Annotated in this window: 48 protein-coding genes and 1 pseudogene (1 of these 49 only partly in view); 36 read left to right on the forward strand and 13 right to left on the reverse strand. The window is 55.5% G+C overall.

The genetic code is table 11. The features are described from left to right. The 8 genes from hofQ to trpS form a co-directional block, all read left to right on the forward strand. Positions 1-345 carry the final stretch of a DNA uptake porin HofQ gene (gene hofQ, locus ETG88_RS04620; RefSeq protein ID WP_100778608.1) on the forward strand. 897 nt of this gene lie to the left of the window's left edge, so 345 of the gene's 1,242 nt are visible here — the last part of the coding sequence; its start codon lies beyond the left edge, outside the window; it ends in the stop codon at positions 343-345. 297 nt (positions 346-642) lie between these two features. Then, complete coding sequence (aroK, locus tag ETG88_RS04630) at positions 643-1,164, forward strand: shikimate kinase AroK (RefSeq protein ID WP_010436374.1); 522 nt, start codon at positions 643-645, stop codon at positions 1,162-1,164. Between the two features lie 57 nt (positions 1,165-1,221). After that, entirely contained in the window at positions 1,222-2,310 is a 1,089-nt protein-coding gene (gene aroB, locus ETG88_RS04635) for a 3-dehydroquinate synthase (RefSeq protein ID WP_129034790.1), read from the forward strand. 92 nt (positions 2,311-2,402) lie between these two features. Next, entirely contained in the window at positions 2,403-3,689 is a 1,287-nt protein-coding gene (damX, locus tag ETG88_RS04640) for a cell division protein DamX (protein WP_129034791.1), read from the forward strand. A gap of 67 nt (positions 3,690-3,756) precedes the next feature. Further along, positions 3,757-4,572: an adenine-specific DNA-methyltransferase gene (gene dam / locus ETG88_RS04645; RefSeq protein ID WP_102105340.1), complete on the forward strand. Its 816-nt coding sequence runs from the start codon at positions 3,757-3,759 to the stop codon at positions 4,570-4,572. 41 nt (positions 4,573-4,613) lie between these two features. Beyond that, the gene (gene rpe, locus ETG88_RS04650) at positions 4,614-5,291 is read left to right on the forward strand and encodes a ribulose-phosphate 3-epimerase (RefSeq protein WP_100778613.1); all 678 of its coding nucleotides are present in this window, start codon (positions 4,614-4,616) and stop codon (positions 5,289-5,291) included. Beyond that, complete coding sequence (gene gph, locus ETG88_RS04655) at positions 5,284-6,045, forward strand: phosphoglycolate phosphatase (protein WP_100778614.1); 762 nt, start codon at positions 5,284-5,286, stop codon at positions 6,043-6,045. Before rpe ends, gph begins: the two co-directional genes overlap by 8 nt. Further along, positions 6,038-7,042: a tryptophan--tRNA ligase gene (gene trpS, locus ETG88_RS04660; protein ID WP_129034792.1), complete on the forward strand. Its 1,005-nt coding sequence runs from the start codon at positions 6,038-6,040 to the stop codon at positions 7,040-7,042. The genes gph and trpS overlap by 8 nt, the downstream gene beginning before the upstream one ends. A gap of 118 nt (positions 7,043-7,160) precedes the next feature. Here the strand turns inward: trpS and ETG88_RS04665 are convergent, their stop codons facing one another. The 4 genes from ETG88_RS04665 to nirB form a co-directional block, all read right to left on the reverse strand. Next, on the reverse strand, positions 7,161-7,334 hold the full coding sequence (locus tag ETG88_RS04665) for a YhfL family protein (protein WP_100778616.1): 174 nt from the start codon (positions 7,332-7,334) through the stop codon (positions 7,161-7,163). A gap of 153 nt (positions 7,335-7,487) precedes the next feature. Then, positions 7,488-8,861 (reverse strand): siroheme synthase CysG, encoded by a 1,374-nt coding sequence (gene cysG, locus ETG88_RS04670; RefSeq protein WP_129034793.1) that lies wholly within the window; start codon positions 8,859-8,861, stop codon positions 7,488-7,490. A 152-nt stretch (positions 8,862-9,013) separates the two neighbouring features. Next, positions 9,014-9,340 (reverse strand): nitrite reductase small subunit NirD, encoded by a 327-nt coding sequence (gene nirD, locus ETG88_RS04675; RefSeq protein ID WP_102105343.1) that lies wholly within the window; start codon positions 9,338-9,340, stop codon positions 9,014-9,016. Further along, entirely contained in the window at positions 9,337-11,880 is a 2,544-nt protein-coding gene (gene nirB, locus ETG88_RS04680; protein ID WP_129034794.1) for a nitrite reductase large subunit NirB, read from the reverse strand. The genes nirD and nirB overlap by 4 nt, the downstream gene beginning before the upstream one ends. A 240-nt stretch (positions 11,881-12,120) precedes the next feature. On the opposite strand from nirB, the gene ETG88_RS04685 reads away from it, so the two are divergent. Next, entirely contained in the window at positions 12,121-13,437 is a 1,317-nt protein-coding gene (locus ETG88_RS04685) for a cytosine deaminase (RefSeq protein ID WP_129034795.1), read from the forward strand. A gap of 3 nt (positions 13,438-13,440) precedes the next feature. On the opposite strand, the gene tsgA is transcribed toward ETG88_RS04685, so the two are convergent. After that, complete coding sequence (gene tsgA, locus ETG88_RS04690; protein WP_102105346.1) at positions 13,441-14,625, reverse strand: MFS transporter TsgA; 1,185 nt, start codon at positions 14,623-14,625, stop codon at positions 13,441-13,443. Between the two features lie 276 nt (positions 14,626-14,901). Here tsgA and ppiA point away from each other — a divergent pair, with 276 nt between their 5' ends. The 5 genes from ppiA to argD all read left to right on the forward strand — a co-directional run bounded on the left by ppiA (position 14,902) and on the right by argD (position 18,243). Further along, positions 14,902-15,474 carry a peptidylprolyl isomerase A gene (ppiA, locus tag ETG88_RS04695; protein ID WP_095283699.1) on the forward strand — a complete coding sequence of 191 codons (573 nt, stop codon included), beginning with the start codon at positions 14,902-14,904 and terminating at the stop codon, positions 15,472-15,474. Between the two features lie 106 nt (positions 15,475-15,580). Continuing rightward, entirely contained in the window at positions 15,581-15,748 is a 168-nt protein-coding gene (locus tag ETG88_RS04700) for a YhfG family protein (protein WP_100778622.1), read from the forward strand. Next, on the forward strand, positions 15,738-16,340 hold the full coding sequence (locus ETG88_RS04705; RefSeq protein WP_100778623.1) for a putative adenosine monophosphate-protein transferase Fic: 603 nt from the start codon (positions 15,738-15,740) through the stop codon (positions 16,338-16,340). Before ETG88_RS04700 ends, ETG88_RS04705 begins: the two co-directional genes overlap by 11 nt. Before the next feature lie 32 nt (positions 16,341-16,372). Further along, entirely contained in the window at positions 16,373-16,936 is a 564-nt protein-coding gene (pabA, locus tag ETG88_RS04710; protein WP_129034796.1) for an aminodeoxychorismate synthase component 2, read from the forward strand. Positions 16,937-17,022: 86 nt separating this feature from the next. Further along, a complete protein-coding gene (gene argD, locus ETG88_RS04715) occupies positions 17,023-18,243 on the forward strand; it encodes a bifunctional acetylornithine/succinyldiaminopimelate transaminase (RefSeq protein WP_129034797.1) in 1,221 nt (406 codons plus the stop codon). A 45-nt stretch (positions 18,244-18,288) separates the two neighbouring features. Here the strand turns inward: argD and ETG88_RS04720 are convergent, their stop codons facing one another. Together ETG88_RS04720 and crp are read right to left on the reverse strand one after the other, a co-directional pair. Beyond that, positions 18,289-20,376 carry a YccS/YhfK family putative transporter gene (locus ETG88_RS04720; RefSeq protein ID WP_129034815.1) on the reverse strand — a complete coding sequence of 696 codons (2,088 nt, stop codon included), beginning with the start codon at positions 20,374-20,376 and terminating at the stop codon, positions 18,289-18,291. A gap of 58 nt (positions 20,377-20,434) precedes the next feature. After that, positions 20,435-21,067, reverse strand: a complete 633-nt coding sequence (crp, locus tag ETG88_RS04725) for a cAMP-activated global transcriptional regulator CRP (protein WP_000242758.1) — start codon at positions 21,065-21,067, stop codon at positions 20,435-20,437. Positions 21,068-21,373: 306 nt separating this feature from the next. On the opposite strand from crp, the gene ETG88_RS04730 reads away from it, so the two are divergent. Beyond that, positions 21,374-21,778 carry an OsmC family protein gene (locus tag ETG88_RS04730; protein WP_100780801.1) on the forward strand — a complete coding sequence of 135 codons (405 nt, stop codon included), beginning with the start codon at positions 21,374-21,376 and terminating at the stop codon, positions 21,776-21,778. An 83-nt stretch (positions 21,779-21,861) separates the two neighbouring features. On the opposite strand, the gene ETG88_RS04735 is transcribed toward ETG88_RS04730, so the two are convergent. From ETG88_RS04735 to ETG88_RS04745, 3 genes are read right to left on the reverse strand one after another with little or no spacing between them, the layout of a single operon-like run. After that, entirely contained in the window at positions 21,862-22,731 is an 870-nt protein-coding gene (locus tag ETG88_RS04735; RefSeq protein WP_100778627.1) for a phosphoribulokinase, read from the reverse strand. Between the two features lie 30 nt (positions 22,732-22,761). Continuing rightward, positions 22,762-22,980, reverse strand: coding sequence for a YheU family protein (locus ETG88_RS04740; protein WP_095283693.1), 219 nt, complete (start codon positions 22,978-22,980; stop codon positions 22,762-22,764). Then, positions 22,977-23,999, reverse strand: a complete 1,023-nt coding sequence (locus ETG88_RS04745; protein ID WP_129034798.1) for a hydrolase — start codon at positions 23,997-23,999, stop codon at positions 22,977-22,979. The genes ETG88_RS04740 and ETG88_RS04745 overlap by 4 nt, the downstream gene beginning before the upstream one ends. A gap of 279 nt (positions 24,000-24,278) precedes the next feature. On the opposite strand from ETG88_RS04745, the gene mdcA reads away from it, so the two are divergent. The 8 genes and pseudogenes from mdcA to mdcH all read left to right on the forward strand — a co-directional run bounded on the left by mdcA (position 24,279) and on the right by mdcH (position 31,329). After that, positions 24,279-25,934: a malonate decarboxylase subunit alpha gene (gene mdcA, locus ETG88_RS04750; protein ID WP_129034799.1), complete on the forward strand. Its 1,656-nt coding sequence runs from the start codon at positions 24,279-24,281 to the stop codon at positions 25,932-25,934. After that, the gene (locus ETG88_RS04755) at positions 25,934-26,791 is read left to right on the forward strand and encodes a triphosphoribosyl-dephospho-CoA synthase (protein ID WP_129034800.1); all 858 of its coding nucleotides are present in this window, start codon (positions 25,934-25,936) and stop codon (positions 26,789-26,791) included. The genes mdcA and ETG88_RS04755 overlap by 1 nt, the downstream gene beginning before the upstream one ends. A 9-nt stretch (positions 26,792-26,800) precedes the next feature. Continuing rightward, positions 26,801-27,100, forward strand: coding sequence for a malonate decarboxylase acyl carrier protein (mdcC, locus tag ETG88_RS04760; protein WP_100778631.1), 300 nt, complete (start codon positions 26,801-26,803; stop codon positions 27,098-27,100). Further along, positions 27,093-27,926 (forward strand): biotin-independent malonate decarboxylase subunit beta, encoded by an 834-nt coding sequence (locus ETG88_RS04765; RefSeq protein WP_129034801.1) that lies wholly within the window; start codon positions 27,093-27,095, stop codon positions 27,924-27,926. Before mdcC ends, ETG88_RS04765 begins: the two co-directional genes overlap by 8 nt. Further along, complete coding sequence (mdcE, locus tag ETG88_RS04770; protein WP_129034816.1) at positions 27,926-28,726, forward strand: biotin-independent malonate decarboxylase subunit gamma; 801 nt, start codon at positions 27,926-27,928, stop codon at positions 28,724-28,726. Before ETG88_RS04765 ends, mdcE begins: the two co-directional genes overlap by 1 nt. A gap of 128 nt (positions 28,727-28,854) precedes the next feature. Then, a complete protein-coding gene (locus ETG88_RS04775) occupies positions 28,855-29,814 on the forward strand; it encodes an AEC family transporter (RefSeq protein ID WP_100778633.1) in 960 nt (319 codons plus the stop codon). Between the two features lie 2 nt (positions 29,815-29,816). Continuing rightward, positions 29,817-30,436 (forward strand): annotated as a pseudogene (locus tag ETG88_RS04780) (malonate decarboxylase holo-ACP synthase). Continuing rightward, entirely contained in the window at positions 30,433-31,329 is an 897-nt protein-coding gene (gene mdcH / locus ETG88_RS04785) for a malonate decarboxylase subunit epsilon (protein WP_129034802.1), read from the forward strand. Before ETG88_RS04780 ends, mdcH begins: the two are co-directional and overlap by 4 nt. Before the next feature lie 77 nt (positions 31,330-31,406). On the opposite strand, the gene ETG88_RS04790 is transcribed toward mdcH, so the two are convergent. Then, positions 31,407-32,339, reverse strand: a complete 933-nt coding sequence (locus ETG88_RS04790; RefSeq protein ID WP_100778636.1) for a LysR family transcriptional regulator — start codon at positions 32,337-32,339, stop codon at positions 31,407-31,409. 15 nt (positions 32,340-32,354) lie between these two features. After that, positions 32,355-34,259 (reverse strand): ABC transporter ATP-binding protein, encoded by a 1,905-nt coding sequence (locus tag ETG88_RS04795; protein WP_129034803.1) that lies wholly within the window; start codon positions 34,257-34,259, stop codon positions 32,355-32,357. 124 nt (positions 34,260-34,383) lie between these two features. Between ETG88_RS04795 and kefG the strand changes: the two genes are divergently transcribed. The 4 genes from kefG to slyD all read left to right on the forward strand — a co-directional run bounded on the left by kefG (position 34,384) and on the right by slyD (position 37,657). Next, the gene (kefG, locus tag ETG88_RS04800; RefSeq protein WP_206732574.1) at positions 34,384-34,935 is read left to right on the forward strand and encodes a glutathione-regulated potassium-efflux system ancillary protein KefG; all 552 of its coding nucleotides are present in this window, start codon (positions 34,384-34,386) and stop codon (positions 34,933-34,935) included. Continuing rightward, entirely contained in the window at positions 34,935-36,740 is a 1,806-nt protein-coding gene (kefB, locus tag ETG88_RS04805; protein ID WP_107702728.1) for a glutathione-regulated potassium-efflux system protein KefB, read from the forward strand. Before kefG ends, kefB begins: the two co-directional genes overlap by 1 nt. A 10-nt stretch (positions 36,741-36,750) precedes the next feature. Next, positions 36,751-36,951 carry a YheV family putative zinc ribbon protein gene (locus ETG88_RS04810; protein WP_129034804.1) on the forward strand — a complete coding sequence of 67 codons (201 nt, stop codon included), beginning with the start codon at positions 36,751-36,753 and terminating at the stop codon, positions 36,949-36,951. Positions 36,952-37,045: 94 nt separating this feature from the next. Further along, positions 37,046-37,657: a peptidylprolyl isomerase gene (gene slyD / locus ETG88_RS04815; protein ID WP_129034805.1), complete on the forward strand. Its 612-nt coding sequence runs from the start codon at positions 37,046-37,048 to the stop codon at positions 37,655-37,657. 176 nt (positions 37,658-37,833) lie between these two features. Here slyD and ETG88_RS04820 read toward each other — a convergent pair whose 3' ends face one another. Next, complete coding sequence (locus tag ETG88_RS04820; RefSeq protein WP_100778641.1) at positions 37,834-38,052, reverse strand: protein SlyX; 219 nt, start codon at positions 38,050-38,052, stop codon at positions 37,834-37,836. A gap of 236 nt (positions 38,053-38,288) precedes the next feature. On the opposite strand from ETG88_RS04820, the gene fkpA reads away from it, so the two are divergent. From fkpA to tuf, 9 genes are all read left to right on the forward strand, one after another. Then, on the forward strand, positions 38,289-39,110 hold the full coding sequence (fkpA, locus tag ETG88_RS04825; RefSeq protein ID WP_095283677.1) for an FKBP-type peptidyl-prolyl cis-trans isomerase: 822 nt from the start codon (positions 38,289-38,291) through the stop codon (positions 39,108-39,110). A gap of 164 nt (positions 39,111-39,274) precedes the next feature. Beyond that, positions 39,275-39,997, forward strand: coding sequence for a helix-turn-helix transcriptional regulator (locus ETG88_RS04830; RefSeq protein ID WP_100778642.1), 723 nt, complete (start codon positions 39,275-39,277; stop codon positions 39,995-39,997). Further along, positions 39,997-40,383 (forward strand): sulfurtransferase complex subunit TusD, encoded by a 387-nt coding sequence (gene tusD / locus ETG88_RS04835; protein WP_129034806.1) that lies wholly within the window; start codon positions 39,997-39,999, stop codon positions 40,381-40,383. The genes ETG88_RS04830 and tusD overlap by 1 nt, the downstream gene beginning before the upstream one ends. Next, a complete protein-coding gene (gene tusC / locus ETG88_RS04840) occupies positions 40,383-40,742 on the forward strand; it encodes a sulfurtransferase complex subunit TusC (protein WP_129034807.1) in 360 nt (119 codons plus the stop codon). Before tusD ends, tusC begins: the two co-directional genes overlap by 1 nt. Positions 40,743-40,749: 7 nt before the next feature. Beyond that, the gene (gene tusB, locus ETG88_RS04845; RefSeq protein WP_129034808.1) at positions 40,750-41,037 is read left to right on the forward strand and encodes a sulfurtransferase complex subunit TusB; all 288 of its coding nucleotides are present in this window, start codon (positions 40,750-40,752) and stop codon (positions 41,035-41,037) included. Positions 41,038-41,160: 123 nt separating this feature from the next. Further along, a complete protein-coding gene (gene rpsL / locus ETG88_RS04850) occupies positions 41,161-41,535 on the forward strand; it encodes a 30S ribosomal protein S12 (protein ID WP_000246815.1) in 375 nt (124 codons plus the stop codon). Between the two features lie 96 nt (positions 41,536-41,631). After that, positions 41,632-42,102: a 30S ribosomal protein S7 gene (rpsG, locus tag ETG88_RS04855; RefSeq protein ID WP_004106370.1), complete on the forward strand. Its 471-nt coding sequence runs from the start codon at positions 41,632-41,634 to the stop codon at positions 42,100-42,102. Between the two features lie 95 nt (positions 42,103-42,197). Continuing rightward, complete coding sequence (gene fusA, locus ETG88_RS04860) at positions 42,198-44,312, forward strand: elongation factor G (RefSeq protein ID WP_100778646.1); 2,115 nt, start codon at positions 42,198-42,200, stop codon at positions 44,310-44,312. 68 nt (positions 44,313-44,380) lie between these two features. Then, a partial coding sequence (tuf, locus tag ETG88_RS04865) for an elongation factor Tu (RefSeq protein ID WP_129034809.1) occupies positions 44,381-45,396 on the forward strand: 1,016 nt, incomplete at its 3' end.

Below are 45,396 nucleotides of genomic sequence, written 5' to 3' on the forward strand. Positions count from 1 at the left end.
GAGGCGGTGCTGGGGATGGAAGTGACGCCCGTGGTGCTTCCAAATGGCCGCGTGCGATTAAAGTTACACATTAGCGAAAATATGCCTGGCCAGGTTTTACAGCAGGCCGATGGCGAAACCCTGGCGATTGATAAACAGGAAATCGAAACGCAGGTGGAAGTAAAAAGCGGTGAAACACTCGCGCTGGGGGGAATTTTCTCGCAAAAGAATAAAACGGGCAGTGACAGTATTCCTGGTCTCGGTGGGCTTCCCTGGGTGGGGCAACTCTTTCGCCACGATGGCAAGGATAACGAGCGGCGCGAGCTGGTGGTCTTCATCACACCGCGTCTGATTAGTATTCAATAATGGAAACGATCCCCGCGAGGATTTTGCAGCCAGTTTGTTGCAGATGTTTGACGTGGGGCATGAATTAGCATACAAGGAGTACCGATTTGAGTTTCAGCTTCTCCTAATCTTACCTCTTGTTGCTTTAAGCATCTGGCGTGGTGATTTAATCAGTTGCCAAACAAGCAGGACTACTGAGATAATTTTTAGTCTGACTCTCGCACTATCGCATATGAGGTTTCAGTTCATGTCCTGCTACGCTGAGTGTCTGCGAAGCGGGGATTACCATTAACGAATAGTCTTAGTAGTACCGAAAAAATGGCAGAGAAACGCAATATCTTTCTGGTTGGGCCTATGGGTGCCGGCAAAAGCACTATTGGGCGCCAGTTGGCTCAACAACTCAATATGGAATTTTACGATTCTGATCAAGAGATTGAGAAACGAACCGGAGCTGATGTGGGCTGGGTCTTCGATGTAGAAGGCGAAGAAGGTTTCCGTGACCGTGAAGAAAAAGTTATCAATGAACTTACGGAAAAACAGGGCATCGTGCTGGCAACGGGCGGTGGTTCTGTAAAATCTCGCGAAACTCGTAACCGTCTCTCCGCCCGCGGCGTTGTGGTCTATCTTGAGACGACCATCGAAAAACAGCTGGCACGGACGCAGCGCGATAAAAAGCGCCCGTTACTGCAAGTTGAAACGCCTCCACGTGAAGTTCTGGAAGCATTGGCCGGTGAGCGCAATCCACTGTACGAAGAGATTGCTGATGTAACCATTCGTACCGACGATCAGAGCGCTAAAGTGGTTGCAAACCAGATTATTCATATGCTGGAAAGCAACTGATTCTGGCTTTATATACACTCGCCCACGGGTATAAGCATTTAAGGTGGATGTCGCGTCATGGAGAGGATTACAGTTACTCTCGGGGAACGTAGTTACCCTATCACCATCGCGGCTGGCTTGTTTAACGATCCAGCTTCCTTCTTACCACTGAAAGCGGGTGATCAGGCAATGCTGGTCACCAACGAGACTCTGGCTCCGCTTTATCTCGACAAGATTCGTCATCTGCTGGAACAGGCAGGCGTGAAGGTCGACAGTGTGATTCTGCCTGATGGCGAGCAGTATAAAAGCCTGGCGGTACTCGATACCGTCTTCACCGCATTACTGCAAAAACCGCATGGTCGCGATACGACACTACTTGCCCTGGGCGGTGGTGTTGTTGGCGATCTGACGGGGTTTGCTGCGGCAAGTTATCAACGTGGTGTTCGTTTTATTCAAATTCCTACCACGTTACTCTCGCAAGTCGACTCCTCAGTTGGCGGCAAAACGGCCGTCAATCATCCGCTTGGCAAAAACATGATTGGCGCGTTCTACCAGCCTGCTTCGGTGGTGGTGGATCTCGACTGTCTGAAAACTCTGCCTAAACGCGAACTGGCGTCAGGCCTTGCTGAAGTGATCAAATACGGCATTATTCTTGACGGTGAGTTCTTCACCTGGCTGGAAGAGAACATGGATGCGCTGCTTAACCTTGACGGTCAAGCGCTGGCGTATTGCATCCGCCGTTGTTGTGAGCTGAAAGCAGAAGTCGTTGCAGCGGACGAGCGGGAAACCGGCTTACGTGCTTTACTGAATCTGGGGCATACGTACGGTCACGCGATTGAAGCCGAAATGGGCTACGGTAACTGGCTTCATGGTGAAGCGGTTGCTGCAGGCATGGTAATGGCTGCTCGCACCTCCGAACGTCTGGGTCAGTTCACGAAAGAAGAGACTCAACGCATCATCACGCTGCTGGAGCGCGCGGATTTACCGGTGACGGGACCACGCGAGATGTCTTCGCAAGCGTATTTACCCCACATGATGCGTGATAAAAAAGTATTGGCTGGCGAGATGCGTTTAGTCCTCCCGCTGGCAATAGGGAAGAGTGAAGTGCGCGGCGGAGTGTCGCACGAAGTGGTTCTTGGCGCGATTGCTGATTGCCAGCAGGCGTAACAACTAGAAAGGTCTGGCTACTGTTAAAGGTGGCTATTTAGATTCAGGTGCAATGCAACGTCGTAAGCATGAGCCTTTGAGTGGGGTGTTAAATGGATGAATTCAAACCAGAAGACGAGCTGAAACCCGATCCCAGCGATCGTCGTACTGGTCGTTCTCGTCAATCTTCAGAACGTGATAACGAGCCGCAAATCAACTTTGACGATGTTGATTTGGATGCAGACGATCGTCGTCCGTCACGCAGCCGCAATGCGCGTGATGAGCGAGAAGAAGAAGAGGGTTATGAGTCCGAAGAAGATTCAATGGACGAAGAGCCTGTAGAGCGTCGCCCACGCAAACGTAAAGCGGCAGCCAAAAAACCGGCTTCCCGCCAGTACATCATGATGGGCCTTGGCGTGTTTGTCCTGCTGCTGCTGATTATCGGCATCGGCTCCGCGCTGAAAGCACCGTCAACGGATTCCACTGAGCAGACGCCTTCTGCCGAAAAGAGCATTAATCTTTCGGGGAATGACACTGCCGATCAGGCCAATGGTGCGCAGCCTGCGCCTGGCACAACATCTGCTGAGCAGACTGCAACTGCAAATGCGACGCAGGATGTTTCTCTGCCGCCTGTCTCCTCAACGCCAACTCAGGGTCAAACGCCTGCTACGCCAGAAGGCCAGCAGCGTGTAGAAGTTCAGGGCGATCTGAATAACGCACTGACCCAACCGCAGAGTCAGGATCAGGTGAACAACGTAGTGGCTAACTCTACGCTGCCAACCGAGCCTGCGACGGTAGCACCGATTCGTGGTGGCGCGGCTCAACCGCAAACCGCAGCAACGGAAACCAAACCGCGTCAGACTCAGACCCAGGCTGCGCCTCGACCAGAGCGCAAACAGGCTGTCATTGAGCCGAAGCGTGAAACCAAACCGCAGACGGTTGCGAAAGCGCCAGAAGCGAAACCTGTTGCACAGCCTAAGCAGACCGAAACCGCAGCTGTGAAAGCGCCTGCTGCGACAACGACTGCACCGAAGGCCACGACCTCAACGCCAGCAGCCACGCCTGCGCCAGCCGCGACGGCAACGGCCAGCGCTGCAGCCACGGGTAAATCTACGGGCAACGTGGGTTCGCTGAAATCAGCGCCTTCCAGCAACTACACGCTTCAGTTGAGCAGCTCTTCCAGCTACGACAATCTGAACGGCTGGGCGAAGAAATCGAATCTGAAAAACTATGTGGTTTATCAGACGACCCGCAACGGACAACCCTGGTATGTGCTGGTGAGCGGTGTGTACGCGTCTAAAGACGAAGCGAAACGCGCAGTCTCCGCGTTACCTGCGGATGTTCAGGCGAAAAACCCGTGGGCGAAACCGATTCATCAGGTTCAGGCTGATTTGAAGTAATGGTTAAAGCGCAGGATGCTGTCGGAGCTTTTTCCACAGCCGGAGAAGGTGTAATTAGTTAGTCAGCATGAAAAAAAATCGCGCTTTTCTAAAATGGGCAGGGGGGAAATACCCCCTGCTCGACGATATTAATAAACATCTGCCGAAAGGCGAGTGTCTTATCGAGCCCTTCGTGGGTGCCGGGTCGGTGTTCCTGAACACCGACTTTTCTCGCTATATCCTTGCGGATATAAACAGCGATCTCATTACCCTCTACAACATCGTTAAAACTCAGACAGATGAGTATATCGATGCGGCGCGTCAACTCTTTACCCCAGAGAACAACAACCCGGACGCCTACTATCAGTACCGCGCCGAGTTCAACCAGAGCACGGATGCGTTCCGTCGCGCGCAGTTGTTCTTGTATCTGAACCGTCATGGCTACAATGGCCTGTGCCGGTACAACCTGAAGGGTGAATTTAACGTGCCGTTTGGCCGCTACAAGCGTCCCTACTTCCCGCTGGCCGAGCTGCAGCATTTTGCCGAAAAGGCACAGAAAGCGGAGTTCCATTGCATCTCGTATGAAGAGTGTATGGAAATGGCGAACGCGGACTCCGTGGTTTATTGCGATCCGCCTTACGCCCCGCTCTCGGCCACGGCGAATTTTACCGCCTATCACACCAACAGCTTCAGCCCGAAAGAGCAGGCTCATCTGGCTGAAATGGCGGAAAAGCTGGTCAGTAAGCAAATCACGGTGTTAATTTCGAACCATGACACGCCTGATACTCGCGAGTGGTACAAAGCGGCGAACGATCGTATTCAGCTTAAAGTGCGGCGCAGTATCAGCAGCAACGGTGGCACACGTAAAAAGGTGGACGAACTGCTGGCTCTTTATCGACCCTGAGCCGTTTCGCCCGCCGGTAACTACATTTCAAGGAGATGCGGATGAAACAGTTTTTGATTGCTCCCTCAATTCTGTCAGCCGATTTCGCCCGCCTGGGTGAAGATACGGCCAACGCCTTAGCCGCCGGTGCGGATGTGGTCCATTTCGACGTTATGGACAACCACTACGTGCCGAACCTGACCATTGGCCCGATGGTTCTGAAAGCGCTGCGTAACTACGGCATCACCGCCCCGATTGACGTTCACCTGATGGTGAAACCGGTCGATCGCATTGTGCCGGATTTTGCCGCCGCAGGGGCCAGCATCATTACCTTCCATCCCGAAGCCTCCGAGCATGTCGATCGCACGCTGCAGCTGATTAAAGAAAACGGCTGCAAAGCGGGCCTGGTGTTTAACCCGGCAACCCCGCTCAGCTACCTTGATTACGTCATGGATAAGCTGGATGTGATCCTGCTGATGTCCGTTAACCCAGGCTTTGGCGGCCAGTCCTTTATCCCGCAAACGCTGGATAAACTGCGCGAAGTGCGCCGTCGTATTGATGAGTCTGGCTATGATATCCGCCTGGAAGTGGACGGCGGCGTGAAGGTCAACAACATCGGCGAAATCGCGGCGGCGGGTGCGGATATGTTCGTTGCCGGCTCGGCGATTTTCGACCAACCGGATTACAAAAAAGTCATTGAAGAAATGCGCGCTGAACTGGCAAAGGTAAGTCATGGATAAGTTGAAGGCAATTCGGGGCGTCGCGTTCGACCTCGATGGCACGCTGGTCGACAGCGCACCAGGTTTAACCAGCGCCGTGGATCAGGCGCTCTATGCGCTCGAGCTGCCGATGGCAGGCGAAGATCGCGTAGTAACCTGGATCGGTAACGGCGCAGACGTGCTGATGGAACGTGCCCTGACATGGGCGCGCCAGGAGCGTGCGATTCAGCGTGCCGCGCAGGGTAAACCCGGCGTTGATCACTCGGATATCCCCCAAGACGAACAGTTACGCGTCCTGCGTAAACTCTTCAATCGTTACTATGAAGAGACGGTGGAAGAGGGCAGCTTCCTGTTCCCGGACGTGGTGGAAACCCTTAGCGCGCTGCATTCTAACGGCCTGCCGCTGGCGCTGGTGACCAACAAGCCGACGCCGTTTGTCGCTCCGCTGCTTGAAGCGCTGGGCATCGCGAAGTATTTCTCCGTGATCGTCGGCGGTGATGACGTACAAAACAAAAAGCCACATCCTGAGCCGATATTACTGGTGGCAGGAAAACTGTCGTTATCGCCTGAACAGCTGCTCTTTGTCGGCGATTCGCGCAATGATATTCTGGCGGCCAAATCGGCAGGATCCCCCTCTGTCGGCCTAACCTATGGCTACAACTACGGTGAAGCCATTACGCTGAGTGAGCCGGACGTGGTGTTCGATCACTTCAAAGATTTACTGCCCGCACTCGGGCTTTCACACAGTGAACATCAGGAATCGAAAAATGACTAAGCCCATCGTATTTAGTGGCGCACAGCCTTCAGGTGAATTGACCATTGGTAACTACATGGGTGCGTTACGTCAGTGGGTCAACATGCAGGATGATTATCACTGCATCTACTGCATCGTGGATTTACACGCGATTACCGCGCGTCAGGATCCAGAAAAACTGCGTAAAGCGACGCTGGATACGCTGGCGATGTACCTGGCCTGTGGCATCGATCCTGAGAAAAGCACCATCTTCGTGCAGTCTCACGTGCCAGAACACGCACAGCTCGGCTGGGCGCTGAACTGCTACACCTATTTCGGTGAACTGAGCCGCATGACCCAGTTCAAAGACAAATCTGCGCGCTACTCCGAAAACATTAACGCCGGTCTGTTTGACTATCCGGTGCTGATGGCAGCAGATATTCTGCTGTACCAGACTAACCAGGTCCCGGTCGGTGAAGACCAGAAACAGCATCTGGAGCTTAGCCGTGATATCGCCCAGCGCTTCAATGCCATTTATGGTGATGTCTTCAAAGTACCAGAGCCGTTCATTCCGAAATCCGGCGCGCGCGTGATGTCTCTGCTTGAGCCGACCAAGAAGATGTCCAAGTCCGACGATAACCGCAATAACGTGATCGGCCTGCTGGAAGATCCGAAAGCGGTGGTTAAGAAGCTTAAGCGTGCAGTGACCGACTCCGACGAGCCGCCTGTTGTTCGCTACGACGTGCAGAACAAAGCGGGCGTATCAAACCTGCTGGATATTCTCTCCGGGGTGACCGGTCAGAGCATCCCTGAGCTTGAGCAGCATTTCGAAGGCAAAATGTATGGTCACCTGAAAGGGGAAGTGGCTGAGGCGGTTTCCGGCATGCTGACTGACCTGCAGGAGCGTTATCACCGTTTCCGCAACGACGAAGCGTTCCTGAACAACGTGATGCGCGACGGTGCTGACAAAGCCAGCGCCCGTGCGTCTGAAACCCTGAAAGCGGTGTATGACGCGATTGGGTTTGTGGGTAAGCCGTAAGCCGTTGCCGGGTGGTTTGACGTAGACCGGGAAAGCGCGAGCGCTACCCGGCGAAGCAACCGCTCTGCACCCATAAAAAAACCGGGATATTCCCGGTTTTTTTGTGCCTGAAAAAGACTTACGGCTGTTCTGCCGCCGGGCCGCAGCCGCCGATCATTTTCGAAATCGAGATCGCAGGGTGCAGGAAGTAATCATAGCCGCAGTTGTTTTTGGTGTTTTGTACGTGACCCGTACACGCCGTCAGGGTAGATAACAAGCCAACTAACACAGCCGCTTTTGCCAGTTTAAACATACACTTTCCTTGTAATGGAGCCGTACTTTTGGATGTAAAATGAGGGAATTAATGTAAAAGATTCCATTTCGCAGGCGGTATGTTATCGGCAGGTGCCAGGCGGGAGTAGTCCGGTTAAAGACTACTCCCTGAAGTGTGAATATGCGGGGGTGATTAATGGTTAGAGAACCAGTTCAGCTTTTCGCGCAGTTCGACCACGCGGCCGACAACGATCAGCGCCGGGCTTTCCACCTGCTGCGCCAGTTCACCCAGTTGAGTCAGAACGCCGCTCACCACGCGTTGCGTAATGGCAGTACCGTTTTCCACCAGCGCCACCGGCATATCCTCCGGCATACCGTGTTCCAGCAGTTTTTCCTGAATAGTGGCCGCCTGGTTTAGCCCCATGTAGAACACCAGCGTCTGTTTCTCTGCGGCCAGGTTATGCCAGTCCAGCTCGCTGCCAGTTTTCAGGTGGCCCGTCACCAGGCGCACGCTCTGGGCGTAATCGCGATGAGTCAGCGGAATACCGGAGTAGGCCGAGCAGCCAGACGCTGCCGTAATTCCCGGTACAACCGAGAACGGAATACCCGCATTGCAGAGCGTTTCTAGCTCTTCACCGCCGCGGCCAAAGATAAACGGATCGCCGCCCTTCAGGCGCACCACGCGTTTTCCTTTTTGCGCTTCGCGCAGCAGAATCTGGTTAATCTCTTCCTGCGGCACGCAGTGATACCCGGCGCGTTTACCCACGAATACCCGGTCAGCGTCGCGGCGCACCAGATTCATGATGTCATCAGAGACCAGACGATCGTAAACCACGATATCCGCCTGCTGGATCTGCTGCAGCCCTTTCAGGGTCAATAGCCCCGCGTCACCCGGCCCTGCGCCAACCAGCACCACTTCACCGCGATGGTCCAGCGGCTCGGTCAGCAGGCGTTCGGTGGTCTCGGTAATGGCTTTCTGATCCTGATTCGCCAGCGACTGCGCCAGGCGATCGTTTACAAAGAATTTTTCCCAGAAGCGACGGCGCTCGCCAACGGTGGCGAAGGTTTTCTTCACTCGCGAGCGGAGTTGCCCCGCGTAGTGCGCCACCTGACCAAGATGCTGAGGCAGTATCGCTTCCAGTTTCTCACGCAGCAAACGCGCCAGCACCGGAGAGGTGCCGCCGGACGACACCGCCACCATCAGCGGCGAGCGGTCGATAATCGACGGCATAATAAAACTGGCTTCTTTTGGCGCGTCGACCACATTGCAGAAAATACGGCGGGTTTCACAGGCGTCGCTGACGCGCTGGTTCACTTCGTCGTTATCTGTAGCGGCAATGGTCAGCCAGCAGGTGTCGAGCAGCGCTTCGTCGAATTCGCCTTCGACCAGTGTCAGCATGCCTTCCTGCGCCCATACGTTAAACTGCGGGTCAAAGGCGAGGGCATTCACCGTCAGTCGGGCACCCGCTTCTAACAGGAGACGCGCTTTGCGTTCAGCGACATCGCCACCGCCCACCAGCAGGCAGTCGCGATGGCGTAATTGACAGAAAATCGGCAGGTGATCCACGACATTACCTCTTAAGAGTGGGCTTTCGCCTGAACAGTTGCGATGGTTTACGGAGTCGGATGCTCCGCTTTGCGAGTAGCATACCCGTAACGACAAGCGTCATACAGAAAACATGTGAAACGCACGGGAGGCATTGCGCCTCCCGTTCTGGTTTAGCCTTTCAGCTGCACATTGCCGTCTTTAACGCGGACGTCGTAGTGCTTCACAGAGTGACTTTCATCTTCCATACAGTGCCCGTCCGTTAAGCGGAAACGCTGTTTTTTCAGCGGGCTGGCGACCCACAGCTCGCCCTGGTGTTCAGCAATCAGGCCGCGAGACAACACGCTGGCCTCAAAGAACGGATCGATATTGCTGATCGCGAAGAGCTGTTCATCGTGGCGCGGGCGGAAGATCGCCACATGCTCGTTGCCCAGCAGCGCACAGACGCCGGTTGCCGGAATGATGTCGTCGATTTTGCAGATGTTTACCCACTGGCTCATACGTTTTCCTCCACCAGAGTCACCGGAATGCGCTCGTATGGCGTTGCCGGACGGTGCTGCTCGCGCTCAGGAACAACCTGTACGTTCGGATCGCGCTGGGTGCTGTTGATAAAGTGTTTGAAGCGAACCTGCGCGGCTGGCGTGTTGACGGTTTCTGTCCACTCGCAAATGACGGCCTCGCGCAGGCGGGAAATCTCTTCTTCCAGATGCTCGTTCAGGCCAAGTTTATCGTCGATGATCACCGATTTCAGATATTCGATGCCGCCTTCCAGGTTATCGAGCCAGGAGGCGGTACGGGTCAGTTTGTCGGCGGTACGAATGTAGAACATCATGAAGCGGTCGAGATACTTGAGCAGGGTTTCGCGATCGAGATCGGCCGCCAGCAGGTCGGCGTGACGCGGCTTCATCCCGCCGTTACCGCATACGTACAGGTTCCAGCCTTTTTCGGTGGCGATAATCCCCACGTCTTTACCCTGCGCTTCCGCACATTCGCGGGTACAGCCGGAGACGCCAAACTTCATTTTGTGTGGGGTACGGATGCCTTTGTAGCGGTTTTCCAGCTCAACGCCAAAGCCCACGCTATCGCCCACGCCGTAACGGCACCAGGTGCTGCCGACGCAGGTTTTCGCCATACGCAGCGCTTTGGCATACGCGTGACCGGTTTCGAAGCCCGCTTCGATCAACTGACGCCAGATTTCCGGCAGGTCATCTTTCTGCGCGCCAAACAGGCCGATACGCTGGGAACCGGTGATTTTGGTGTACAGATTAAATTCGCGCGCCACGCGGCCCACCGCCACCAGCCCTTCCGGGGTGATTTCGCCACCGGCGGAACGTGGGATCACGGAGTAGGTCCCGTCTTTCTGAATGTTCGCCAGGAAGTTGTCGTTGGTGTCCTGCAGCGGCGTGTGCTCTGGCTTCAGGATGTATTCATTCCAGCAGGAGGCCAGCAGTGAACCGACGGTCGGTTTACAGACTTCGCAGCCGTAGCCCTGACCGTGTTTTTGCAGCAGTTCGTCGAAGGTTTTGATGCCTTCCACGCGGATCAGGTGGTAAATCTCCTGGCGTGAGTAAGAGAAGTGCTCACACAGGTTGTTGTTCACTTCGATGCCCTGTTTCGCCAGTTCGGCGTTCAGCACCTGGGTGACCAGCGGAATACAGCCGCCGCAGCCGGTACCGGCTTTGGTTTCGGCTTTCAGGGCGGCGACGGTGTGGTAGCCTTTGTTGATCGCCGAAATCAGCATGCCTTTGGTCACGTCGAAGCAGGAGCAAATCTGCGCGCTGTCGGGCAGTTTATCCACGCCGATAGAAGGTTTACCGTTGGAGGCGTGAGCCGGCAGGATCAGCGCGTCCGGGTTTTCCGGCAGTTCGATGGCGTTCAGGACCAGCTGCAGCAGATTACCGAAATCGCTGGTATCCCCCACCAGCACCGCACCCAGCAGGTTTTTGTTGTCCTGGCTGACGATCAGGCGTTTGTAGACCTCTTTGCTTTCGTCGAGGTAAACGTAGCTGCGACAGCCTGGTGTGCGACCGTGCGCATCGCCGATCCCGCCGACGTCCACGCCGAGCAGTTTCAGCTTGGCGCTCATGTCCGCGCCGGTGAAGGCATTTTCGTTACCGAGAATATGGTCAACGGCGACCTGCGCCATTTTGTAGCCAGGAGCTACCAGACCATACACGCGGTTGTTCCAGCTGGCGCATTCGCCGATGGCGTAAATGTCCGGGTCGGAGGTCTGACAGGCGTCGTTAATCATGATCCCGCCGCGCTGAGCCACGGCCAGACCGCACTGGGTCGCCATTTTATCGCGCGGGCGGATACCGGTGGAGAAGACGATGAAGTCGACTTCCAGCTCGCTGCCGTCGGCAAAGCGCATGGTTTTACGCGCTTCGGTGCCTTCCTGAACGATCTCTTTGGTATTTTTGCTGGTGTGAACTTTCACACCCATGCTTTCGATTTTACGGCGCAGCTGATCGCCACCCATGTGGTCGAGTTGTTCAGCCATCAGCATCGGGGCAAATTCGATGACGTGGGTTTCGACCCCCAGGTTTTTCAGCGCGCCTGCCGCTTCGAGGCCCAGCAGACCGCCGCCGACTACCGCACCGCGTTTACTGCGGCGTGCACAGGATTCGATCGCTTTGAGGTCTTCAATGGTACGATAAACGAAGCAATCCTGCGTTTCCGAGCCTTTGATTGGCGGGATCCACGGGTAAGAGCCAGTCGCCATGATCAACTTATCGTAAAAAACCGTGCGTCCGGCACTGGAGTGGATCACTTTTTCCTGGCGGTTGATGGTGATAGCGCGTTCGCCCACCAGCACCTTGACGCCATGCTTCTCGTAGAAACCTTCACGCACCAGCGAAAGTTCTTCCGCGGTGTGATGAGAGAAGTAGGAAGAGAGGTGTACACGATCGTATGCTTTGCGGGGTTCTTCACAGAAGACGGTAATATCGAACTGGGCAGCGTCAGCTTTATCAAGGAGATCCTCAATAAAGCGGTGGCCGACCATGCCGTTACCGATAATAGCGAGTCTGACTTTGCTCATTTTTGCCTCGATTTCTTTTCTATTACTGCCTACCTTAACGATTCAGCAGGGGCACTTATTGATGCAAATCAAATACGCCTTAACCTACCACTTAGTGGGTATATTCCTGATTTGTCAGGATTTTTATAAGTCATGGAAATAGCAAGCTTTTCGCGAGCGTCTAATTTATATACAAATTAGGGGGCTAATGATTACGATGACGTACCCCTTAATTTCAGCCGCATTTTTCGGGAGAAAGGTATGACGACAACACCGCTTTGGCTGGTTCAGAATGTTCGGTTACCTGGCCGGGAAGGGTTATGGCAAATCGGCATTGAGAATGGCCGTTTTGCAGAGATCACCCCGATGCGCGATGCTCATGACGAAAGTTATGAGGTGCTTAACGCTCGCGGTGGACTGGCGATTCCGCCGTTTATCGAGCCTCATATTCATCTGGATACGACGCAAACCGCCGGGGAACCGAGCTGGAACCAGTCGGGGACGCTGTTTGAAGGCATCGAACGCTGGGCCGAACGCAAGGCGCTGCTCAGCCATGACGATGTCAAAGCCCGCGCGTGGAAAACCCTGAAATGGCAAATCGCCAACGGTATCCAGTTCGTGCGCACCCATGTGGATGTCTCCGATCCGACTCTTACCGCCCTGAAAGCGATGCTGGAAGTGAAGCAGGAGGTGGCGCCGTGGGTTACGCTGCAAATCGTCGCATTCCCGCAGGAAGGCATTCTCTCTTATCCCAACGGCGCGGCGCTGCTGGAGGAAGCCTTGAAACTGGGGGCCGATGTGGTCGGGGCGATCCCGCACTTTGAATTTACCCGCGAGTACGGCGTGGAGTCCTTGCACATCGCCTTCGCGCTGGCGAAAAAATATGACCGCCCGCTGGATATCCACTGCGATGAGATCGACGATGAGCAGTCGCGCTTCGTCGAAACCGTCGCCATGCTGGCGTACGAGGCGGGCATTGGCCATCGCGTGACCGCCAGCCATACCACGGCGATGCACTCCTACAACGGCGCTTACACGTCGCGCCTGTTCCGCTTGCTGAAAATGTCAGACATCAACTTTGTCGCCAATCCGCTGGTGAATATCCATCTGCAAGGGCGTTTTGACGACTATCCGAAACGCCGCGGCATCACTCGCGTGAAAGAGCTGCTCGAGGCAGGAATTAACGTCTGCTTCGGTCATGATGACGTCTTTGATCCCTGGTATCCGCTGGGGACGGGCAATATGTTGCAGGTGCTGCACATGGGGCTGCATGTTTGCCAGATGATGGGCTATCCGCAAATCGACAGCGGGTTAAACCTGATCACGCACAACAGCGCCAGAACGTTTGGCCTGACGGATTACGGCATCGAAACGGGTCATCCGGCGAACCTGATTATTCTGCCTGCTGAGAGCGGTTTTGAAGCGGTGCGTTGCCAGGTGCCGGTGCGCTGGTCGATTCGTCAGGGACGGGTGATCGCCACCACACAGCTGGCGCAAACGTGGATACAAACCGATAGCGGGGGAGAGGAAGTGAGTTTTACCCGAAACAGCCCCTTCGCCGATGGCAAAGGGGCGTAGGCATTAGTGAGAAGCCGCTGCCGTGTTGTGCTGACGGTGGCGGGTGACAAAGCCCAGAATCAGACACATCACAAACACCACGGCGTACAGGCCGTTAGCCGTGTGCAGGGCTGCCAGCGGGCCACTGTGCGCCACAATAGGACCGGTCACCACGAAGGTCAGCATGGTGCCGATGGTGCCGCAGGTCAGCACAAAGTTCACCAGCTTCGGCGACGCCACTTTGGTTTGCAGGGAGCCAAGCGTAATGATTGAGGTGTAAATCGCGCTGGAGAAGAAACCGAGGGTCAGAATGAACCACGGCATATGCTCCGGCGAACCGTTGATGAACAGATACATCAGCACGGTTGCCAGGCCCGCCAGTACGGTCAGGATACGCTGCAGATCGAAGAAGCGCAGGATGAAGCTAAACGCCCACATGCCAAACATGTACGACATCCAGAAATCACTCACCAGTTTACCGGCGTCGTTCAGGCTCATGCCCAGCCCTTTGGCATATTCCGGCACCCACGAGATAAAGCCCAGCTGGCCGAGGATGTAGCACAGCGCGGCAATGGAGAGGAACAGCACGCCGATTCCCCATTTCTCTTTCACCACCGGCTCAGAGGTTTGCACCGCTTTTTTGCCCAGTACCGGGAAATCGCAGCCGAAGGTCAGAATAAAGATAGCGACGTACACCAGCCCGATGCAGGCATAAACCCAGTACCACTCGATGCTACGCGCCAGCAGAACGGCGGCCACCATTGGGAAGATCATCCCCGCCATGCTGAAGAACGAGTCGGTGAATAGCAGACGCGCGCCGCGCTGGCGGCCTTCATACATGTGGGTGATCAGGAAAGTCCCGATGGACATGGTGATCCCGCTGACCAGCCCGAGAACGAACATCGACGCCGAGAACAGGGCGATACTGTGGCTGACCATCAGGCCCGCCACGGCGGCGACCATCAGCACAAAGCCGAAGCGCAACTGAGTTTTCAGCGGCACGATTTCCATCAGCCAGGCGTTTAAAAAGATCGAAATCAGGATCCCGGCGTTCAGGAAGGTGAAGGTGTTACTCATGCTGGAAACAGGTAGCTGGAAATAATCGGCAATATTGCCCATTACCATCCCGGTGACGATCACCAGTGCGCCGGTGAGGGCGTACGAGAAGAAGCTGATCCATGTGAGCTTGATGCGGTTGCTGTTAGTCATGTCTGCCTTGTATATGTACGTAAAGCGCGTTGACGCGCGAAGTGCGGGCAGATTTTAGTCATTAAAGTGATCTATTTAAATCTTTTCTGAAAATTATGATCATCGTTACAGTATTTATCATGACGGAAATCACCTTTTTACCCGCTGGATTCAACTGTTTGCGCCGTTACAACTGTTTCAAATTCGTAAAATTAGGTAAAAGGCTGGCCTCCATCCATACTGCTCTTTAGAATCAAGCAACTTGCCTTATTTACCGCGCTTTTTTAAGGAATTCTCATGCTCAAATCAACTCTGGCGGCTGTCGCAGCTGTGTTTGCTCTTTCTGCTGTCTCTCCTGCTGTTCTCGCAGCGAAAGGCGACCCCCATGTTTTGCTGACAACGTCCGCCGGGAATATTGAGCTGGAACTGAATAGCCAGAAAGCTCCTGTTTCTGTGAAAAACTTCCTTGATTACGTCAATAGCGGTTTCTATAACAACACCACATTCCACCGTGTGATCCCGGGCTTCATGCTCCAGGGCGGCGGTTTTAACGAGCAGATGCAGCAGAAACAGCCTAACGCGCCGATCAAAAACGAAGCCGATAACGGCCTGCGTAACACCCGTGGCACCATCTCCATGGCACGTACTGCCGACAAAGACAGCGCGACCAGCCAGTTCTTCCTGAACGTTGCTGATAACGCCTTCCTCGATCACGGTCAGCGTGATTTTGGTTATGCGGTCTTCGGTAAAGTTGTGAAAGGCATGGACGTGGCGGACAAGATCTCTCAGGTGCAGACCCACGACGTCGGTCCATACCAGAATGTGCCGACAAAACCGGTAGTTATCCTCTCCGCAAAAGTGCTGCCGTAAGATTCTCCTCTGCGGGCATTCTCGCCCGCATTGCTTTCCCCTCCCTGCGAAAGCGCAGTTTGCTGCTTATACTTGTGGCAAACGGACACATTCAGGGAGGCGTTAAGTGAAAAAACTCACCGATAAGCAAAAATCCCGTCTCTGGGAGCAACAGCGAAATACCAATTTCCAGGCCAGCCGCCGTCTCGAAGGCGTCGATAGCCCGTTAGTCACGCTCAGTGCGCAGGACGCCGAGGTTCGTATCCAGGAACTCAGGAGGCACTATGAGCGATAAAATTGGTGACGACCGCGATCCGTACCTCTATCCCGGCCTGAATGTGATGCGTAATGCGCTCAGTATTCGTCAGGCGGAGCGTCTGGCACAGGCCTCCTACGAACTCACCGCCCTGCGCGCGGCCACGCTGCCTCTCGGCCCGCCGGCCCGCGGATTGCCGCATCTGTGCGCCATCCATCGCCACCTTTATCAGGATATTTTTAGCTGGGCGGGGGCAATTCGTGAGGTCGATATTTATCAGGGCGATACCCGTTTCTGCCATTTTGCCTACATCGAAAAAGAGGGCAACGCCCTGATGCAGGACCTGGAGGAGGAGCACTATCTGACCGGTCTTGAGCGCGAGGCGTTTATTGCCAGACTCAGCCACTACTACTGCGAGATTAACGTGCTGCACCCGTTTCGCATTGGCAACGGCATCGCGCAGCGCGTCTTCTTCGAGCAGCTGGCGATCCACGCGGGCTATCAGCTGAGCTGGCAGGGGATCGATCCGGATGAGTGGTCGGCGGCCAACCAGAGCGGGGCGATGGGCGATCTGACCGCGCTCAACGCCATCTTTGCCAAAGTAGTGAGCGAAGCGCGGGAAACTGAGTAGAATAGGGCGGCTATTTTTGTCCCGGAGCCGCCATGATCCTGCTGATTGATAACTACGATTCCTTTACCTGGAACCTTTACCAGTACTTTTGTGAACTGGGTGCAGAGGTCATTGTCCGGCGCAACGATGACATTACGCTGGCTGATATCGACGCACTGGCCCCGCAGAAAATCGTGATTTCACCAGGGCCGTGTACGCCTGACGAATCGGGTATTTCGCTGGAGGTCATCCGCCACTATTCCGGCAAACTGCCGATTCTGGGGGTTTGTCTCGGTCATCAGGCTATCGCGCAGGTGTTTGGTGCGACCATTGTTCGTGCCGAACGCGTGATGCACGGCAAAACCTCACCGGTCACCCACACCGGCGTGGGCGTGTTTCAGGGGCTGAATAACCCGCTGACGGTTACGCGCTACCACTCGCTGGTGATCGACCCGCCCACGCTTCCCGCGTGTTTTGACGTCACCGCCTGGAGCGACACCCGGCAGATCATGGGCATTCGCCATCGCGAGTGGGACCTCGAAGGGGTGCAGTTCCACCCGGAGAGCATTCTGAGCGAACAGGGCCACCAGCTTCTCGCCAATTTCCTCAATCGCTGAATTTTTATTGCCTTGTTGTGATTTTTTATGCATATTTTGTGATTATATTTTCACAATTAATGTGACATAAAACGGACGGGCATGACATGGCAACTGAACAACCTGCAATTACGCGCGCAACATTCGATGAAGTGATTCTGCCGGTTTATGCACCGGCGGAGTTTATCCCGGTGAAAGGGAAAGGCTGTCGGGTATGGGATCAACAGGGCAAAGAGTACGTTGATTTCGCGGGCGGCATTGCGGTGACGGCGCTGGGGCACTGCCATCCGGCGCTGGTTGAGGCGCTGAAAACCCAGGGGGAAACCCTGTGGCACACCAGCAACGTGTTCACCAACGAACCGGCGCTGCGCCTGGGCCGTAAGATCATTGATGCCACCTTTGCCGAGCGTGTGCTGTTCATGAACTCCGGCACCGAAGCCAATGAAACCGCCTTTAAGCTGGCGCGCTATTACGCTTCCACGCGTCACAGCCCATACAAAAGCAAGATTATTGCATTCCATAACGCCTTCCATGGCCGTTCGCTGTTCACCGTTTCCGTGGGCGGGCAGCCGAAATATTCCGACGGTTTTGGTCCAAAACCTGCTGATATTATCCACGTGCCGTTTAACGATCTGCATGCGGTCAAAGCGGTGATGGACGATCACACCTGCGCGGTGGTGGTGGAGCCGATCCAGGGCGAGGGCGGCGTGATGGCCGCGACGCCAGAATTCCTGAAAGGACTGCGCGAGCTATGCAATGAGCATCAGGCATTGCTGGTCTTTGATGAAGTGCAGAGCGGTATGGGCCGTACCGGCGATCTGTTTGCCTATATGCACTACGGCGTAACGCCAGATATCCTGACCAGCGCCAAAGCGCTCGGCGGCGGTTTCCCGGTGAGCGCCGTCCTGACGACGCAAGAGATCGCCTCGGCCTTCCACGTTGGCTCTCACGGCTCCACTTATGGCGGCAACCCGCTGGCGTGCGCGATCGCCGGGGCGGCGTTCGATATTATCAACACCCCGGAAGTGCTGAACGGCGTAAACGCGAAGCGTGAGCAGTTTGTGCAGCATCTCCAGCAGATCGACGCGCAGCACGACGTGTTCAGCGATATTCGTGGCATGGGGCTGTTGGTCGGTGCGGAACTGAAGCCGCAGTACAAAGGTCGCGCGCGCGATTTCCTCCACGCCGCTGCCCACGAAGGGTTGATGGTGTTGAATGCCGGGCCGGATGTGATGCGCTTTGCGCCTTCGCTAGTGATTGAAGGGCAGGATATCGATGACGGTATGAACCGCTTTGCCAGTGCAGTGAAGAAGATCGTTCAGGGCTAATGGAGTCGCGGCTACGTTTTGTTCCGACCTACGAAGCCGCAAACCTCACGACGTCTTACGGCGCATAATCCTCGTCAGCCAAATCCCGTGATGCGGACGCTGACGCCATGCCACCGACGAAATGGTGTGCATGGTGTTCAGATGTCCTATTACGCGCTGTAAATGCTGCTCCAGAGTGCTCATCGGCCCGTGGGTGAGCGTCTCTGGCGCTTCCAGAATGTTCGAGTCTCCCGACTCTCCCGGCGCGTCGTACTCCAGACGCTGCTGACAACGCTGCAATGCAATTTCACACGACTGCAAATAGCGCTGCGCCAGATCCGGCGTCAGCATCGTGTGCTCGCGCGCCAGGGTCGTCATCGCGTTAATGTGTTCGACGATGAACTGGCTGTGCGTCACCCACAGTTTCATATCTGCCAGATAGTCTGAATTAAAGCCCGGCTCCTGCATCGCCTGGTTGAGGGAGTTATACAGCGCGTTGTGCGCCTGGTTGACCTTCATGCGCTCGTACGCCAGCGGCGAAGGTTTGGGATCGTCGCTCAGGATCAGACGAATGGCCTGCTGGTCCGCTTCAAGGGCGTCGTGGGCGTTCTGGCGCAGCAGCCCGCTCTGCCACTGTGGCCACAGCCAGACCATGCCGCCAAAGGCGATCAGACAGCCAATCAATGTATCCACCAGCCGCGCCACGATAAACTGCTCGCCGTTCAGGGTCAGCAGTTGCAGGGTGTATACCGCCGTCACTGTAAACCCGACCATTGCCCAGCCGTAGTTTTTGCGGATGATCAGATAGCCGACCAGGGTAATGACCAGCATTCCCAGCAGGGTATAGCCGTCAGGAACATGGAAGTGCAGGGTGATCCCGGCAATCACCAGCCCGGCAAACGTCCCGAGCGCACGGTGCAGTATTCGCACGCGCGTCGCGCCATAGCCATTCTGGGTGACAAACAGCACGGTCATTAAAATCCAGTAGGGCTTGGGTAAGTGCAGCGCGACGCCCATCAGGCTGGCGATGCTCAGCATCACGCTGATGCGTGCGGCATTGCGCAGGGCGGAAGATTTCAGTGATAAATAGCTTTTCAGTGCCGGCAGCAGCGGCAGACGCTTTTGTTTATCGGCCATCAGGTCGCGCGGGTAGAGCGGGCGCTGAGTGCGCAGTACGCGTGCGATGCGACTAAAGTGCCACGCGCAGAACTGCCCAACCGGATTATCCGGATGCTGACGGGCAATTTTCTCCAGCGCGCCCAGCTGTTTATCCATCGTAAAACGCGTGGGATAACGGTGGTAAAGAATATCGTCAGCCAGCACCCGCAGGCGCGCCGCGACCGTCTGGGCATTCCAGCGGATCACCGCTTCGGCGTGGCTGCGTTCCACCAGTTTTTGCACCTCCTGCGGGTGATGCAGACTGACCGAAATATGCTCCTGCAGATCAAGCCCCACCTGGAAGACACGCAGCAGTCGCTTGTATTCATGGTTTTTATTGGCCGCCAGCATGTGCAGCTGCTGATAGCACTGGCTGATTAAGTCGACCACTTTTTGCTGGCGCGTAAGCAGCGGAGGCAATGATTTTTCCGGGTCCATGTGTTGCGTCAGCAGGGTGTATTTGGCTTCGCAATAGTCCGCGAGCTGGACGTAGAGCAGGCTCAGGGATTCGCGCAGGGGCTGCTCCCGCCACATCCAGAACCAGAACCAGTTAAACAGCCCGTACCACAGGGTACCGAACGTATAGATCAGCAGCGGCTCCCAGACGGGCATATTTCCGGCGAGGCTCAGCGTGAAAATCGCGGCAATCAGTGAGGCGGGCAGCAGGCGAGCGTGCAGCGAACTGATCTCCGCCGTGACGCCCAGCGTCATCGCCAGCACGGTCAGGATTAACGGCAGCGGGATATCACGGGCCAGCAGCAGCTGCACGGCCAGGCTACATCCGGCGAACAGGCAGCCGCCGATAATCAGGCGTTTGAAAAAGCGTTTATGCGGTGTATCGAGACCGGCGATGTTGCAGCAGGCAGGAACGAGAGAGAACAACAGCCCATGTTGCAGGTGGCCCAGGATTAAACCGACAGCCACGGGAAGACATAACACCAGAGTTTGACGTAGTGCGTAGTTAACTTCGGGGTGATAAATCAGCCTGCGCCACATGTTCGTCAGAGACAAAAACGGCGTGACACCTTGCGATGGCACGCCGTTCGTTCCGGAATTAACGCGTTCCGTAGACCACGATAGTTTTACCGTGAGCGGAGATCAGGTTTTGATCTTCCAGCATTTTCAGGATACGGCCAACGGTTTCACGAGAACAGCCGACGATCTGACCAATCTCCTGACGGGTAATTTTAATTTGCATACCGTCCGGGTGGGTCATGGCGTCAGGTTGTTTCGCCAGGTTCAGCAGGGTCTGCGCGATGCGGCCTGTTACGTCCAGGAAGGCGAGGTTACCCACTTTCTCGGAAGTGACCTGCAGGCGGCGAGCCATCTGCGAAGAAAGACGCATCAGGATGTCCGGGTTTACCTGGATCAGCTGGCGGAATTTCTTATAGGAGATCTCTGCAACTTCACACGCGGTTTTCGCACGCACCCAGGCGCTACGTTCCTGGCCTTCTTCAAACAGGCCCAGTTCACCGATGAAATCGCCCTGGTTCAGATAAGAAAGGATCATCTCTTTCCCTTCTTCATCTTTGATCAGCACTGCCACCGAGCCTTTGACGATGTAATACAACGTTTCCGCTTTTTCACCCTGGTGAATCAGCGTGCTCTTCGATGGGTACTTATGAATGTGGCAATGAGACAAGAACCATTCGAGAGTCGGGTCTGTTTGCGGTTTGCCAAGCACCATGCGCTGTTATCCTCTGTTATAAGCTGTCTCAGAGTCAAAATCGCATCCTGACTCTGGGGTTGCAATCGAATTCTTACCCGTACCTGGGAAGTGGCTGTCGCACTGTTCGCAGCCAGTAAAGTTTGATGTCCTCTGCATACATGTGTAACGTCAATGTATTACTGTAGCATCGAGACTGTTTTAGCATAGCTTTAGCCGCGTGTCTCCTGGTGTCTCGCTTCAGCATGATGCAGGTCGCCTTCCGTTGCGAGAATTGTAACGCACGCGTAATCTGTTCGGAAAAATGCAACTTTGGAGTTAATGAAAATGCAAGCGCGTGTGAAATGGGTTGAAGGTTTAACGTTCCTTGGCGAATCCGCTTCAGGACACCAGATTTTGATGGACGGCAACTCCGGAGATAAAGCGCCAAGCCCGATGGAAGTGGTGCTGATGGCGGCGGGCGGATGCAGCGCGATTGACGTGGTTTCCATTTTGCAGAAAGGCCGTCATGACGTGACGGACTGCGAAGTGAAGCTGACGTCTGAGCGTCGCGAAGAGGCGCCACGTCTCTTTACACACATCAACTTGCATTTTATCGTCACCGGTAAAGAGCTGAAGGATGCGGCGGTTTCCCGCGCGGTGGATCTGTCTGCGGAGAAGTACTGCTCTGTGGCGCTGATGCTGGAAAAAGCGGTGAACATTACGCATTCGTACGAAGTGATCGACGCTTAACACAATGCCCGGTAGCGCTACGCTTGCCGGGCCTGTCACCGCATGATTCAGCCGGATAGCGAAGCGCTTCCCGACGACTGAACTCAGGCGATCTTCTTGCCTTCCATCAGCCGTTGCACCAGCGGCATCATGATCAATTCCATCGCCAGCCCCATCTTCCCGCCCGGGACCACTAATGTATTGATATGGGAAATGAATGAACCCTGCAGCATCGCCAGCAGCCAGGGATAATCAATGTCTTCCAGATTGCGGAAGTGAATCACCACAAAACTCTCGTCCAGCGACGGAATTGTTTTCGCCGCAAACGGGTTAGAGGTGTCCACCGTCGGGACGCGCTGGAAGTTGATGTGGGTGCGCGAGAACTGCGGCGTCAGGAAGTTGATGTAATCTTCCATCGAGCGCACGACCGAATCCATCACCGCTTCACGCGAATGGCCGCGCTCGCTCATGTCACGGGTCAGCTTCTGAATCCACTCCAGATTGACAATCGGCACCACGCCGACCAGCAGATCCACGTGGCGCGCCACGTCGTGCTGCGGCGTTACCACGCCGCCGTGCAATCCTTCATAAAACAACACGTCCGTCGGCTCCGGCAGGGGCTGCCACGGCGTGAATGTGCCAGGAACCTGATTCCATGGCACCGCTTCATCGTAGGTGTGCAGATATTTACGCGACTGACCTTTTCCCGTGTGGCCATAGTCCTGAAAAGTTTGTTCCAGCAGGCCAAAGTCGTTGGCGTCTGGCCCGAAATAGCTGATGTGTTTACCTAAATCCCGGGCCTTGCGGATAGCCATGTCCATTTCAGGACGGGTGAAGCGATGAAAGCTATCGCCCTCAACCTCGGCAGCGCGCAGATTGAGCTGTGCGAAAATCTTGCGAAAAGCGAGGCTGGTGGTGGTGGTTCCCGCACCACTCGAACCCGTAACGGCAATAACCGGATGTCTGGCGGACATAGCAACTCCCTGACTGGAAAGATGGAACAATCAACCGCGAAACTGATTGCGCGGCATGATGTTGACGGTTTCGTGCAGTTCAGACCACACCAGCAACACCTCGCCACTCTGTAGCTGCCGTTTTACATCGGCGACCTTTTGTTCGAGCGAACGCTCATGTTCACCATAATCGGTGCCTTCGCGTAATACAAAGCTTTCAATCAGGCTATCCAGCGTTTCGGGAGCCAGATCCTGCCAGGGAATCATCATTTTACTCTCTCCAGAAATGGGGTTAACCAGTCAGGGATGCGCGATTCCAGCCACATTTTCGGGCGAAGCAACGTCCCGGTGATAAAGCCGACGTGGCCGCCGTGTTCGGTCAGCTGATACTGCACGTTTGCAGGCAGATGTTCCGGGGCCGGAATCGAGTGATGATCCATAAAGGGATCATCCTTCGCATGGATGATCAGCGTCGGTTTGGTGATCTGGTTCAGCAATGGCATCGCGCTACACTGACGATAGTAGTCGATCGCGTCGGCAAAGCCGTGGATCTTCGATGTGATCAGATCGTCAAACTCGCGAAGACGGCGCATCCGCTTCAGCTGTTGCAGGCTGATGGGCAGGGTGTCCGGATAGGCCTTTAGCTTACGCGCGGCGTTAGCTTTCAGCAGGTTGAGCAGATAGCGCTGATAGACCCGCGAAAAACCCTTTTCCATATGGTAGCTGCACTGCTCAAGCATGAACGGCGCGGAGACAATCACCGCCGCATCCAGCGGAACGTTATTGCTCTCTTTTGCCAGCAGGCAGGCGAGCATATTACCGCCCAGGGAGTAGCCTACGGCGGCCGTCGGCACGGTGCCGAAGGTATTGCTTAACCAGTGTAAAAACCAGGTGCCGTCTTCGGTTTCGCCAGAGTGATAAATTCGCTCACGGCGATTCGGCTCGCCGCTGCAGCCGCGAAAGTGCATCACGACGCCGAGCCAGCCGCGTGATTTTGCCGCGTGGATCAGCCCGTGGGCATAGGGGCTGTGCAGGCTCCCTTCCAGGCCATGAAACACCACCAGACGCGGTTTGTGCCTGGCCTGTTCGGGATCTTCGCTCCAGGCTAAATCCACGAAATCTCCGTCCGGCAGGTCGAGGCGCTGCCAGTGCGGCGTAAACTGCAGTTTTCGGCGCAAAATCCGCGGCAGCATGGTCTGCAGATGTGGGTTCGCCACACCCCGCATGGGGACGAATGCTGCGCTCTCATCGCTTGCGATGTCGAAATCTGATGGAATAATTTGAGTCATAACGATGCAATGTTAATTCTTGTCAGTCATTTACTATACCTTCCGAATTGTACCCTGTTTATAAAAACGAAGAGCGTTTACCTCCGATTCAGCCATTTCTGCCACCTCTGGCATTTTTTCGCGCGATGCGAACTGATCTCGATCACAAATCTTTACCTCGATTATTACTCTCAGGCTAATGATTCCACACTACGCTTAATTGATGCCTTTCTCACCAGAGCGCACACTTTGTTCAGCGTTAAGCAAATCAGAATGATGTGCTGAATCAGGAGGTTAATAATGTTATCTGGGCAAACACCCGCCCGGGTCTGGAACACGCGTCGCACTGAAAAAGCGCGCCGCCTGGCTTCCGTCCCGGTGCAAGGCAAGGTTCTGCCAACCGACGATCTTGTCGCCATGCTGGAAAAACTGATTGCTCCGGGCGATAAAGTCGTACTGGAAGGCAACAACCAAAAGCAGGCTGATTTTCTGTCCCGTTCACTGGCCGAGGTCAATCCGCAAATCGTGCATGACCTGCATATGATCATGCCAAGCGTCGGTCGCAGCGAGCATCTCGATATCTTCGAAAAGGGCATCGCCCGCAAACTCGATTTCTCCTTCTCCGGAACCCAAAGCCTGCGTATTTCGCAGCTGCTGGAGGACGGCCAGCTCGAAATCGGCGCCATTCATACCTACATCGAACTCTACTCCCGCCTGTACGTCGATCTTTCACCGAACGTGGCGCTGATTGCCGGTTTTAAAGCGGACCGCAAAGGCAACCTGTATACCGGCGCAAGCACCGAAGACACGCCTGCACTGGTGGAAGCCGCCGCGTTCCACGACGGGATCGTCATCGCTCAGGTGAACGAGTTGGTGGACGACGAGTGCGAGCTGCCGCGCGTCGATATTCCTGGCTCGTGGATTGATTACGTGGTCGTTGCCGACAAGCCGTTCTTCATCGAACCGCTCTTTACCCGCGACCCGCGTCTCATCAAACAAGAACACATCCTGATGGCGATGATGGCGATTAAGGGCATCTACGCGGAACACCAGGTGCAGTCTCTGAACCACGGTATTGGCTTTAACACCGCTGCGATTGAGCTGCTGCTGCCGACCTACGGCGAACAGCTCGGTCTGAAGGGTAAAATCTGTAAGCACTGGACCCTGAACCCGCATCCTACGCTGATTCCGGCGATTGAAAGCGGCTGGGTCGAGAGCGTTCACTGCTTCGGCGGTGAGCTGGGGATGGAAGAGTACATCCGTGCCCGTCCTGACGTGTTCTTTACCGGTGCCGACGGCTCTATGCGTTCTAACCGTGCATTCTGCCAGCTGGCAGGCCAGTACGCGGTGGATATGTTTATCGGTTCAACCCTCCAGGTTGACGGCTATGCCAACTCCTCGACTGTGACCCGCGGTCGCCTGTCGGGCTTCGGCGGTGCGCCAAACATGGGCCACGATCCCCACGGTCGTCGTCATGCCACACCAGCATGGCTCAACATGATCACCGAACCAGACCCGATGCAGCGCGGTAAAAAGCTGGTGGTGCAGATGGTGGAAACTTTCCAGGCGGGCGTTAAACCGACCTTCGTGGAAAAACTCGATGCCGTTGAAGTGGCGAAAACCTCCGGGATGCCGCTGGCGCCAGTCATGATTTACGGCGATGACGTGACGCACGTGCTCACCGAAGAGGGGATTGCGTACCTCTATCGCGCTGAAAATCTCGAAGAGCGCCGCGCAATGGTTGCGGCAGTGGCCGGGATCACCGACATCGGCCTGGGCGTGGACGCCAAACGCGTCGCTGCGCTGCGCCAGAGTGGCAAAGTGGTCTATCCGGAAGATATGGGTATTCGTCGTACCGATGCGACCCGATCTCTGCTGGCAGCCGGGAGTGTCTCTGACCTGGTGGAATGGTCTGGCGGTCTTTACAACCCACCTGCGAAATTCCGGAGCTGGTAATGAAACTTCTGCCACAGATTCAGGTTGAAGGCGGTGCCGAATGGCTGGCGCGAACCGCCACGCAGTGTCTGATTGACGAAGCACGATTAAGCCCGAAACCCGGTCTGGTGGACAGTCGGGGGAATGGCGCGCACCTGGATCTCTCGCTCGCGTTAATGGAGCGTTCCGCGCACAGCCTGACCCCCACGTTTCAGGCACTGGCACAGCAAAGCTGGCAGCGTCCGGCCGACATTGCGCTCAGACAAACCATCGGCAGGCTCGGCCGTGAGGGCGAGCAGAACATGATGGCGGCCACCCAGGGAGTGAACACCCACCGTGGCGCAATCTGGGCGCTCGGGCTGCTGGTAAGTGCGGTAGCGATGCTGGGCGGCGACGCGCGTCCGCAGACTATCGCACGGACTGCAGCCGAACTGGCCACGCTGCCCGATGACGCCGCCCCGAAAGTGTTCAGCAAAGGGCTTCGCGCCACGCACCGCTACCGGGTGCCGGGCGCACGTGAAGAGGCGCAGCAGGCGTTCCCACACGTTTTACAACGGGCACTGCCGCAGCTTCGTCTCAGCCGCCTGAACGGCAGCAGCGAATCGCACGCCAGGCTTGATGCGCTGATGGCCATCATGACCTCGCTGACCGACACCTGCGTGCTCTCCCGCGCCGGGATGGAAGGGCTGGAGACAATGCAGGACGGCGCTCGCGTCGTGCTGAATGCGGGCGGAACCGCGCAGCCGGAAGGCCAGCGCGCTTTGGCGGAACTTGACCGCCGGATGCTGGCGCTCAACGCCTCTCCGGGTGGTGCCGCCGATCTGCTTGCCGCCACGCTGTTCCTCGACCGCGTCGAGACGCCTTATTCAAAGCATTAAGAGGATGTTATGGAAAAAATCACATTGACCGTGCCAGCCAGCCGCGAAGTAAGCGGCAGGGCGCTGGCAGGGGTTGTCGGTTCTGGTGATATGGAGGTGTTATTCACCGCCGACCAGAGCCAGACCTTAACCATCGATATCACCACTTCCGTTGACAACAGCCGTGGTCGCTGGGAGGCGCTATTCAACCGTCTGCACACCGTGAGCAGCCTGCCTGCCGGTCGCCTCACCATTCATGACTTTGGTGCCACCCCTGGCGTGGCGCGCATTCGTATTGAACAGGTCTTTGAAGAGGTGAGCCATGCGTGACGATCTGAGTTTTATCGAATTAAAAGCGCGCCAGCGTGCGCACGCGCTGCTGGACGATGGCAGCTACCGTGAACTGCTGGACCCGTTTGAAGGCATTACCTCTCCGTGGCTCGGCGCACAGGGTATCGTGCCGCAGGCAGACGACGGGATGGTGGTCGCGAAAGGGACCATTAACGGTCAGCCCGCTGTCGTCGTGGCGATCGAAGGCGCGTTCCAGGGCGGCAGTATGGGCGAAGTCTCAGGGGCCAAAATGGCCGCCGCGCTGGAGCTGGCGGCAGAAGATAACCGCAACGGTATTCCGACACAGGCGGTGCTTTGCCTCGAAACCGGCGGCGTTCGTCTGCAGGAAGCGAATCTCGGTCTGGCGGCGATTGCTGATATTCACGCGGCGATTGTCGATTTACGTCGTTATACGCCGGTCATCGGGATTGTCGCCGGGACCGTCGGTTGCTTCGGTGGGATGTCGATTGCGGCGGCCCTGTGCAGCTATCTGATTGTCACCCGCGAAGCACGTCTCGGTCTTAACGGCCCGCAGGTTATCGAGCAGGAAGCCGGGATTGATGAGTACGACTCACGCGACCGTCCGTTTATCTGGAGCATGACCGGCGGCGAAATCCGCTATGAAAGTGGTCTGGTGGATGCGCTGGTGGGTGACGGCGTGAACGCGGTGAAACAGGCGATGAACGAGGCCATTGCCAAAGGGGTTCCGGCTGCGCATCGCACCGATAACTATGACGATTATCTGAATCGTCTGAGCCATTTCGACACCCGCAAACAGGCGGATACCGAACAGATCCATGCGCTTTTTGCCCGGGAGGTGAAATGATGACTACTACAATCAGCCGCGGCGAACTCTGGCTGCAAACGCTCGCCCCACATGCCCAACGTCTGTCAGGGCTATGCCCGTCCGTGCAGGCCGCTGACGGTGAACTGAACGGTGAAACCGTACGTTTCGTTGCCGTGGTCCCGGATGCTAACAACCATTTCCCGCGCGCCGCGCAGGGTGAAGTGGGGCTGCTGGAGGGCTGGACGCTGGCTAAAGTGGTGAGCGAAACCATTGCCGCTGATGCCGATAAAGCCGTTAAACGCCCTATCGTGGCGGTGATTGACGTACCCAGCCAGGCGTATGGCCGTCGCGAAGAGGCGTTCGGCATCCATCAGGCGCTGGCCGGTGCAGCTGCGGCGTATGCCAATGCGCGTCTGGCCGGTCATCCGGTCATCGGCCTCATCGTCGGTAAAGCGATGTCGGGTGCTTTCCTGGCACACGGCTACCAGGCAAACCGCCTGATTGCCTTTAACGACAAGGGCGTGTTGATTCATGCGATGGGCAAAGAGTCTGCCGCACGTATCACCCTGCGCACCGTCGATGCGCTGGAAAAACTGGCGGCCACCATCCCGCCAATGGCGTACGACATCAGTAACTACGCCACGCTGGGACTGCTCGCCGATCTGCTGGACATCAGCAATCCGGACGCCCCTTCCGACAGCGATCTGGCGCAGGTGAAAACCACTCTGCAACAGGCCATCAACGACGCACGTCAGGACACCTCGCTGAAAAGCCGTCTGGGTGCTGACAACCGCCGCAGCTCTGCTCTGGTACGCGAACGTATGCGAGCAAGCTGGTAATTAAAAAAAAAGTCCTGCCAGATGCAGGACCTCGTGGGCGCACTCGCTGCGCCTGCGCGGAAACCTGCATCCTGAAAATAATAATCATCGCGCCAGTGCTATCTCTTTTTTTAAATTACAGGTGATTTATGACTTACGTAATTGTTCATGCTCTTGCTCCGATTTTTGTCATCATGCTGCTGGGATTCTGGGCCGGTAAGGCCAAAATGGTCGACAACAAAAATGTCTCCCTGCTGAATATCTTTGTGATGGATTTTGCGCTGCCTGCGGCGCTGTTTAGTGCCACAGTACAAACCCCGTGGACGGGTATCCTCGCCCAGTCGCCACTGATTCTGGTGCTGACGCTGGCGATGTGGATCACCTACGCGGCGATCTATTTCCTGGCCACCAAGGTCTTTAAAAAATCCCCGCAGGATGCGGCCGTACTGACCCTGACGGTGGCCCTGCCTAACTATGCGGCGCTCGGTCTGCCCATTCTCGGCAGCGTGCTCGGGGAAGGTTCGTCCACCTCGCTCTCCGTGGCGGTCTCCATCGCCTGTGGTTCTGTCCTGATGACGCCGTTCTGCCTGCTGATTCTGGAGCGCGAAAAAGCGCGCGCCGAAGGCGGCAACAGCGGTTCGACTCTGGCGATGCTGCCGGTGCTGATGTGGCGCTCTATCAAAAAACCGATCGTAATGGGCCCGCTGCTTGGGGTAATTCTGTCGGCTATCGGTATCAAAATGCCGGAACTGGTTCTGGCGGCGATTAAACCGCTGGGTCTGGCGGCTACGGCGGCAGCGCTGTTCCTGACCGGGGTGATCCTCTCTGCGCGTAAACTGCAAATCAACACCATGGTGATCACGTCCACTATCGCCAAACTGCTGATTCAGCCTGCCATTGCCTGGGGTCTGGTGCTGATTTTCGGTCTGCATGGATCTGTGGCGATCACGGCAATTCTGATGATTGCGCTCTCCGCCGGTTTCTTTGGCGTGGTCTTCGGCAACCGTTTTGGCGTGCAGTCTCCTGATGCAGAAGCGGTGCTGCTGTTAAGCTCGGTCCTGTGTATCCTGTCTCTGCCGCTGTTTATCTCGCTGACTTCAGGAATGTAATTATGATCCCAACATTACGCCCGCACGATCTTATCTGGCTTAACGCGCGCGACGCGCTGGAAGGTATCACCGAATCCTGGGTGGATGGCGTGTGGCATACCGGTCTGCCTGTGGTGGTGCGGCGTGATGTTGATGGTACCGGACGGATCCCCGTCGGCGTGCGCGGTTTGAAGCGCGAGCAACGCGCCGCCGGTTGGGTTAACCCCGAGCGCGTGACCCGTGTGGTATCTCCGGAAAATTTAAGCGTCGCGACCGATTTGCTGCGCTCGCCGTTTATCACCCAGCCGCCCGTGCAGGTGGCGTTTCAGGTTGCGCAGCAGGCGTGGTCCTGGACGTGGGGGATAACCGGCAGTACCGGCTACGCGCTGGCAACCGGCGTTCCGGTGATCCATGCCGAGAGCGATCTGGATCTGCTGATCCGGGCGCCGTGCCGCTTCCTCAGGAAGCGTTCCAGCGCTGGGCGGCGCAGCTCGGTAGTGCGTTGTGCCGCGTGGATACGCAGGTGGAAACCCCTGCGGGCGGGTTCGCGCTGAACGAGTGGTTGCGCGAGGGGAGAGCGCTGCTAAAAACGCATCGTGGGCCGCGCCTGGTGGCCGACCCGTGGGGCAGGGAGGAGTCATGAAAATTCTGTTTACCTTCCCGGGACAGGGGACGCAGCGTGCAGGCATGCTGCAGGACCTGCCGGGTACAGAGAGAGCGGTAGCGCGCGAAGTTCTGGGCGAAGAAGCGGATCGGCTGGATTCCCCCGACGCGCTGAAACACACCCGCGCGGTGCAACTGTCTCTTCTGATCGCTGGCGTTTCTTGGGCGCGAGAACTGGAACGACGCGGCGTGACGCCAGATATTGTCAGCGGTCTGTCGATTGGTGCTTATCCTGCTGCCGTGATCGCCGGTGCACTGACGTTTACCGACGCGCTTCGGCTGGTGGCCTTGCGCGGTGATTTGATGGAGCAGGCGTATCCCCACGGCTACGGTTTGACGGCCATCATGGGGCTGACGCTGCCACAGGTGGAGGCGCTGCTCGCGGGCACTGGCACGTACATCGCTAACCTTAACGCGGAAACGCAGATTGTGATTGCCGGCACCGATGAGGGAATGGCCGAAGTGGCAAAACGCGCGCTGGAGAAGGGCGCGAATAAAGCCCATCGGCTGGCGGTGAGTGTGCCTTCACATTGTGAACTGCTGGCGGCACCGGCGCAGAAACTGGCGGAGGCGTTCAGCCATGTGACCCTTTCTCGCCCGCGCTGTGCCTGGCTCAGTGGCAGTACCGGACGCGTATTATGGGCGCCGGAGAAAATTGCCGACGATTTAGCCATGAACATGGCGCGTACGGTGCGCTGGCAGGAGGCAGTGATTTCCGCCAACGAGCGTGAGGCGCGACTGGCGATAGAAATGCCTCCCGGCGGTGTGCTGACGTGCCTGACGCGACAGGCGGCGTGGGAAGGCGAAGCGGTTTCGCTTGAGCGCAGCGGTGTGGATGTGGCGGTGCATCTGGCAAAACGTCTTCGCGGGTAGTTTTTGCCTGTTGGCACCGGGCTTTTTGTTCCTGCAAAAACCTGGGCCGTTAACGCGGAGTTACACCCGGCAAAGCATCAGCTACCGTCCTGCAAACTGCGGGCGTACATTCGCCCCTCTGCAGCCAGTGCCCGCAGGCTCGGGTCCTGCTCGCGGTTGCGGGCAAAGACAATCGCGATCAGCTGTTGCATCTGGTACGGCTGCGCCAGCTTCAGCAGCTGCACGGAGTTTTCGTAGACCTTTTTCATCCTGCCGGGCATCAGCGTAAAGCCCACACCCGCCTGCACCAGACTCAACATCGAGAAGATATCATTCACACGGGTGACGATTTCCGGCTCAAAACCGGCGATCTGGAACGCGTCCTGAAAACCGGCGTAGGTGGCAAACCCTTCCGCGAGCGAGACGAACTTCTGGTCTTTGTAATCCCGCAGATCGGCCAGGCCGTTACTGTTGAGTTTGGCCGACGCGGGCGCAGCGAGAAAAATGTCGTCGTGGAACAAGGGCAGCACTTCGAGGGTATTTCGGTCGATATCGCTTTCGGAGATGGAGATCAGGATTGCGTCCAGCGCGCCTTCATCGAGCAGATGGAGCAGGGTGTCGTTAGAGCCCATCGTCAGGTCCATCTCCAGATCCGGACGGCGCAGCTTCATCCCCATAATCAGCCGTGGGACGGTTTCCATCGTCAGGGAGTAAAGCGTACCGACGCGCAGGCGCCCCTGTCCTATCCCGGCAATTTTGCGCGACTCTTCCAGCCCGCGCTCCATCACCTGCATCACTTCCTGGCAATACTCCAGCAGTGTCCAGGCGGAAGGTAACGCAATCAGATTGCGTCCTTTGTGGGTGAACAGCGGGCAGCGAACGTTCTCTTCAAGGGTATGCAGCGCGCGGTGTACGCTGACACCGCTCAGGCCCAGAGCCTCGGCGGTGCGGGCGATATTGCCCTTTTCCATGAAGGTCATGAAAATACTCAGTTTGCGAAATGTGATGTCGCTCGTGATGTCGATAGTCATAACCTTCCTGATCCCTTAATCGGTTTGCAGCATCTCTTCCAGCTGTTCCTGCGCGTCGAGCCACGCCATTTCGCACTCTTCCAGGCCAGATTTGGTTTTGGCCTGCACCTGCAGGCACTCGGTCAGCTCGGCTTTGCGCGCCTGATCGTACAGACCGCTGTCGCCGAGCTTCTCTTCCACCGTGGCCAACTGGGCGTGCAGTTTTTCCATCTCTTTTTCCAGACGCGCGATCTCTTTACGCAGCGGCTGGGTTTGTGTGCGCAGTTCTGCCTCGCGACGTTTCTGGTCTTTACGCGCCTGAGCGCTGTTGGCGTTATCTTTCGCGTCATCGGCAGGCTGGTTTTCCTGCTTCTGCACGTCCGTTAGCCACTGCTGATAATCTTCCAGATCGCCGTCGAACGGTTCGACTTTGCCATCGTGCACCAGATAGAGGTCATCGGTGGTGGAGCGGATCAGGTGCCTGTCGTGCGAAACCACAACAAGGGCGCCTTCGAATTCGATCAACGCTTCGGTCAACGCCTGACGCATATCGAGATCCAGGTGGTTAGTCGGTTCATCGAGCAGCAGCAGGTTCGGACGTTGCCAGACGATCAGCGCCAGCACCAGACGGGCTTTTTCTCCGCCGGAGAAGCGCTCGGTGTTCTCGCTGACTTTATCGCCCTGGAAGCCGAAACCGCCGAGGTAGTCGCGCAGCTTCTGCTCCATTTCCTGAGGTGCCAGACGCGCCATGTGCTGAATCGGCGATTCGTCTGCGCGTAAAAATTCCAGCTGATGCTGGGCGAAGTAGCCCAGTTTGATGCCCTTCGCCAGCCCGATATCGCCGCTGACCGGGTCCAGTTCGCCCGCCAGCAGTTTAATCAGTGTGGACTTACCCGCGCCGTTACGCCCGAGCAGACCGATGCGAGAACCCGGCACCAGGTTGAGCTTGATGGAGTCGAGAATAATGCGCTCGCCGTAGCCGGCGCTGACCTTCTCCATTTTCAGCAACGGGTTAGGCAGGCTTTCCGGGGCGCGGAAGCTAAAGTGGAACGGGTTATCCACATGCGCAGGGGCAATCATCTCCATGCGCTCGAGCATCTTGATGCGGCTCTGGGCCTGTTTGGCTTTGGAGGCTTTGGCCTTAAAGCGATCAACAAAGCTTTGCAGATGGGCAACGCGCTGCTGCTGGCTTTCGTACATCGCCTGCTGCTGTGACAGGCGTGTGGCGCGCTGGCGCTCGAACGAGCTGTAGTTGCCCGTATATTCGAACATCGATTCCTGTTCGATATGAATGATTTTATCGACGACCGGATCGAGGAAGTCGCGGTCGTGGGAGATCAGGATCAGCGTGCCCTGATAGCTTTTCAGCCATTTTTCCAGCCAGATCACCGCGTCGAGATCGAGGTGGTTGGTCGGTTCATCGAGGAGCAGCAGATCCGAGCGGCAGACCAGCGCTTGCGCGAGGTTCAGGCGCATACGCCAGCCGCCGGAGAAATCGCTCACCGGGCGCTCTAACTGCTCGTTGCTGAAGCCCAGACCGTGCAGCAGGCTGGAGGCGCGCGAGCGGATGGTCCAGGCGTCGATGGCATCGAGTTTGCCGTGAACGGTGGCGATGGCGTGGCCGTCGTTACGCTCGTTGGCGGCGTTCAGCTCGGCTTCCAGCTTGCGGTATTCGCGGTCGCCGTCAATGACATAGTCGAGCGCCGGAACGCTCAGGGCAGGGGTTTCCTGGTTAACCCAGGCCAGCTGCCAGTTTCCCGGATAGGTGAAGCTCCCTGCATCGGCGCTCATCTCGTTTTTCAGAAGCGACAGCAGAGTGGATTTGCCGCAGCCGTTTTTGCCCACCAGACCGACTTTTTGCCCAGGGTTAATGGTGGCTGTAGCGTTGTCCAGCAGGACGCGTACGCCGCGACGAATTTGTAACGAGGAGAAAACAATCATAGAGCGCCGTGTGTTCCGACTATGTTAAGTTGTCATTATAATGGAGTTAAATGTTGTACCGCGCCTGACGCGGGAGTGCCATGTTAGCCCAAAATGGCAATGATGACGACCCGGGAGGGGAATGATGTCCCAGACAGCAAAAGTGCTGCTGCTGTATGCCCATCCGGAATCACAGGACTCGGTCGCTAACCGGGTTTTGCTCAAACCGGCTCGACAACTCAGCAATGTGACGGTGCACGACCTGTACGCGCACTATCCTGATTTTTTTATTGATATCCCACACGAACAGGAACTGTTGCGTCAGCATGACGTGATTGTGTTCCAGCATCCGCTCTATACCTACAGCTGTCCGGCGCTGCTGAAAGAGTGGCTGGACCGGGTGTTGACCCGCGGCTTTTCAAGTGGACCAGGGGGAAACCAGCTGGCGGGAAAGTACTGGCGGAGTGTCATCACGACCGGTGAACCCGAGAGCGCTTATCGTCACGACGGGCTAAACCGCTATCCCATGAGCGATATTCTGCGCCCTTTTGAGTTGACGGCGGCCATGTGCCGGATGCAGTGGATGAGCCCGATTGTGGTCTATTGGGCGCGCCGCCAGCCCTCAAAAGAGCTGGCGAATCATGCCAAAGCCTATGGCGACTGGCTGGCCTCACCGATTCTGACAGGAGGCCGCTGATGGAAGGTTCCGATCTGTTACTGGCAGGTGTGTTGTTCCTCTTCGCGGCGGTTGTGGCCGTGCCGCTGGCCTCCCGGCTGGGTATAGGCGCGGTGCTGGGCTATCTGCTGGCAGGTATCGCAATAGGTCCGTGGGGGCTTGGGTTTATTAGCGACGTGGATGAAATCCTCCACTTCTCTGAGCTGGGTGTGGTCTTCCTGATGTTTATCATTGGGCTGGAGCTGAATCCGGCGAAGCTCTGGCACCTGCGGCGCTCGATTTTTGGCGTAGGCGCCGCACAGGTGCTGTTCAGCGCGGTGATCCTCGCTGGATTACTGATGTTGACCGAGTTCAAGTGGCAGGCGGCGGTGATCGGCGGGATTGGTCTGGCGATGTCTTCGACGGCGATGGCGCTGCAGCTGATGCGCGATAAGGGGATGAATCGCAACGAGTCGGGACAGCTCGGTTTTTCCGTTTTGCTGTTTCAGGATTTAGCGGTGATCCCCGCGTTAGCGCTGGTGCCGCTGCTCGCCGGGTCTGGCGACGATCATTTCGACTGGATGAAAGTTGGCATGAAGGTGCTGGCGTTTGCAGGCATGCTGATTGGCGGGCGTTACCTGCTGCGTCCGGTGTTTCGCTTTATTGCGGCGTCTGGCGTGCGGGAAGTATTTACTGCGGCGACGCTGCTGCTGGTGTTGGGTTCCGCGCTGTTTATGGATGCGCTGGGGCTGTCGATGGCGCTGGGGACGTTTATCGCGGGCGTTCTGCTTGCCGAGAGTGAATATCGTCACGAGCTGGAGATTGCCATCGATCCCTTTAAGGGGCTGCTGTTAGGGCTGTTCTTTATCTCTGTAGGCATGGCGCTCAACCTTGGCGTGCTCTACACCCATCTGCTGTGGGTGGTGATCAGCGTCGCGGTGCTGGTGGCGGTGAAAACCGGCGTGCTTTACGCCCTGGCGCGGATTTACGGCCTCCGAAGTTCTGAGCGCATGCAGTTCGCGGGCGTGCTGAGTCAGGGGGGAGAGTTCGCATTTGTGCTCTTCTCCACAGCATCGTCCCAGCGTTTATTTCAGGATGATCAGATGGCGCTGCTGCTGGTGACGGTCACCCTGTCGATGATGACCACGCCGCTGCTGATGAAGCTGATTGATAAATCCCTGTCGCGCCGCTTTAATCCGCCGGAAGACGAAGCGGAAACACCGTGGGTGGAAGACGATAAACCACAGGTAATTGTGGTGGGGTTTGGTCGTTTTGGGCAGGTGATTGGCCGCTTGCTGATGGCCAATGAGATGCGTATTACGGTGCTGGAGCGTGATATCAGCGCAGTAAATCTGATGCGCAAATATGGTTATAAAGTCTATTACGGCGATGCAACGCAGCTTGAGCTGCTGCGTTCGGCAGGGGCCGAGGCCGCAGAGTCGATCGTCATCACCTGTAATGAACCGGAAGATACGATGAAGCTGGTGGAGCTGTGTCAGCAGCATTTCCCGCATCTGCATATTCTGGCGCGTGCCAGAGGGCGCGTGGAAGCCCATGAGCTGTTACAGGCGGGGGTGAAAAACTTCTCGCGTGAGACGTTTTCCAGTGCCCTTGAGCTAGGCCGTAAGACGCTGGTTTCGCTGGGTATGCATCCGCACCAGGCGCTGCGCGCCCAGCTGCATTTCCGCAGGCTTGATATGCGTATGCTGCGCGAGTTAATGCCCGTCCATAGCGATACGGCGCAAATCTCCCGCGTGCGGGAAGCTCGCCGTGAGCTGGAAGAGATCTTCCAGCGTGAGATGCAGAAGGAACGGCGTCAGTTGGATGGCTGGGATGAATTTGAATAGGGGAAAAAGTATGGCAGTTCGTAAACGTTTTATTGCAGGCGCAAAATGCCCGTCCTGCCAGGCGCAAGATACCCTGGCCATGTGGCGCGAGAATAATATCGATATTGTTGAGTGTGTTAAGTGCGGGCACCAGATGCGCGAGGTGGACAAAGAGGTTCGCGAGCATGTTCGCAAAGAAGAGCAAGTGATCGGCATTTTTCATCCAGACTAGCGATATGCCCTCAGATTTTTTAAGCTAAAGGGTACACGGGTGCAGATTTCCGCTACAATCTGCGCCAGCAATTTTCCCACGCTCAGGAGATATCATGAAAGTAGCAAAAGACCTGGTGGTCAGCCTGGCCTATCAGGTACGTACAGAAGACGGTGTGTTGGTTGATGAGTCTCCGGTGAGTGCGCCGCTGGACTACCTGCATGGTCACGGTTCCCTGATTTCCGGCCTGGAAAACGCGCTGGAAGGTCATGTTGTTGGCGATAAATTTGATGTTGCTGTAGGCGCGAATGACGCTTACGGCCAGTACGACGATAATCTGGTTCAGCGCGTTCCTAAAGACGTGTTCATGGGCGTTGACGAGCTGCAGGTTGGCATGCGTTTCCTGGCTGAAACTGACCAGGGTCCAGTACCTGTTGAAATCACAGAAGTTGAAGACGAGCACGTTGTGGTTGACGGTAACCACATGCTGGCTGGCCAGAACCTGAAATTCAACGTTGAAGTTATCGCGATTCGTGAAGCGACTGCTGAAGAGCTGGCTCATGGCCACGTTCACGGTGCAAATGGTCACGACCATAATCACGACCATGATCACGACCATGACGGTTGCTGCGGTGGTCACGGCCACGATCATGACCACGGTCATGACCACGGTCATGACCACGGCAAAGGCGGTTGTGGTGGTAACGGCGGTTGCGGCTGCCACTAAATCACCGGCGTCTTTCGAGCCGCAGAGGCGTTGACTGCGTTTTCCAGTCCCGGTTGTAGAGTGATCTTTGCTCTCGGGATGTTCTAACCAGTCACCTTTCTGCAGCTCGTATGACCGGTAATTTAGCAGTGTCGCAGGCACAAAAAAGCGGGAAATATTCCCGCTTTTTTTATGCCTCAATAGTGAGGTGGGGGCGTCTCTTCTGCCTGTGAGGCGATGTGTGACGACTGTGTCGCTTTCACTTTTTCCGTAAGCAGGCGCAGAAGATCGCGCAGTTTGGCCATTTCCAGTTCGTGAGCCGTCACCGTCTGGTTCAGCTCATCGATGGTCACTTCCTGAAAAGCCAGGCGGCTTTCCAGCTCGGCCAGCCGCGCTTCCAATGTCGTATTTTGCATGATTGACCTCTCTGTGATTTCGCACGCCAGGGGCGTTGGCGGCGGCGAATTTTACCCGAGTTTACTCCTCTGTAAAGCATCCTGCCTTAATGCAAGAAACTTATTTAAACAAAAATAGTCTGAAAAGAAGCGAGTTTAGGGAGAGTCTGTCTGTAGATTTCTTCTTCAACGTTCTATAGTACGCTTCTCATATACGTTTAACGCTGGGGTGAGAGGCCCCGGTCCTGGAGAAATGGATGAAATCACTGTTTAAAGTAACGCTGCTGGCGACCACGATGGCCGTCGCACTGAATGCGCCGCTCTCTTTCGCTGCTGATACCGCTGCGAAGCCTGCTGCAAGCGCAGACAGTAAAGCTGCGTTCAAAAATGACGACCAGAAATCAGCCTATGCGCTGGGCGCATCTCTGGGCCGTTACATGGAAAACTCTCTCAAAGAGCAAGAGAAACTGGGCATCAAACTGGATAAAGACCAGCTGATCGCCGGGGTTCAGGATGCGTTTGCAAACAAGAGCAAACTGTCTGACCAGGAAATCGAACAGACCCTGCAGGCTTTTGAAGCTCGCGTGAAAGGCGCTGCTCAGGGCAAAATGGAACAAGACGCAAAAGACAACGAAGCGAAAGGCAAAGCCTACCGCGATACTTTTGCTAAAGAGAAGGGTGTGAAAACCTCTTCTACCGGTCTGCTGTACAAAGTAGAGAAAGCCGGTACTGGCGATGCGCCTAAAGACAGCGATACCGTAGTTGTGAACTACAAAGGTACCCTGATCGACGGTAAAGAGTTCGATAACTCTTATACCCGTGGTGAACCGCTCTCCTTCCGTCTTGACGGTGTTATCCCAGGCTGGACCGAAGGCCTGAAAAACATCAAGAAAGGCGGCAAAATTCAGCTGGTAATCCCACCGGATCTGGCTTACGGCAAAACGGGCGTTCCGGGTATTCCGGCTAACTCCACTCTGGTCTTCAATGTTGAGCTGCTGGACATCAAACCAGCACCGAAGGCAGATGCCAAACCAGATGCTGCAGCAGATGATAAAGCTGCAGACGCAGCGAAGAAGTAAAACGCTGAAAACCGCCGCCTTTAAGGCGGCGGTTTTTTTATTGTGGGGCAGATATAATTAACACTGGAAAGCGTTACCTACGCTGTATTAATTTAGTTGTCCGTGTAAATATGAGCCTGCCCTGACAACCTAATGACAGGCTCCTGAAAAGGAGTGTTTTTTTCATGTCCAGGTCGCTTTTAACCAACGAAACCAGTGAACTCGATTTGCTGGATCAACGTCCTTTCGACCAGACCGACTTCGATATTCTCAAATCTTACGAAGCGGTGGTGGACGGGTTAGCGATGCTCATTGGCTCCCACTGCGAAATCGTATTGCACTCCCTGCAAGATCTGAAATGTTCCGCCATCCGCATTGCTAATGGTGAGCACACTGGCCGCAAAATTGGATCGCCAATTACCGACCTTGCACTGCGTATGCTGCACGACATGACCGGCGCGGACAGCAGCGTCTCCAAATGTTATTTCACTCGTGCCAAAAGCGGCGTTCTGATGAAATCAGAAACGATCGCCATCCGTAACCGCGAGCACCGCGTAATCGGACTGCTGTGTATCAACATGAACCTTGATGTGCCGTTCTCTCAAATCATGAGCACCTTTATTCCGCCTGAAACGCCGGAAGTGAACTCGTCGGTGAACTTTGCGTCTTCCGTTGAAGACCTCGTCACCCAGACGCTGGAGTTCACCATCGAAGAGGTCAATGCCGATCGCAACGTATCGAACAACGCTAAGAACCGCCAGATCGTGCTGAACCTCTATGAAAAAGGCATTTTCGATATTAAAGATGCGATTAACCAGGTGGCAGATCGCCTGAACATTTCCAAGCACACGGTTTATCTTTACATCCGCCAGTTCAAAAGCGGTGATTTCCTGGGACAAGAGAAGTAATGCGTTTTGCCATTATGGTGACAGGCCCGGCTTACGGTACTCAGCAGGCCAGTAGCGCTTTTCAGTTTGCCGAGGCGTTGTTGGCTGCCGGACATCAGCTGAGCAGTGTCTTTTTCTACCGGGAAGGGGTCTACAACGCTAACCAGCTGACCTCGCCTGCGTCGGATGAGTTTGATCTGGTACGCGGCTGGCAGAAACTTAATGAGTTACAGGGCGTCGAGCTGCACATTTGTGTCGCGGCGGCGTTGCGTCGCGGTGTGACGGATGAAGCCGAAGCCAAGCGTCTTGGCCTTGCCGGGGCGAATCTCCAGCCTGGCTTTTCCCTCAGTGGCTTAGGCGCGCTGGCTCAAGCGGCGCTGACCTGTGATCGGATGGTACAATTCTGATGAACCGCGTTGCCTTTGTATTTACTTCTGCCCCACACGGCAGTGCAGCCGGCAGGGAAGGGCTGGATGCGCTTTTAGCAACCTCGGCTCTGACGGAAGATATCGGTGTCTTCTTTATCGGTGATGGCGTGCTCCAGCTTTTGGCCGGGCAACAGCCTCAGCAGATTTTGGCGCGTGACTATATTGCGACCTTCAAAGTTCTGCCCCTGTACGACATCGAGACTTTCTGGGTCTGTGCGGCATCGCTAAAAGAGCGCGGGCTGGATGAAAACACCGCTATGGTGCTGGATGTGACCGTCCTCGCGCCCGAGGTGTTACGCGAACAACTCTCTCAATATCATACTGTTCTGACTTTCTGAGGCCGTCATGCTCCATACCTTAAGCCACTCTCCGTGGCAGTGCGATATCGACGGGTTGCTGAGAATGCTGGCCGACTGCGACGACCTGCTGCTGATTCAGGACGGCGTGCTGGCCGCAATTGAAGGCAGCCGCTTTGTTGAAATGCTCAATAATGCCCCCATTACTGTCTCTGCGCTAAAGGAAGACATTGATGCACGCGGCCTTGCTGCTCAAATTTCAGCCAAAATCGACGTGGTTAGCTATACTGATTTCGTCAATCTCTCGGTAAAACACACAACTCAAATGAGTTGGTGAGGTGAGATCGCTGTATATTTCTTGACACCTTTTCGGCGTGGCCCTAAAATTTCGCGTCCTCATATTGTATGAGGCGATTTATTACGTGTTTACGAAGCAAAAGCTAAAACCAGGAGCTATTTAATGGCAACAGTTAACCAGCTGGTACGCAAACCACGCGCTCGCAAAGTTGCAAAAAGCAACGTGCCTGCGCTGGAAGCCTGCCCGCAGAAACGTGGCGTATGTACTCGTGTATATACCACCACTCCTAAGAAACCAAACTCCGCACTGCGTAAAGTATGCCGTGTGCGTTTGACCAACGGTTTTGAAGTGACTTCCTACATCGGTGGTGAAGGTCACAACCTGCAGGAACACTCCGTGATCCTGATCCGTGGCGGTCGTGTAAAAGACCTTCCGGGTGTTCGTTATCACACCGTTCGTGGTGCGCTCGACTGCTCCGGCGTTAAAGACCGTAAGCAAGCTCGCTCCAAGTATGGCGTGAAGCGTCCTAAGGCTTAATGGTTCTCCGTTAAGTAAGGCCAAACTGATTTATCTTAATGTCAAACTAAACTCTTTGAGTTTTGGACAATCCTGAATTAACAACGGAGTATTCCCATGCCACGTCGTCGCGTCATTGGTCAGCGTAAAATCCTTCCAGATCCTAAGTTCGGATCAGAGCTGCTGGCAAAATTTGTAAATATCCTGATGGTAGATGGTAAAAAATCTACTGCAGAAGCAATCGTATACAGCGCGCTGGAGACCCTGGCTCAGCGTTCTGGTAAAAATGAACTGGAAGCTTTCGAAGTCGCTCTCGACAACGTTCGCCCAACCGTAGAAGTTAAGTCCCGCCGCGTTGGTGGTTCTACTTATCAGGTTCCAGTTGAAGTTCGTCCGGTTCGTCGTAATGCTCTGGCAATGCGTTGGATCGTTGAAGCTGCTCGTAAACGCGGTGATAAATCCATGGCTCTGCGTCTGGCGAACGAACTTTCTGATGCTGCAGACAACAAAGGTACTGCAGTTAAGAAACGTGAAGACGTTCACCGTATGGCAGAAGCCAACAAGGCGTTCGCACACTACCGTTGGTAATCCCTTCGGAGTCATAGTCACCAGGCGGGCGCTTCAGAGAAGCCGCCCGCTCTGGGTTACTTAACTGAACGCCAAAGAATCAAACGAGGAATCAAATGGCTCGTACAACACCCATCGCACGCTACCGTAACATCGGTATCAGTGCGCACATCGACGCCGGTAAAACCACTACTACCGAACGTATTCTGTTCTACACCGGTGTAAACCATAAAATCGGTGAAGTTCATGACGGCGCAGCTACCATGGACTGGATGGAACAGGAGCAGGAGCGTGGTATTACCATCACCTCCGCAGCGACTACTGCATTCTGGTCAGGTATGGCTAAGCAGTATGAACCGCATCGCGTAAACATCATCGACACCCCGGGGCACGTTGACTTCACTATCGAAGTTGAACGTTCCATGCGTGTTCTTGATGGTGCAGTAATGGTTTACTGCGCAGTTGGTGGTGTTCAGCCACAGTCTGAAACCGTATGGCGTCAGGCTAATAAATACAAAGTTCCACGCATCGCGTTCGTTAACAAAATGGACCGTATGGGTGCTAACTTCCTGAAAGTTGTTGGTCAGATCAAAACCCGTCTGGGCGCGACTCCGGTTCCGCTTCAGCTGGCAATTGGTGCTGAAGAAGGTTTCACCGGTGTTGTTGACCTGGTGAAAATGAAAGCCATCAACTGGAACGAAGAAGATGCAGGCGTCACCTTCGTTTATGAAGATATTCCAGCAGACATGCAGGACCTGGCCGACGAATGGCACCAGAACCTGATCGAGTCCGCTGCTGAAGCTTCAGAAGAGCTGATGGAGAAATACCTGGGTGGTGAAGAACTGACTGAAGAAGAGATCAAGAAAGCTCTGCGTCAGCGCGTTCTGAACAACGAAATCATCCTGGTAACCTGTGGTTCTGCGTTCAAGAACAAAGGTGTTCAGGCAATGCTGGATGCGGTAATTGATTACCTGCCATCTCCAGTAGATGTTCCTGCGATCAACGGTATCCTGGACGACGGTAAAGACACTCCGGCTGAACGTCACGCAAGTGATGACGAGCCGTTTGCTGCACTGGCGTTCAAAATCGCTACCGACCCGTTCGTGGGTAACCTGACGTTCTTCCGCGTGTACTCTGGCGTGGTTAACTCCGGTGACACCATCCTGAACTCCGTGAAAGCTGCACGTGAACGTTTCGGTCGTATCGTACAGATGCACGCGAACAAACGTGAAGAGATCAAAGAAGTTCGCGCAGGCGACATCGCTGCGGCTATCGGTCTGAAAGACGTGACTACTGGTGACACCCTGTGTAACCCAGATCACCCGATCATTCTGGAGCGTATGGAGTTCCCTGAGCCAGTAATCTCTATCGCCGTTGAACCAAAAACCAAAGCTGACCAGGAAAAAATGGGTCTGGCTCTGGGCCGTCTGGCTAAAGAAGACCCATCATTCCGCGTATGGACTGATGAAGAATCTAACCAGACTATCATCGCTGGTATGGGTGAACTGCACCTCGACATCATCGTTGACCGTATGAAGCGTGAATTCAACGTTGAAGCTAACGTGGGTAAACCTCAGGTTGCTTACCGCGAAGCGATTCGTGCGAAAGTTACCGATGTTGAAGGTAAACACGCTAAGCAGTCTGGTGGTCGTGGTCAGTACGGTCATGTTGTTATCGACATGTACCCACTGGAGCCGGGCTCAAATCCGAAAGGTTACGAGTTCATCAACGACATCAAAGGTGGTGTAATTCCTGGCGAATACATCCCTGCCGTTGATAAAGGTATCCAGGAGCAGCTGAAGTCTGGCCCTCTGGCAGGTTACCCGGTAGTAGATCTCGGCGTGCGTCTGCACTTCGGTTCTTACCATGACGTTGACTCCTCTGAACTGGCGTTTAAACTGGCCGCTTCTATCGCCTTCAAAGATGGCTTTAAGAAAGCGAAACCAGTTCTGCTTGAGCCTATCATGAAGGTTGAAGTAGAGACTCCGGAAGAGAACACCGGTGACGTTATCGGTGACCTTAGCCGTCGTCGTGGTCAGCTGAAAGGTCAGGAATCTAACGCTACTGGCGTTCAGATTCATGCTGAAGTTCCGTTGTCAGAAATGTTCGGGTACGCAACTCAGCTGCGTTCTCTGACTAAAGGTCGTGCATCTTACTCCATGGAATTCCTGAAGTATGATGATGCGCCGAACAACGTTGCTCAGGCCGTAATCGAAGCCCGTGGCAAATAAGCCTCAGGTTTAAAAACCAAAATCCCGTGTCCCCTCGGTGAGGGGGCACTATAGTAAGGAATATAGCCGTGTCTAAAGAAAAATTTGAACGTACAAAACCGCACGTCAACGTTGGTACTATCGGCCACGTTGACCATGGTAAAACTACCCTGACTGCTGCAATCACTACCGTTCTGGCTAAAACCTACGGTGGTTCTGCTCGTGCATTCGATCAGATCGATAACGCACCAGAAGAAAAAGCTCGTGGTATCACCATCAACACTTCCCACGTTGAATATGACACCCCGACTCGCCACTACGCACACGTAGACTGCCCGGGCCACGCCGACTATGTTAAAAACATGATCACCGGTGCTGCTCAGATGGATGGCGCAATCCTGGTTGTTGCTGCGACTGACGGCCCTATGCCTCAGACTCGTGAGCACATCCTGCTGGGTCGTCAGGTTGGCGTTCCTTACATCATCGTGTTCCTGAACAAATGTGACATGGTTGATGACGAAGAGCTGCTGGAACTGGTTGAAATGGAAGTTCGTGAACTTCTGTCCCAGTACGACTTCCCAGGTGATGATACTCCAATCATCCGTGGTTCTGCTCTGAAAGCGCTGGAAGGCGAAGCAGAGTGGGAAGCTAAAATCGTTGAGCTGGCTGGCTTCCTGGATTCTTACATCCCAGAACCAGAGCGTGCGATTGACAAGCCGTTCCTGCTGCCTATCGAAGACGTATTCTCCATCTCCGGCCGTGGTACTGTTGTTACCGGTCGTGTAGAGCGCGGTATCGTTAAAGTTGGCGAAGAAGTTGAAATCGTTGGTATCAAAGAGACTGCTAAGTCTACCTGTACTGGCGTTGAAATGTTCCGCAAACTGCTGGACGAAGGCCGTGCTGGTGAGAACGTTGGTGTTCTGCTGCGTGGTATCAAACGTGAAGAAATCGAACGTGGTCAGGTACTGGCTAAGCCAGGCTCTATCAAGCCGCACACCAAATTCGAATCTGAAGTTTACATCCTGTCCAAAGATGAAGGCGGCCGTCATACTCCGTTCTTCAAAGGCTACCGTCCACAGTTCTACTTCCGTACAACTGACGTGAC

It is taken from the genome of Lelliottia nimipressuralis (assembly GCF_004115925.1).
In the GTDB taxonomy this organism is placed as follows: domain Bacteria; phylum Pseudomonadota; class Gammaproteobacteria; order Enterobacterales; family Enterobacteriaceae; genus Enterobacter; species Enterobacter nimipressuralis.

Coding starts and splice junctions, on each gene's coding strand:
- ETG88_RS04685 (WP_129034795.1), top strand. CDS start 12,121: ATGACGACAACACCGCTTTGGCTGGTTCAGAATGTTCGGTTACCTGGC.
- mdcE (WP_129034816.1), top strand. CDS start 27,926: ATGACTACTACAATCAGCCGCGGCGAACTCTGGCTGCAAACGCTCGCC.
- ETG88_RS04790 (WP_100778636.1), bottom strand. CDS start 32,339: ATGACTATCGACATCACGAGCGACATCACATTTCGCAAACTGAGTATT.
- ETG88_RS04795 (WP_129034803.1), bottom strand. CDS start 34,259: ATGATTGTTTTCTCCTCGTTACAAATTCGTCGCGGCGTACGCGTCCTG.
- mdcC (WP_100778631.1), top strand. CDS start 26,801: ATGGAAAAAATCACATTGACCGTGCCAGCCAGCCGCGAAGTAAGCGGC.
- dam (WP_102105340.1), top strand. CDS start 3,757: ATGAAAAAAAATCGCGCTTTTCTAAAATGGGCAGGGGGGAAATACCCC.
- kefG (WP_206732574.1), top strand. CDS start 34,384: ATGTCCCAGACAGCAAAAGTGCTGCTGCTGTATGCCCATCCGGAATCA.
- damX (WP_129034791.1), top strand. CDS start 2,403: ATGGATGAATTCAAACCAGAAGACGAGCTGAAACCCGATCCCAGCGAT.
- ppiA (WP_095283699.1), top strand. CDS start 14,902: ATGCTCAAATCAACTCTGGCGGCTGTCGCAGCTGTGTTTGCTCTTTCT.
- ETG88_RS04745 (WP_129034798.1), bottom strand. CDS start 23,999: ATGACTCAAATTATTCCATCAGATTTCGACATCGCAAGCGATGAGAGC.
- aroB (WP_129034790.1), top strand. CDS start 1,222: ATGGAGAGGATTACAGTTACTCTCGGGGAACGTAGTTACCCTATCACC.
- ETG88_RS04775 (WP_100778633.1), top strand. CDS start 28,855: ATGACTTACGTAATTGTTCATGCTCTTGCTCCGATTTTTGTCATCATG.
- ETG88_RS04705 (WP_100778623.1), top strand. CDS start 15,738: ATGAGCGATAAAATTGGTGACGACCGCGATCCGTACCTCTATCCCGGC.
- ETG88_RS04740 (WP_095283693.1), bottom strand. CDS start 22,980: ATGATGATTCCCTGGCAGGATCTGGCTCCCGAAACGCTGGATAGCCTG.
- ETG88_RS04735 (WP_100778627.1), bottom strand. CDS start 22,731: ATGTCCGCCAGACATCCGGTTATTGCCGTTACGGGTTCGAGTGGTGCG.
- pabA (WP_129034796.1), top strand. CDS start 16,373: ATGATCCTGCTGATTGATAACTACGATTCCTTTACCTGGAACCTTTAC.
- fkpA (WP_095283677.1), top strand. CDS start 38,289: ATGAAATCACTGTTTAAAGTAACGCTGCTGGCGACCACGATGGCCGTC.
- fusA (WP_100778646.1), top strand. CDS start 42,198: ATGGCTCGTACAACACCCATCGCACGCTACCGTAACATCGGTATCAGT.
- tusB (WP_129034808.1), top strand. CDS start 40,750: ATGCTCCATACCTTAAGCCACTCTCCGTGGCAGTGCGATATCGACGGG.
- mdcA (WP_129034799.1), top strand. CDS start 24,279: ATGTTATCTGGGCAAACACCCGCCCGGGTCTGGAACACGCGTCGCACT.
- ETG88_RS04820 (WP_100778641.1), bottom strand. CDS start 38,052: ATGCAAAATACGACATTGGAAGCGCGGCTGGCCGAGCTGGAAAGCCGC.
- ETG88_RS04720 (WP_129034815.1), bottom strand. CDS start 20,376: ATGTGGCGCAGGCTGATTTATCACCCCGAAGTTAACTACGCACTACGT.
- tsgA (WP_102105346.1), bottom strand. CDS start 14,625: ATGACTAACAGCAACCGCATCAAGCTCACATGGATCAGCTTCTTCTCG.
- ETG88_RS04755 (WP_129034800.1), top strand. CDS start 25,934: ATGAAACTTCTGCCACAGATTCAGGTTGAAGGCGGTGCCGAATGGCTG.
- ETG88_RS04665 (WP_100778616.1), bottom strand. CDS start 7,334: ATGTTTAAACTGGCAAAAGCGGCTGTGTTAGTTGGCTTGTTATCTACC.
- gph (WP_100778614.1), top strand. CDS start 5,284: ATGGATAAGTTGAAGGCAATTCGGGGCGTCGCGTTCGACCTCGATGGC.
- rpe (WP_100778613.1), top strand. CDS start 4,614: ATGAAACAGTTTTTGATTGCTCCCTCAATTCTGTCAGCCGATTTCGCC.
- tusD (WP_129034806.1), top strand. CDS start 39,997: ATGCGTTTTGCCATTATGGTGACAGGCCCGGCTTACGGTACTCAGCAG.
- ETG88_RS04765 (WP_129034801.1), top strand. CDS start 27,093: ATGCGTGACGATCTGAGTTTTATCGAATTAAAAGCGCGCCAGCGTGCG.
- mdcH (WP_129034802.1), top strand. CDS start 30,433: ATGAAAATTCTGTTTACCTTCCCGGGACAGGGGACGCAGCGTGCAGGC.
- ETG88_RS04730 (WP_100780801.1), top strand. CDS start 21,374: ATGCAAGCGCGTGTGAAATGGGTTGAAGGTTTAACGTTCCTTGGCGAA.
- rpsL (WP_000246815.1), top strand. CDS start 41,161: ATGGCAACAGTTAACCAGCTGGTACGCAAACCACGCGCTCGCAAAGTT.
- argD (WP_129034797.1), top strand. CDS start 17,023: ATGGCAACTGAACAACCTGCAATTACGCGCGCAACATTCGATGAAGTG.
- nirB (WP_129034794.1), bottom strand. CDS start 11,880: ATGAGCAAAGTCAGACTCGCTATTATCGGTAACGGCATGGTCGGCCAC.
- rpsG (WP_004106370.1), top strand. CDS start 41,632: ATGCCACGTCGTCGCGTCATTGGTCAGCGTAAAATCCTTCCAGATCCT.
- slyD (WP_129034805.1), top strand. CDS start 37,046: ATGAAAGTAGCAAAAGACCTGGTGGTCAGCCTGGCCTATCAGGTACGT.
- kefB (WP_107702728.1), top strand. CDS start 34,935: ATGGAAGGTTCCGATCTGTTACTGGCAGGTGTGTTGTTCCTCTTCGCG.
- aroK (WP_010436374.1), top strand. CDS start 643: ATGGCAGAGAAACGCAATATCTTTCTGGTTGGGCCTATGGGTGCCGGC.
- crp (WP_000242758.1), bottom strand. CDS start 21,067: ATGGTGCTTGGCAAACCGCAAACAGACCCGACTCTCGAATGGTTCTTG.
- ETG88_RS04830 (WP_100778642.1), top strand. CDS start 39,275: ATGTCCAGGTCGCTTTTAACCAACGAAACCAGTGAACTCGATTTGCTG.
- trpS (WP_129034792.1), top strand. CDS start 6,038: ATGACTAAGCCCATCGTATTTAGTGGCGCACAGCCTTCAGGTGAATTG.
- ETG88_RS04810 (WP_129034804.1), top strand. CDS start 36,751: ATGGCAGTTCGTAAACGTTTTATTGCAGGCGCAAAATGCCCGTCCTGC.
- nirD (WP_102105343.1), bottom strand. CDS start 9,340: ATGAGCCAGTGGGTAAACATCTGCAAAATCGACGACATCATTCCGGCA.
- tusC (WP_129034807.1), top strand. CDS start 40,383: ATGAACCGCGTTGCCTTTGTATTTACTTCTGCCCCACACGGCAGTGCA.